General features: G+C 71.5%; 48 protein-coding genes (2 of these 48 cut by a window edge). 24 read left to right on the forward strand and 24 right to left on the reverse strand.

Annotation, left to right across the window (positions count from 1 at the left end):
- Positions 1 to 122, forward strand: the 3' portion of a protein-coding gene (locus AMK10_RS17645; protein ID WP_073748741.1) for a type II toxin-antitoxin system VapB family antitoxin. The gene continues 79 nt to the left of window position 1, outside the view; 122 of the gene's 201 nt are visible here — the last part of the coding sequence; its start codon lies off the left edge, out of view; it ends in the stop codon at positions 120 to 122.
- A 4-nt stretch (positions 123 to 126) separates the two neighbouring features.
- Here AMK10_RS17645 and AMK10_RS17650 read toward each other — a convergent pair whose 3' ends face one another.
- Entirely contained in the window at positions 127 to 621 is a 495-nt protein-coding gene (locus AMK10_RS17650) for an NUDIX domain-containing protein (protein WP_073748742.1), read from the reverse strand.
- 131 nt (positions 622 to 752) lie between these two features.
- Between AMK10_RS17650 and AMK10_RS17655 the strand changes: the two genes are divergently transcribed.
- Positions 753 to 1,868: a glycerate kinase gene (locus tag AMK10_RS17655; RefSeq protein ID WP_073748743.1), complete on the forward strand. Its 1,116-nt coding sequence runs from the start codon at positions 753 to 755 to the stop codon at positions 1,866 to 1,868.
- A 146-nt stretch (positions 1,869 to 2,014) separates the two neighbouring features.
- On the opposite strand, the gene AMK10_RS17660 is transcribed toward AMK10_RS17655, so the two are convergent.
- Entirely contained in the window at positions 2,015 to 2,737 is a 723-nt protein-coding gene (locus AMK10_RS17660; RefSeq protein ID WP_073748744.1) for a PucR family transcriptional regulator, read from the reverse strand.
- 216 nt (positions 2,738 to 2,953) lie between these two features.
- Between AMK10_RS17660 and AMK10_RS17665 the strand changes: the two genes are divergently transcribed.
- Genes AMK10_RS17665 through AMK10_RS17685 form a run of 5 tightly spaced genes read left to right on the forward strand, consistent with a single transcriptional unit; the run spans position 2,954 to position 7,781 of the window.
- Complete coding sequence (locus AMK10_RS17665; RefSeq protein WP_073748745.1) at positions 2,954 to 3,751, forward strand: ABC transporter ATP-binding protein; 798 nt, start codon at positions 2,954 to 2,956, stop codon at positions 3,749 to 3,751.
- A complete protein-coding gene (locus AMK10_RS17670) occupies positions 3,739 to 4,524 on the forward strand; it encodes an ABC transporter ATP-binding protein (RefSeq protein ID WP_073748746.1) in 786 nt (261 codons plus the stop codon). The genes AMK10_RS17665 and AMK10_RS17670 overlap by 13 nt, the downstream gene beginning before the upstream one ends.
- Positions 4,521 to 5,411 (forward strand): branched-chain amino acid ABC transporter permease, encoded by an 891-nt coding sequence (locus tag AMK10_RS17675; RefSeq protein ID WP_073748747.1) that lies wholly within the window; start codon positions 4,521 to 4,523, stop codon positions 5,409 to 5,411. Before AMK10_RS17670 ends, AMK10_RS17675 begins: the two co-directional genes overlap by 4 nt.
- Positions 5,404 to 6,531 (forward strand): branched-chain amino acid ABC transporter permease, encoded by a 1,128-nt coding sequence (locus AMK10_RS17680; protein WP_073748748.1) that lies wholly within the window; start codon positions 5,404 to 5,406, stop codon positions 6,529 to 6,531. Before AMK10_RS17675 ends, AMK10_RS17680 begins: the two co-directional genes overlap by 8 nt.
- Positions 6,528 to 7,781, forward strand: coding sequence for an ABC transporter substrate-binding protein (locus tag AMK10_RS17685; protein ID WP_073748749.1), 1,254 nt, complete (start codon positions 6,528 to 6,530; stop codon positions 7,779 to 7,781). Before AMK10_RS17680 ends, AMK10_RS17685 begins: the two co-directional genes overlap by 4 nt.
- A gap of 63 nt (positions 7,782 to 7,844) precedes the next feature.
- Here AMK10_RS17685 and AMK10_RS17690 read toward each other — a convergent pair whose 3' ends face one another.
- Positions 7,845 to 10,211: a discoidin domain-containing protein gene (locus tag AMK10_RS17690; RefSeq protein WP_073748750.1), complete on the reverse strand. Its 2,367-nt coding sequence runs from the start codon at positions 10,209 to 10,211 to the stop codon at positions 7,845 to 7,847.
- A 293-nt stretch (positions 10,212 to 10,504) separates the two neighbouring features.
- Here AMK10_RS17690 and AMK10_RS17695 point away from each other — a divergent pair, with 293 nt between their 5' ends.
- The gene (locus AMK10_RS17695; protein ID WP_241839568.1) at positions 10,505 to 11,863 is read left to right on the forward strand and encodes a glycoside hydrolase family 5 protein; all 1,359 of its coding nucleotides are present in this window, start codon (positions 10,505 to 10,507) and stop codon (positions 11,861 to 11,863) included.
- Between the two features lie 183 nt (positions 11,864 to 12,046).
- Here AMK10_RS17695 and AMK10_RS17700 read toward each other — a convergent pair whose 3' ends face one another.
- The 9 genes from AMK10_RS17700 to AMK10_RS17740 all read right to left on the reverse strand — a co-directional run bounded on the left by AMK10_RS17700 (position 12,047) and on the right by AMK10_RS17740 (position 23,200).
- Entirely contained in the window at positions 12,047 to 14,173 is a 2,127-nt protein-coding gene (locus AMK10_RS17700; RefSeq protein WP_073749329.1) for a PP2C family protein-serine/threonine phosphatase, read from the reverse strand.
- A 134-nt stretch (positions 14,174 to 14,307) separates the two neighbouring features.
- A complete protein-coding gene (gene pssA, locus AMK10_RS17705; RefSeq protein WP_073748752.1) occupies positions 14,308 to 15,135 on the reverse strand; it encodes a CDP-diacylglycerol--serine O-phosphatidyltransferase in 828 nt (275 codons plus the stop codon).
- A 22-nt stretch (positions 15,136 to 15,157) separates the two neighbouring features.
- A complete protein-coding gene (locus AMK10_RS17710; RefSeq protein WP_073748753.1) occupies positions 15,158 to 15,805 on the reverse strand; it encodes a phosphatidylserine decarboxylase in 648 nt (215 codons plus the stop codon).
- Positions 15,806 to 15,986: 181 nt separating this feature from the next.
- A complete protein-coding gene (locus AMK10_RS17715; protein WP_073748754.1) occupies positions 15,987 to 17,192 on the reverse strand; it encodes an acyl-CoA dehydrogenase family protein in 1,206 nt (401 codons plus the stop codon).
- Positions 17,193 to 17,194: 2 nt separating this feature from the next.
- On the reverse strand, positions 17,195 to 17,722 hold the full coding sequence (locus tag AMK10_RS17720) for a MaoC family dehydratase (protein ID WP_073748755.1): 528 nt from the start codon (positions 17,720 to 17,722) through the stop codon (positions 17,195 to 17,197).
- Position 17,723: 1 nt separating this feature from the next.
- Positions 17,724 to 18,689: an HpcH/HpaI aldolase/citrate lyase family protein gene (locus tag AMK10_RS17725; RefSeq protein WP_073748756.1), complete on the reverse strand. Its 966-nt coding sequence runs from the start codon at positions 18,687 to 18,689 to the stop codon at positions 17,724 to 17,726.
- Positions 18,686 to 20,698 carry a protein meaA gene (locus tag AMK10_RS17730; RefSeq protein WP_073748757.1) on the reverse strand — a complete coding sequence of 671 codons (2,013 nt, stop codon included), beginning with the start codon at positions 20,696 to 20,698 and terminating at the stop codon, positions 18,686 to 18,688. Before AMK10_RS17730 ends, AMK10_RS17725 begins: the two co-directional genes overlap by 4 nt.
- Positions 20,699 to 20,706: 8 nt before the next feature.
- Positions 20,707 to 22,044, reverse strand: a complete 1,338-nt coding sequence (gene ccrA / locus AMK10_RS17735; RefSeq protein WP_073748758.1) for a crotonyl-CoA carboxylase/reductase — start codon at positions 22,042 to 22,044, stop codon at positions 20,707 to 20,709.
- 364 nt (positions 22,045 to 22,408) lie between these two features.
- Positions 22,409 to 23,200, reverse strand: coding sequence for a GNAT family N-acetyltransferase (locus AMK10_RS17740; protein WP_073748759.1), 792 nt, complete (start codon positions 23,198 to 23,200; stop codon positions 22,409 to 22,411).
- A gap of 129 nt (positions 23,201 to 23,329) precedes the next feature.
- Here AMK10_RS17740 and AMK10_RS17745 point away from each other — a divergent pair, with 129 nt between their 5' ends.
- A complete protein-coding gene (locus AMK10_RS17745; protein WP_073749330.1) occupies positions 23,330 to 24,130 on the forward strand; it encodes a restriction endonuclease in 801 nt (266 codons plus the stop codon).
- Positions 24,131 to 24,146: 16 nt separating this feature from the next.
- Here the strand turns inward: AMK10_RS17745 and AMK10_RS17750 are convergent, their stop codons facing one another.
- Complete coding sequence (locus tag AMK10_RS17750) at positions 24,147 to 24,962, reverse strand: TetR family transcriptional regulator (RefSeq protein WP_073748760.1); 816 nt, start codon at positions 24,960 to 24,962, stop codon at positions 24,147 to 24,149.
- A 91-nt stretch (positions 24,963 to 25,053) separates the two neighbouring features.
- Positions 25,054 to 26,835, reverse strand: coding sequence for a 3-hydroxyacyl-CoA dehydrogenase family protein (locus AMK10_RS17755; RefSeq protein WP_073748761.1), 1,782 nt, complete (start codon positions 26,833 to 26,835; stop codon positions 25,054 to 25,056).
- Positions 26,836 to 27,184: 349 nt separating this feature from the next.
- Here AMK10_RS17755 and AMK10_RS17760 point away from each other — a divergent pair, with 349 nt between their 5' ends.
- Entirely contained in the window at positions 27,185 to 27,757 is a 573-nt protein-coding gene (locus tag AMK10_RS17760) for an adenylosuccinate lyase (RefSeq protein ID WP_073748762.1), read from the forward strand.
- 17 nt (positions 27,758 to 27,774) lie between these two features.
- On the opposite strand, the gene AMK10_RS38505 is transcribed toward AMK10_RS17760, so the two are convergent.
- The 3 genes from AMK10_RS38505 to AMK10_RS17780 all read right to left on the reverse strand — a co-directional run bounded on the left by AMK10_RS38505 (position 27,775) and on the right by AMK10_RS17780 (position 32,951).
- Complete coding sequence (locus AMK10_RS38505; protein ID WP_073748763.1) at positions 27,775 to 29,766, reverse strand: hypothetical protein; 1,992 nt, start codon at positions 29,764 to 29,766, stop codon at positions 27,775 to 27,777.
- 434 nt (positions 29,767 to 30,200) lie between these two features.
- A complete protein-coding gene (locus tag AMK10_RS17775; RefSeq protein ID WP_073748764.1) occupies positions 30,201 to 31,793 on the reverse strand; it encodes an alpha/beta hydrolase in 1,593 nt (530 codons plus the stop codon).
- 126 nt (positions 31,794 to 31,919) lie between these two features.
- Positions 31,920 to 32,951, reverse strand: a complete 1,032-nt coding sequence (locus AMK10_RS17780; RefSeq protein ID WP_073748765.1) for an Rv2578c family radical SAM protein — start codon at positions 32,949 to 32,951, stop codon at positions 31,920 to 31,922.
- A 148-nt stretch (positions 32,952 to 33,099) separates the two neighbouring features.
- Here AMK10_RS17780 and AMK10_RS17785 point away from each other — a divergent pair, with 148 nt between their 5' ends.
- A complete protein-coding gene (locus tag AMK10_RS17785) occupies positions 33,100 to 33,543 on the forward strand; it encodes an SRPBCC family protein (RefSeq protein ID WP_073748766.1) in 444 nt (147 codons plus the stop codon).
- Between the two features lie 200 nt (positions 33,544 to 33,743).
- Complete coding sequence (locus AMK10_RS17790; protein WP_073748767.1) at positions 33,744 to 36,191, forward strand: MFS transporter; 2,448 nt, start codon at positions 33,744 to 33,746, stop codon at positions 36,189 to 36,191.
- Positions 36,192 to 36,241: 50 nt separating this feature from the next.
- Here AMK10_RS17790 and AMK10_RS17795 read toward each other — a convergent pair whose 3' ends face one another.
- The 3 genes from AMK10_RS17795 to AMK10_RS17805 are packed head-to-tail and all read right to left on the reverse strand — an operon-like array spanning position 36,242 to position 40,010.
- Complete coding sequence (locus tag AMK10_RS17795) at positions 36,242 to 37,318, reverse strand: acyltransferase family protein (protein WP_073748768.1); 1,077 nt, start codon at positions 37,316 to 37,318, stop codon at positions 36,242 to 36,244.
- The gene (locus tag AMK10_RS17800; protein WP_073748769.1) at positions 37,318 to 39,570 is read right to left on the reverse strand and encodes a bifunctional polysaccharide deacetylase/glycosyltransferase family 2 protein; all 2,253 of its coding nucleotides are present in this window, start codon (positions 39,568 to 39,570) and stop codon (positions 37,318 to 37,320) included. Before AMK10_RS17800 ends, AMK10_RS17795 begins: the two co-directional genes overlap by 1 nt.
- Positions 39,570 to 40,010: a hypothetical protein gene (locus tag AMK10_RS17805; RefSeq protein ID WP_073748770.1), complete on the reverse strand. Its 441-nt coding sequence runs from the start codon at positions 40,008 to 40,010 to the stop codon at positions 39,570 to 39,572. The genes AMK10_RS17800 and AMK10_RS17805 overlap by 1 nt, the downstream gene beginning before the upstream one ends.
- A gap of 293 nt (positions 40,011 to 40,303) precedes the next feature.
- Between AMK10_RS17805 and AMK10_RS17810 the strand changes: the two genes are divergently transcribed.
- Positions 40,304 to 41,323 carry a chitinase gene (locus AMK10_RS17810; protein ID WP_073748771.1) on the forward strand — a complete coding sequence of 340 codons (1,020 nt, stop codon included), beginning with the start codon at positions 40,304 to 40,306 and terminating at the stop codon, positions 41,321 to 41,323.
- Between the two features lie 130 nt (positions 41,324 to 41,453).
- On the opposite strand, the gene AMK10_RS17815 is transcribed toward AMK10_RS17810, so the two are convergent.
- A complete protein-coding gene (locus tag AMK10_RS17815; protein ID WP_073748772.1) occupies positions 41,454 to 42,356 on the reverse strand; it encodes a LysR family transcriptional regulator in 903 nt (300 codons plus the stop codon).
- Between the two features lie 124 nt (positions 42,357 to 42,480).
- On the opposite strand from AMK10_RS17815, the gene AMK10_RS17820 reads away from it, so the two are divergent.
- The 7 genes from AMK10_RS17820 to AMK10_RS17850 all read left to right on the forward strand — a co-directional run bounded on the left by AMK10_RS17820 (position 42,481) and on the right by AMK10_RS17850 (position 51,108).
- Complete coding sequence (locus AMK10_RS17820) at positions 42,481 to 43,482, forward strand: aldo/keto reductase (RefSeq protein WP_073748773.1); 1,002 nt, start codon at positions 42,481 to 42,483, stop codon at positions 43,480 to 43,482.
- 181 nt (positions 43,483 to 43,663) lie between these two features.
- The gene (locus AMK10_RS17825) at positions 43,664 to 44,497 is read left to right on the forward strand and encodes a M55 family metallopeptidase (protein WP_073748774.1); all 834 of its coding nucleotides are present in this window, start codon (positions 43,664 to 43,666) and stop codon (positions 44,495 to 44,497) included.
- Entirely contained in the window at positions 44,490 to 45,833 is a 1,344-nt protein-coding gene (locus AMK10_RS17830; protein WP_073748775.1) for a M20/M25/M40 family metallo-hydrolase, read from the forward strand. The genes AMK10_RS17825 and AMK10_RS17830 overlap by 8 nt, the downstream gene beginning before the upstream one ends.
- A gap of 70 nt (positions 45,834 to 45,903) precedes the next feature.
- Positions 45,904 to 47,904: a S9 family peptidase gene (locus AMK10_RS17835; RefSeq protein WP_073748776.1), complete on the forward strand. Its 2,001-nt coding sequence runs from the start codon at positions 45,904 to 45,906 to the stop codon at positions 47,902 to 47,904.
- A complete protein-coding gene (locus AMK10_RS17840; RefSeq protein WP_073748777.1) occupies positions 47,901 to 48,845 on the forward strand; it encodes a S66 peptidase family protein in 945 nt (314 codons plus the stop codon). Before AMK10_RS17835 ends, AMK10_RS17840 begins: the two co-directional genes overlap by 4 nt.
- 138 nt (positions 48,846 to 48,983) lie before the next feature.
- Entirely contained in the window at positions 48,984 to 50,759 is a 1,776-nt protein-coding gene (locus tag AMK10_RS17845) for a CocE/NonD family hydrolase (protein WP_241839569.1), read from the forward strand.
- A 115-nt stretch (positions 50,760 to 50,874) separates the two neighbouring features.
- The gene (locus tag AMK10_RS17850; RefSeq protein ID WP_073748779.1) at positions 50,875 to 51,108 is read left to right on the forward strand and encodes a LapA family protein; all 234 of its coding nucleotides are present in this window, start codon (positions 50,875 to 50,877) and stop codon (positions 51,106 to 51,108) included.
- Positions 51,109 to 51,161: 53 nt separating this feature from the next.
- On the opposite strand, the gene AMK10_RS17855 is transcribed toward AMK10_RS17850, so the two are convergent.
- Positions 51,162 to 51,785: a TetR/AcrR family transcriptional regulator gene (locus tag AMK10_RS17855; RefSeq protein ID WP_073748780.1), complete on the reverse strand. Its 624-nt coding sequence runs from the start codon at positions 51,783 to 51,785 to the stop codon at positions 51,162 to 51,164.
- 366 nt (positions 51,786 to 52,151) lie between these two features.
- On the opposite strand from AMK10_RS17855, the gene AMK10_RS17860 reads away from it, so the two are divergent.
- The 4 genes from AMK10_RS17860 (at position 52,152) to AMK10_RS17875 (ending at position 55,871) form a co-directional block, all read left to right on the forward strand.
- Complete coding sequence (locus AMK10_RS17860) at positions 52,152 to 52,922, forward strand: CPBP family intramembrane glutamic endopeptidase (protein WP_241839570.1); 771 nt, start codon at positions 52,152 to 52,154, stop codon at positions 52,920 to 52,922.
- Between the two features lie 57 nt (positions 52,923 to 52,979).
- Positions 52,980 to 54,203 carry a sensor histidine kinase gene (locus AMK10_RS17865; RefSeq protein ID WP_079180752.1) on the forward strand — a complete coding sequence of 408 codons (1,224 nt, stop codon included), beginning with the start codon at positions 52,980 to 52,982 and terminating at the stop codon, positions 54,201 to 54,203.
- Between the two features lie 3 nt (positions 54,204 to 54,206).
- Positions 54,207 to 54,896 carry a response regulator gene (locus AMK10_RS17870; RefSeq protein ID WP_073748781.1) on the forward strand — a complete coding sequence of 230 codons (690 nt, stop codon included), beginning with the start codon at positions 54,207 to 54,209 and terminating at the stop codon, positions 54,894 to 54,896.
- 222 nt (positions 54,897 to 55,118) lie between these two features.
- Positions 55,119 to 55,871, forward strand: a complete 753-nt coding sequence (locus AMK10_RS17875) for an SDR family oxidoreductase (RefSeq protein ID WP_073748782.1) — start codon at positions 55,119 to 55,121, stop codon at positions 55,869 to 55,871.
- 37 nt (positions 55,872 to 55,908) lie between these two features.
- On the opposite strand, the gene AMK10_RS17880 is transcribed toward AMK10_RS17875, so the two are convergent.
- Positions 55,909 to 57,105, reverse strand: a complete 1,197-nt coding sequence (locus tag AMK10_RS17880; protein WP_073748783.1) for a macrolide family glycosyltransferase — start codon at positions 57,103 to 57,105, stop codon at positions 55,909 to 55,911.
- Between the two features lie 58 nt (positions 57,106 to 57,163).
- Positions 57,164 to 57,191, reverse strand: the 3' portion of a protein-coding gene (locus tag AMK10_RS17885; RefSeq protein ID WP_073748784.1) for a CatB-related O-acetyltransferase. It continues 626 nt past the right edge of the window; only the last 28 of its 654 coding nucleotides appear in the window; the start codon falls outside the window, past its right edge; its stop codon occupies positions 57,164 to 57,166.

Raw genomic sequence — 57,191 nt, forward strand, 5'->3', positions numbered from 1 at the left:
ACGCCGTCGAACTCGTCGTACGCGACTACATCGCCCGCGGCCACCGCACCGAGGCGCGCGCCGCCGGACAGGACGACGCGCGCCGGGAGGCCGACGCCAGGCCGCAGGACCCCCAGGGCTGATCCCTCACCCCGCGACCGGGGCGCCGTCCACCAGCTCCGCCGGTCCGTCCCCGGAGTCCAGCACCTCCAGCGCCGCCCGGACGCGCAGCCCGAGCCGGCCGGGCAGGTGAGCGTCGAGGCCGGCGCGGTCCACCAGCTTCCAGGAGAGGAGCTCGTCCTCCTGGAGACGGATCGCGTCGAACCGCTCCTGGGGGAGCACGCCACCGTCGTAGACGTACGCGACGATCGGCGGACGCGCCTCGCCGCGCGTCCAGTCGACGGCGAGCAGCCGGCCCGGCGCCAGGTCGAGGCCGATCTCCTCCGCGGTCTCCCTCCGTGCCGCCTGCCGGGGGCTCTCGCCGTCGTCGGACTCGATGGTGCCGCCGGGCAGCGTCCATCCCTCGCGGTAGTTGGGCTCGACGAGCAGGATCCGCCCCCGCTCGTCCCGGAAGAGGGTGGCGGCTCCGGCGAGTACCCGGGGGAGCCCTGCGATGTACGTGGCGTAGTCAGAGGTGGTCACGGAGGCAGCGTAGGGGCCGTTCCCCCGGTTTCGGACAGCCATGGGCAGATCAGGGGTGGTCCGGATAAGGTCGGGGCGGCGCGACTGCCTGTTCGAAAGCAAAGGGATGCAAGGTGACGGACGGAGCAGCGATGGAGACCGCCCACGTGCTGGTGGCGGCGGACAAGTTCAAGGGCTCGCTCACGGCCGTGCAGGTCGCGGAGCGGGTGACGGCCGGGCTCCGGCGCGTCGTCCCCGGCGTACGGGTCGAGACCCTGCCCGTCGCGGACGGCGGCGACGGCACGGTCGCGGCGGCTGTGGCCGCCGGATTCGAGCGCCGCGAGGCGCGGGTGACCGGCCCCCTGGGGACCCCCGTCACCGCGGCCTACGCGGTGCGGGACACGACCGCCGTGGTGGAGATGGCCGAGGCCTCGGGCCTCCAGCATCTGCCCACGGGGGAGTTCGCTCCGCTCACCGCGACCACGTACGGCTCGGGCGAACTGCTGACCGCGGCGCTCGACGCGGGTGCCCGCACCATCGTGTTCGGTGTCGGCGGCAGCGCCACCACGGACGGCGGCGCGGGCATGCTCGCCGCACTCGGGGCGCGCTTCCTGGACCGGGACGGCAAGCCCGTCGGCCCCGGCGGCGGAGCGCTCGCGGAGCTGGCCGAGGCCGACCTGTCGGGGCTCGACCCCCGGCTCTCGGACGTCGACCTGATCCTGGCCAGCGACGTGGACAACCCGCTGACCGGCCCGAAGGGCGCGCCCGAGGTCTACGGGCGGCAGAAGGGCGCCACCGAGGACGACATCGCGGTCCTCGACGCGGCGCTCACCCACTACGCGTCCCTGCTGGGACCCGAGACGGCCGAACTGCCCGGCGCGGGCGCTGCCGGAGGCATCGGTTACGGGGCGCTCGTCGCCCTGGGCGCACGCTTCCGGCCCGGCATCGAGGTGATGCTCGACGTCCTGGGCTTCGCCCCCGCGCTGGCCAGGGCCACGCTCGTCATCACCGGTGAGGGATCGCTCGACGAGCAGACGCTGCACGGCAAGGCCCCCGCGGGCGTCGCCGCCGCCGCACGCGCGGCGGGCGTCGAAGCGGTCGCCGTCTGCGGACGCCTCGCGCTGCCCCCGGAGGCTCTGGGGAAGGCGGGCATCCGGCGGGCCTACGCCCTGACCGCGCTGGAACCCGACCCGGCCGTCTGCATGGCCCAGGCCGGCCCCCTCCTGGAACGCGCTGCCGAGGAGATCGCCCGGGACTTCCTGTCCTGATCCTCCCTTGACGCACCGTCATGGGGAGTCCCCCGCGTTCCCCCGGGGAGTTGCCCCGCGTGAGGGGAAGGCACCAGGTGCTGCCTTCCCCTCACGACGGCCGGAGCGCCGCTCGCCGCCCTCCCCTCGTGACGGTGCGGCACCCCTCACGCCTGCGGCGCCGTCAGCCTGAACGCGTCCAGAGCCAGCGTCATCTCGATCAGCTCCCGCGGTCGGGTCAGCGACCGCGAGGTCAGCCGCTCCAGCCGCCGCAGACGGTTGAGCACGGTGTTCCGGTGGCAGTAGAGCCGGCCCGCGGCCCGCCCGGCGGACCCTTCGCACTCCAGCCACGCCTCCAGGGTCCGCACCAGCAGCGCCCGGTCCGCCGGGTCCAGCGCCAGCAGGGGCCCGAAGACGTCCGACACCAGCCGGGCCGACAGCTCGGGCTGGCTCACCACCAGTGCCGCGGGCAGCCGCTCCTCCAGCCGTACGATCCCCGTCGTGCCCGGCGGGCAGGTCAGCAGGGCCACCTCGGCCAGCCGGCGGGCCGTCCCCAGCTCCGCGAGGCCCTCCGCCACGGGACCGATCCCGCCGGGGCCGGGACACCACCGCACCAGCAGCGCGGCGAGCCCCGCCGGATCGCGGTCACCCAGCGCGACGACCACGATCTCGCGGTCGCCCCGTCTGCGCCGGATGAACCGCAGCCCGTCCGCGTCCATCGCCGCGCCCGCCGTCCCTCCGCCTCCGTCCCGCAGCACCGCCACGGCGTAACGGCCCCGCTCGGGGAGGCCGAGACCGCTCGCCGCGCGTGCCGCGAGGTCCGGCTCGGACCGGCCCTCCAGCAGGGCGTCGAGCAGCGCCCGGCCCTGCTCGTCACTGCGCCCCCGCATCGCTTCGCTCCGTTCCGCGGCCTGGCCGCCCATGGCTGGTGAGGATGCCACCGGCCGCGCCGGAGGCGACAGCCCATGCCCTCCCTCTGTGCGCGCGCACAACGGGGCCCTTCGAAGACTGGTCACCCGCAGCGATTGCGCCCGGGACCGTGGACGCGCGCCGCGCCCGCTGCTGGTCTGTGGCACCACAACGACCAGTCGGAAGGAGGAGGACGCATGGCAACGCTCGAGATCCGCGAACTGTCCGTGGGCTACGGCCCGGTACGGGCACTGCGCGACGTCTCCGTCGACGTGCCGGCCGGCGCGATCACCGCTGTACTCGGTGGCAACGGCGCCGGCAAGACCACGCTGCTGCGGGCCGTGTCGCGGACCCTCGGCTTCCACCGCGGGACGGGCACGGGCACCATCCGCTTCGACGGCCGCCCCCTGGACGGGCTCCGGCCCGCCCAGGTGGTGGCCGCGGGAGTGATCCAGGTGCCGGAAGGGCGGCAGGTGTTCGCCCGGATGACGGTGGCGGACAATCTGCGGGCGGGCGCCCTCGGGGCACGCGGCGGACGCAAGGAGACCGCCGCCGCCCTCCGGCGCGTACACGAGCTGTTCCCCGTGCTCGCCCAGCGCGCGCACCAGCGGGCCGGCCTGCTGTCCGGCGGTGAGCAGCAGATGCTGGCGATGGGCAGGGCCCTGATGGCCGCGCCCCGCCTGCTGCTGCTGGACGAGCCGTCCCTCGGGCTCGCACCGCTGATGGCGGCGAAGATCGCCGAGACGATCCAGGAGATCAACGCGGGCGGCACCTCCGTCATGCTCGTGGAGCAGAACGCGGCCATCGCGCTGCGCCTCGCCTCGACCGCGTACGTCCTGGACGTCGGCGAGGTCGCGCTCGACGGTCCCGCCGACGAGCTCGCCGCCTCCGACGAGGTGCGCCGCCGCTATCTCGGTGTCGTCGACGAGACGGCCGCCGAGGACGCGGCCCAGGCGGAAGGCGTCACCCGCAGCCTGAGCAGGTGGTCCGCGTGACGACCTCCCCGGCCCCTCTCTCCGTGCGCGACGTGACCGTGCGCTTCGCCGGGCTCACCGCGCTCGACGCGGTGTCCTTCACCGTCGAACCGGGCAGTGTCCACGCGGTCATCGGCCCCAACGGCGCGGGCAAGTCCACCACCTTCAACGTGCTCTCCGGCGTCTACCGCGCCACCTCGGGCAGCGTTCACCTGGGTTCGACCGAACTCACCGGTCTCGCCCCGCACGAGATCGCCGGCCTCGGCGTGGCCCGCACCTTCCAGAACCTGGCCCTGCCACCGCACGCCACCGTCGCCGAGAGCCTCATGCTCGGCCGGCACCGGCTCACCCGCGCCGGATTCGTGGCCTCGGGACTGCGGCTGCCCTCCGCGACCCGCGAGGCGCAACGGCATCTCGAACGGGTGCGGGAGATAGCCGAGTTCATCGGTCTGGACAAGGAACTCGACTTCCCCGCAGGCGCGCTGCCGTACGGCAAGCAGAAGCTCGTCGAGCTCGGCCGCGCCCTGTGCATGGAGCCCGAGGTCCTGCTCCTCGACGAGCCCATCGCGGGCATGACCGCCGACGAGCGCCGCCGCACCGCGGCCGTCGTCGCCGGTGTGCGCGACAGCCTCGGCATCTCGATCGTCATGGTCGAACACGACATGGGGGTGGTGATGCGGCTCGCGGACGCCGTGACCGTACTCGACTTCGGACGCAGGATCGCGGGCGGGACGCCCGCCGAGGTCCAGAACGACCCGGCCGTGGTGCAGGCCTACCTGGGAGCACAGGAATGACCACCTTCATCGAACTCCTCCTCGGCGGCCTGTCCATCGGCTCGGTCTACGCACTGATCGCGCTGGGCTTCGTCGTGATCTTCAAGGCGACCGAGGTCGTCAACTTCGCCCACGCCTCCCTGCTCCTGGCGGGCGGCTACGTCACCGCCGTGCTCCACGACGACATCGGCTTCTGGCCGGCGCTCGGCGTCGGGATCGCGGGCGCGGCCGTCGTCGGTTCGGCGGTCGAGTTCTTCGTGATGCGCCGCTACCGGGGGAGCGACCAGAGCGTCCTGGCCATCGTCACCATCGGCGTCGACATCCTTCTGACCACCGAACTCGTCCGGCGCATGGGCACGGACGTCATGTCGCTGGGCGACCCGTGGGGCGACGACGTCGTCACCATCGGGGGTGTCACCCTCGCCGAGACACGCATCGCGGCGTTCCTCGTCGCCGGGCTGCTCATCACGGTGTTCCTGCTCGCCTTCCGCTTCACCTCGTGGGGCGTCTCCATGCGGGCGGCGGCCGAGAATCCGCAGACCGCCGCGCTGATGGGCATCCGGCTCGGCCGGGTCTCCCTCTCCGCCTGGGCGGTCGCCGGAGCACTCGCCGCGGTCGCCGCGCTCTTCCTCACGGTGTTCCCGACCCCGGGCCTCGAACGGGCCACCTCCCTCGCCGCGCTCAAGGCCTTCCCCGCCGCGATCCTCGGCGGCCTCGACTCGACGACCGGGGCGCTCGTCGGAGGACTCGTCGTCGGTGTCACCGAGTCACTCGCCACCGGCTATCAGAGCGACCTCTCCTTCCTCGGACGCGGCATCGGAGACCTCGCGCCGTACCTGGTGATGGTGGTCGTGCTGCTCGTCCGGCCGGCGGGACTCTTCGGTACGAAGGAGCTGTCCCGTGTCTGAAGCCACCAAGGACACCGCCGCCCCCGCACCCGCAGGGGCGGTACCCGCCACCGGGAGCCCGTACGCCGCACGGCTGCGACGCCCCGCCCCCTACCTCTGGCTCGCGGGCTCCGTCCTGCTCCTGCTCCTCCCGTTCTACCTGGACCGGTTCTGGCTCCAGGCAGGGCTGTTCGCGATGGCCGCCGCGATCGGGGCGATCGGGCTCAACCTGCTCACCGGCTCCACCGGCCAGCTCTCCATGGGCCACGCGTTCTTCCTCGCGGTCGGCGCCTACGGCTACTGCATCCTGGCGGGGGAGAGCAGCACGGAGAACGGGCACGCGATCACCGGACTCGGCCTGCCCACCTGGCTCGCGGCCATCCTGGCCGTGCTCCTGGCGGGCGCCGCGGGCGGACTCTTCAGTCCCATCGCTGGGCGGCTGAGCGGCGCGTACCTCGGCATCGCCACACTCGCGCTGATCTTCATCGGCCAGCACGTGCTGTTCAACGCGGGCTCGCTCACCGGCGGCTTCAACGGCCGCCCCGTGCCGCCCCTCTCACTGTTCGGGTTCACCTTCGACGACGCCGAAGTGGTCGTGGCAGCGGTGCCCTTCCAGTCGTCCGAGAAGCTCTGGTACCTGGCACTCGCCGCGCTCCTGGCCAGCGGGCTCTTCGCCCGCGGGGTGCTGCGCGGCAGGCCCGGCCGGGCGCTGAACGCCATCCGGGACCACCGGATCGCGGCAGGCGTGATGGGCGTGCCCGTCGCCCGCTACCGGGCCGGTGTCTTCGTCCTGTCCTCGATGTACGCGGGCCTCGCGGGCGTCCTGCTCGCGCTGGTCTTCCAGCGGACCGTGCCCGAGTACTTCGGCATGATCCTGTCCCTCGAATACCTCGCCATGATCGTCATCGGCGGGCTGGGCAGCGTGGCGGGAGCCGTCATCGGCGCCGCGTTCGTCTCGCTGCTCCCGCAGGTGCTCACCCACTACAGCGACTCCCTCCCCCTGGTGTCCGCCCCTGGTACGGGCGGCATCGCACCGGGCGAGGCGTCCCGCTATCTGTACGGCGCCGCGGTCGTCGCGGTCGTCCTGTTCCTGCCCGGCGGCATTGCGCGTCTGAAGACTCCAGGGGAGAAGAAGAAATGAAGCTACGTGTTGTCGGAGCCGTTGCCGCGGCTCTCACCCTCACACTCGTGGGATGCAGCGAGAAGGCGAAGTCGTCGGACGACGGCGCCGCGGACAAGAACGGCGTGAAGGCCGGGGAGGGAGTCACCGACGCGAAGATCACGCTCGGTGCCCTCACCGACATGACCGGGGTCTACGCCTCGCTGGGCAAGAGCGTCACCCAGGCCCAGCAGCTCTGGGTGGAGGAGACGAACAAGGCCGGCGGCATCTGCGACCGGCAGATCGAACTGACGGTCCGTGACCACGGTTACGACCCGCAGAAGGCGATCGGCGCCTACACCGAGCTGGAACCGAACGTGCTGGGCTTCACCCAGTTCATCGGCTCCCCCTTCGTCTCAGCCGTCGAGTCCCGCATCGACGGCCAGGACAAGGGCATCGTCCTGCCGCAGGCATGGTCGGCGAACCTGGTCGGCTCCAAGTACGTCCGCGTCATCGGCGCCACGTACGACGTCGAGACCATCAACCTCGTCGACTTCCTGCTGGACGAGAAGCGCATCGCCAAGGGCGACAAGATCGGTCACGTCTACTTCGAGGGCGACTACGGCGAGAACGCCCTGGCCGGCTCCAAGCACGCGGCGGCCGAAGCGGGCCTCACCGTCGTCGAGCAGAAGATCAAGCCGACCGACAACGACATGACCGCCCAGGTCTCCGCGCTCAAGCAGGCCGGGGTGAAGGCCGTCATCGTCAGCGCCGGACCGCGCCAGGCGGCCTCACTGGTCGGCGTCGCCGCGGCCACCGGCTTCGCCGTCCCCGTCGTCGGCAACAACTCGGCGTACGCACCGCAGCTGCTCGCCACCCAGGCGGGTGCGGCCCTGCAGAAGGACTACTACATCGGCGCCTCCACCCTGCCCATCGGAGACTCCGCAGAGGGCCCGGCGAAGCTCGCCAAGGCGTACGCGGCCAAGTACCCGAAGGACGGTCTCGACAACGGCGTCATCGCCGGATACAACGCGGCGTCCGTCTTCGGCGAGGCCCTGAAGAAGGCCTGCGAGTCGAAGGACCTGACCCGCGAGGGCGTCGACAAGGCGCTGCTCACCATCAAGGACTTCGGCGGTGACTTCGGGATCGCGCACGACTTCACCGACCCGTCGGCGCCCTCGACCCGGCAGACCGTCGTCATGAAGCCCGACGCCAAGTCCCCCGGTGGCCTCAAGGTCGTCAGGCCGGCGGAGGTGGCCCCGGCCGCGGAGTCGTTCAAGCCGAAGGCCTGATCCCTCGCCGCACGGAGACGGGCCCGGCCGTGGAGGCCGGGCCCGTCGTCGTCGTGCGGGCGATCAGCTGGTGTACGCCTCCAGCTCGGACAACTGGCCCGCCGGCCAGCCGGTGTTGGCGGTGAACGTCAGCCGCAGATAGCGGACCGGCGTCCCCGTCAGCGTCACCGTCGCCGTGTTGCCGCTCGACGGGTCGAACGTGTAGCCCGCCGGCGCCCTGAGGGAGCCGTACGTGGAGTTGTCGGTGCTCCCCGTGACCCCGATCGTCTGCGTGCGCGTCGCCCAGGCGGCGGCCGGGGGCAGCTTCAGCACCAGACGCTTGACCGCCTTGGCGGCACCGAGGTCCACGGTGACGGACTGCGGGAAGGCGTTGTTGCGGCTCTCCCAGTAGCTGTTGGCGTTGCCGTCGACCGCGTTGCCGGCGCCGTACACGTCGGCGTGGCTCGTCTCGGTGACGGGGCGCCCCTGAGCGAGGTTGCCCGTCTCCTCCGGCGGGTCGGTGGGGTCCGGCGGGTCGGTCGGGTCCGGCGGGTCGGTGGGCCCGCCGCCCCCGGGTACCCCGCCGTTGGTCCACACCGGGGCCGGCCAGACACCGGTGCAGGCGGGCGGATTCGCGTACCAGCCCGAGTTCCCGGTGCCCTGGGTGATCTGGAAGCCGCTGCCGACACAGTTGTGGATCGGGTTGGACTGGGCGATGTGCGTGGCCACGACCTTGTTGAAGGAGGCCGTGCCCGGGGACTGGATCTGGAGCGCGTACGTACCCGCTCCGTCGATCTTGATGTTGTCGAAGTGCAGCCCGTTGCTCGCGCCCTCGATCAGGTGGATCGCGGCGTAGGAGCTGTCCAGGATCTCGCTGTCCGTGATGTTGATGGTGGCGTTGCTGATCGGCTCGTTGAGCCCGCTGAACCAGATCGCGCCGACACCGAAGTGCCAGTTGAAGTCGTTGTTCCCGGTCCGGATCAGGGTGTTGCGTGCGGCGGTGTGGGTCCCCGAGACGGCGGTCCCCCTGCCCGAGTTCACGCCCGGATAGCGGTTGGCGATGTGCAGTCCGCCGCCGTTGGTGATCGTGTCCGACATGACGTTGTCGGAGATGGTGATGTCCTTGCCGCCGTAGGTCACGATGTTGTTGGCGAGGATCGGCAGGACCACCGTGTTGAAGGTGAACTTGTTCTTGACGTTCGGGACGTTCTCCGCCCACATGGCCAGTCCGTCGTCACCGGTGTTGCGGACGAAGGTGTTGGTCACCGTGGAGTTCGTGACGCCGTAGTGGAAGTTCACGCCGTCGGCGGTCTGGTCCAGGATGCGGCTGTTCTTGATGGTGAAGTTGTCCATCGGGCCGTCCATCCAGGCGCCGCACTTGGTGTGCTGCATCCAGACGTTGTCGACGACCGAGTTCGACATGGCCCCGCCGATGGCGTTGACCTGGTCGTCGTCCACCCGCTCACGGATGTCGCCGATGATGGCGAAGTCCTTGAGGGTGACGTTGCTGCTGCCGCCCTGTGCCGCGTACTTGCCGTAGACCCCGACCGCCTTGGCCCGGTCCGTGGGGTGGCGCCCCGTCAGCACGCTGTACCAGGGGCCCGCGCCGCGCAGGGTGACCTTGTCGACGACGATGTGGTCCTGGACCTTGAAGGTGCCCTCCGGGATGTACACCTCCTTGCCCTGGGTGCGCCCCGCGTCCACCGCGGCCTGGATCTTCGCCGTGGCGTCGGCCGCTCCGGTCGGGTCCGCGCCGAAGTCGCTCACCACGTCCAGGGCCCCGGACGGCTTGCCGACCGGCGCGCCGACCTGCTCGAAGTCCGCCAGGTCGACGGTGAACGAGGGTGAGGCGGAGGTGGAGGTCACCTGGAGCCGGACCTTCGTCCCGGCGGCCAGCGTGGACCCGAACATGGTCCGGGTCTCGTCGTAGAAGTGGTGCGGGTTGGTGTCGCCCGGGTTGTTGTTGAAGGGGTAACCCCCGTAGTACCAGCCGTACTTCGACGTCACCGGCACGCTCTTGAGCGAGTTGCCGTTGACCCGCAGGTCGAGCGAGGCGTCCCGGCCCGTCCCGGCCGCGTTGTCCGGCAGCGAGTAGCGGAAGGTCATCGCGTTCGCGGGGGCCGTGAGCGTGAACTCGACGTACTCGCCCGCGGCGTCGAGCGTGACGGCCTGCCGGCCCGAAGCCTCGGAGGGCAGCGAGCCGTAGAGGCGGTCGGGGCCGATCAGTGAGCCGTTGGTGGCGGCGTACTCGGCCTCGTGTTCCTTGAACGGCACGGTGGCGCCCCGGCCGGATATCCCGACGGGGGACGGCGCGGGGACGGCGGCGGCCTGTGCGGCGGGAGCACCGGCCAGCACGAACGCCGTGGCGGTACCGGCGGCGGCGAGCGCGAGGGAGAGGGAGGCGGACAAGGAGCGTCCGAGCAGGCGTGGTACGGGCGATGGTGGGGTCACGTGTGGGTGGTCCTTGCGGCTCGAAGGGCTTCGGACGCCCCACAGGCTAGGAGCACCGTCATAAAGAAGTCCACGGTGCTGCGCAAAATTTCACCTCGGTCGCTCAAATTAGTGACTACGATGCGGGAATACGGAGCGGACATGTCGACCAGGCGTCTTCAAGAAATGAACGTTGTCATGTCCATTGACAGCCGTTCCGCCGTGCTGGCTTCATGTGACCAACGGAATGGGAGCGCTCCCATCCTTGCTGCCCGCCTCACCCCCATGAAAGGCGACAACGGATGAAGTCACGGATGAGAAAACGGCTGGGTACGGCGCTCGCCGCCGCCGTCACCGCGACCGCCCTGCTGGTGACGCTGTCGGGCCCGGTCGCCGCGCAGCAGCCGTCGGCCGTCCCCGCGACCGCGCCCGAGGCCGCCGCCCCGGCGGCCTCCGGCACGGACTGGCTGCACACCGAGGGCAACCGCATCGTCGACGCACAGGGCAACCGGGTCTGGCTCACCGGCGTCAACTGGTTCGGCTTCAACGCGTCCGAGCGGGTCTTCCACGGGCTCTGGTCCGCCAACCTGGACACGGTCACCCGGCAGATGGCGGAGCGCGGCATCAACATCGTCCGTGTGCCGATCTCCACCCAGCTCCTGCTGGAGTGGAAGAACGGCCAGGCCGCGACCTCCAGCGCGGTCAACACCTGGGCCAACCCCGAGCTCCAGGGCAAGACGACCCTGGGGGTCTTCGACGCCTTCCTCGGGGTGGCCGAGAAGTACGGCATCAAGGTCATGCTGGACGTGCACAGCGCGGAGGCCGACAACTCCGGCCATGTGTACCCGGTCTGGTGGAAGGGTTCGATCACCCCCGAGCAGTTCTACACCGCCTGGGAGTGGGTGACCGAGCGCTACAGGACCAACGACACGCTCGTGGCGATGGACGTCAAGAACGAGCCGCACGGCAAGCAGTCCGACAGCCCTCGCGCCAAGTGGGACGGCTCCACGGACCAGGACAACTTCAAGCACACCTGTCAGACCGCGGGCAAGCGCATCCTCGCGATCAACCCGCACGTCCTCGTCCTCTGCGAAGGCATCGAGATCTACCCCAAGGACGGCACGAACTGGTCCTCCACCACGGCGACCGACTACCACGGCATGTGGTGGGGCGGGAACCTGCGCGGGGCGAAGGACCACCCGGTCGACCTCGGCGCGCAGCAGGACCAGCTGGTCTACTCCCCGCACGACTACGGCCCGCTGGTCTACCAGCAGCCCTGGTTCCAGGGCGAGTGGAACCGTACGACGCTGGAACGCGACGTCTGGGACCCCAACTGGCTCTACCTGCACAAGGACGGCACGGCCCCGCTGTTCATCGGTGAATGGGGAGGCCACCTCGACAACGGCCCCAACCAGAAGTGGATGACCGCCCTGCGCGACCTGATCGTGGAGAACGGCATCCACCAGACCTTCTGGTGCCTCAACCCCAACTCCGGTGACACCGGCGGCCTGCTGGGCTACGACTGGGCGACCTGGGACGAGGCCAAGTACGCGATGCTCAAGCCCGCCCTCTGGCAGTCGGGCGGGAAGTTCGTGAGCCTCGACCACGAGGTCAGGCTCGGTGGCGCCGCCAGCACCACCGGCATCTCCCTGGGCGACCTCTACGGCGGCTGATCCGGCCCCGGGCCCGCAGCACCACCCCCGAACGTCCTGAGGTGCCGATGAAACCCCACCGCCTCGGCACCTCAGGGCTCTCCAATCCGCCGTGACAGCGCGGCGCCACCGGCGCAGGGGACCGCCGGCCGGGCGCACGGCCGGCGGTCCCGTCGATTCCCCGGGCAGAACACGTCCGGCCGGTCAGCCGTCCGGCAGCAGGGCGTTGATCAGGAGCAGCGCGATGTCGTCGTTGCCGGGCGTGTACTTCCTCGCGTACCGCACGAGCGTGTCGGCCACCGAGTCCATGTCCTGGTCCAGGGCTATGGCGAAGTGCTCGGCCAGATCGGCGATGGCGTCCTCGACGTCCACGCCCGGCGCCTCCACGAGACCGTCGGTGTAGAGGGCGAGCGCGGCGCCGGGCGGCAGGGGGATCTCCGCCGTCGGGTAGTCGGCCGCCGCGTCGATGCCGAGCAGGAGGCCGGGCGGCAGGTCGAGGAACTCGGTCTGTCCGTCCGGCTGCCGCAGCAGCGGCGCGGGATGGCCGGCGGTGGCCATACAGGCGGTGTTCCCCGCGAGGTCGAGATGGACGTACAGACAGCTGGTGAACAGTCCGGGGTCGAGGTCGGTGAGCAGACGGTTGGTGCGTGCCAGCACCTCGGCGGGCGAGGACCCGGCCGAGGCGTGCACGGCGGTGCGGACCTGCCCCATCAGCGCGGCGGCGTTCTCGTTGTGCCCCTGTACGTCGCCGATGGCGGCGGCGGCGGTCGTCTCGTCCAGCCTGATCAGGTCGTAGAAGTCCCCGCCGATGCCCATGCCCCGGGTCGACGGCAGATAGCGGGCCGCGACGTCGAGGCCGGGGATCCCGGGCAGGGTCTGGGGCAGGAGGTGGGCCTGCAGACTGTGCGCGAGCCGGTCCTTCGTGTCGTACAGACGGGCGCGGTCCAGCGCCTGAGCGAGCAGCCCCGCGATCGAGGTGAGGAGGGCGCGTTCCTCCGGATCGAAGGCGTGGGGCTGGTCGTAGGCCAGGACCAGCGAGCCGACCGGATGCCCGGAGACGACCAGGGGGAGGAAGGCGCAGGCGCCTACAACGTTGCGCAGGCCCGCGGAGGGGTGGGCCCGCTCCAGTTCGGCGAAGGTGGGGAAGAAGTCGGGGATCCCCGTCGTCAGCACATGGGCGGCCGGTGTCGCCGAGGTCAGCGGGGCACCGTCGAAGCGGTCCATGAGCCCGGGCCGGCTGCCCCGGCCGCCCTCGACCCGCAGGCGTCCCTCGGCCGAGGCCATCACGACGAGGGTCTGGATGCGGAACGCCGGCAGCAGCTGGTCGCCGGCCAGCTCGATCACGTCCTGCGTGCCGACGGCCTCGGTGAGCGTCGCCGCCAGATGCATCAGGTGGTACAGGGCGGTCGCCCGGCTGGGCACTCCGGAGGTCGGCGGCAGCGCAGGGGTCTGCACGTCGGCGGGGCCGGGCGCCGTGGTGGGGAGGATGCGGACGCTGATGCCGGTGGCGTTGGGGAAGAGATGGAAGGACAGCCACTGGTCCGGTGGCCGCAGCACGGTGAAGGACGTCTTCTGGCGGCTGATGACGGCGGCCCTGTAGTGGTCCTCGACCGCCGGGTTCCGCAGCCAGGGGAGCGACACCCAGGGGAGGGTGCCGCAGACGTCGTCCGCCGCCGCTCCCAGCAGGGCCGCCGCACCGCTGTTCATGTAGGTGACGGTTCCGTCGAGATCCAGCGCGCAGCTCCCTCCGGGCAGCCGCTGGATGAACTCCGTCGCGGCGGCGGCCTCCGCGGGATCCGGCACGGCCGGCTCCGGGGTGGGCAGCACCCGGGGCCGGCTCCCGGGCAGAACCGGACAGCCGCTGTTCTCGGCCTGCCGCAGGATCGTGTCGATGCTCCGGCAGCCCCTGAGCAGGGCCTCGCGCTCCCCGGGCGCGAGCTGCGAAGGGTGCGACCCCGGCCACAGCAGCACCAGCCCGCCCTGCTCTGCGGCGCCGGTACGCAGGGGCGCGGCAGCCATCGCGAACTGGTACGGCAGGACGAGCGCGGGGCGCGGATAGCGGCGTGCCAGCTCCTCCTGGCTGCCGAGCCAGATCAGGCACCCCAGGCGCACGGCGTCGGCCACCGGTATCGGGGCGGACAGCTGGACCCGGGTCCAAGGGAAGGCCAGCTGCCCCGGCACCCCGGCGAGGACGGTCAGGTGCAGCGTGGTGTCGTCCTCCGGCAGGAGGTACAGCATCGCCACGGAGGCACCCGTCTCGCGCAGGATGTGGGACACGGCGCTGTCCAGCAGCTCCGTGCCCGAACCGGTGGCGGTGGATCGGTCCTGCACCCTTCCCAGGCTCCCCCGGGACAAGCGGCCCCGCACCCGCTGGGCCTTCCCGTGCGGGCCGGTGCCCGGCGCATGCACGAGGGCCCGGATGCCGGGGAGCATCCGGGCCCTCGTGACTGTCGCGTTCCGCGTGGTTACGGGAGCTGCGCCGCCCGTGCCTCGCGCCGGTTGTCGCGGAAGGTGTTCACCCGCCGTGCCGTGGCGAAGAGCGGGATCACCGCCCCCAGGACGACCTGGAGGGCGCAGCCGGTCTGCAGGAGCAGCTGGCCGCCGGGGGCGTCGAACGCCCAGGCGGCGAGGAGCCCCATCGCGCCGACGATCCAGCTGAGCATCGCCACCGCGAGGACACCCCGCGGCTTCGGGTACTCGACCCGGCTGACCATCAGCCACGCCACTCCGATGATCGCGAGCAGCGTCGGCACGAAGGGCAGCTCCAGGAGCACGATCGAGACGACCGTGAGCGCTCCGAAGGGGCTCGGCATGCCCTGGAACATGCCGTCCTTCAAGGTCACGCAGGAGAACCGCGCAAGCCTGAGCACCACCGCCAACAGCACCACGATCGCCGCGAGCGCGGAGACCCGCTGGTGGGCGTCGTCCGCGACCATCCCGTACACCAGGACGAAGTACGCCGGGGCGAGGCCGAAGCTGATGAGGTCGGAGAGGTTGTCCAGCTCCGCCCCCATGGGCGAGGAGCGCAGCTTGCGCGCCACCAGGCCGTCGAAGAGGTCGAACACGGCGGCCATGAGCATGAGGATCACCGCGGTGGCAGCGGAGTGTCGGGCCATGCCCGACTCGTCGCTGCCGGTGAGATGCGGGATGAGGATGCCCGTGGTGGTGAAGTACACCGCCATGAAGCCGCACGTGGCGTTACCCAGGGTGAGGGTGTCCGCTATCGACAGCCTCATGGAGAGGGGCATGTCCTCCGTGCCGTCGGCGTCCTCGTCCTCGGCGGCCTCGGGCACCCAGCCCGCCTGGGTATCAGGATCAACTACGGTCAATTCGAGTCACCCCCGCGGTGGTGGCCTGGCCGACCTCGACCGCGACATCGATACCTTCCGGAAGGTAGATGTCGACGCGCGAGCCGAAGCGGATCAGGCCGATGCGCTCGCCCTGCTCCACCTTCGTGCCCTGCGGGACGTACGGCACGATGCGACGGGCGACCGCTCCCGCGATCTGCACCATCTCGATGTCACCGAGCTCGGTGTCGAAGTGCCAGACAACGCGCTCGTTGTTCTCGCTCTCCTTGTTGAACGCCGGAACGAATCCACCGGGGATGTGCTCGACCGAGGTCACGGTGCCGGAGAGCGGAGCCCGGTTGACGTGAACATTCAGCGGGCTCATGAAGATCGCGACGCGGGTGCGCCCGTCCTTCCACGGCATGATGCTCTGCACCACACCGTCGGCCGGTGAGATGACGCGGCCCTGGGTGATCTCGCGCTCGGGGTCGCGGAAGAACCACAGCATGCCCGCCGCGAGCGCGGTGGTGGGCACGGCCACGGCGGCCCAGCGTCCGGACTTGCGGGCCCGGGCGAGGCTGAGCGCCGCGGTGGCGACGGTCGGGAGGAGCCACGGCGATGCTCCGCGGGCGAGGCGGACCCCGCCGCGCGTTGCAGGGATTTGGCTGTCGGGCATGGATGACCTTCGTAGCGGATGATGCCGCGCTGGCAACGGGGGGACGGCGGCTTTCCGGCGATGCTATCGGGTGCGAGCGGCAACTGGGCAAGCCAGCAGCCGAGTCGGACAGCTGAAAGGCTCCGTACGAGGGTGATCCGGTGTGATGTTCTTCGCCACCAAATCACCCCGAAAGGGACTTTCAGCCCTGGAGCCGGTACTCCTCCAGGAGCCGGCGACCGATGATCATTTTCTGGATCTCGGCGGTACCTTCACCGATCAGCAGCATCGGGGCCTCGCGGTAGAGGCGCTCGATCTCGTACTCCTTGGAGAAGCCGTAGCCGCCGTGGATACGGAAGGCGTCCTCGACGACTTCCTTGCAGTACTCGGAGGCGAGGTACTTCGCCATCCCTGCCTCCAGGTCGTTGCGCTCCCCGGAGTCCTTCTTGCGTGCTGCATTCACCATCATCGCATGGGCGGCTTCGACCTTGGTGGCCATTTCAGCCAGTTTGAACTGGATCGCCTGGTGCTGGGCGATCGGCTTTCCGAAGGTCTGGCGCTGCTGGGCGTACGAAACGCCCAGCTCGAAGGCACGCTGTGCGACGCCGCAGCCACGCGCGGCGACATTCACCCGCCCTACCTCGACACCGTCCATCATTTGGTAAAAACCTCGGCCGGTCGTGCCGCCCAGGACACGATTGGCCGGAATGCGTAGTCCGTCCATGATGAGCTCGGTCGTGTCGACGCCCTTGTAGCCCATCTTGTCGATCTTCCCCGGAATGGTGAGACCGGGACGGACCTCGCCGAATCCCGCCTCCTTCTCCACGAGGAAGGTCGTCATCGACTTGTGGGGTGCCGTTCCCTCGGGGTGTCCTTCGTCACTCCGGCACAGAACAGCCACCAGCGTGGACGAGCCGCCGTTCGTCAGCCACATCTTCTGGCCGTTCAGAACGTACTCGTCACCGTCCTTCACGCCCTTGGAGCTGATCGCGGAGACGTCGGAGCCCAGGGCCGGCTCGGACATCGAGAACGCGCCCCGCACCTCGCCCAGGGCCATCCTCGGCAGGAACGTGTCCTTCTGCTCCTGGGTGCCGTGCTGCTTGAGCATGTACGCCACGATGAAGTGCGTGTTGATGATGCCCGACACGCTCATCCAGCCCCGGGCGATCTCCTCGACGCAGAGCGCGTACGTCAGGAGCGACTCGCCCAGACCGCCGTACTCCTCGGGAATCATCAGCCCGAACAGGCCGAGTTCCTTCAGCCCTTCGACGATCTCCGTCGGGTATTCGTCGCGGTGCTCCAGCTGCGTGGCGACAGGAATGATCTCCTTGTCGACGAAATCCCGGACCGTGGAGAGGATTTCCTGCTGGACATCCGTCAGGCCGGCGGTCTGTGCGAGTCGGCTCATGGCTACTTCTCCCCGTTCTTGCTCGACGGCTGGTTCAGCTCCGGGCGGCCGGGCTGTTCTCCGCCGCGCTCCTTGATGTACGTCTCGGTGGGGACCATCACCTTGCGGCGGAACACGCAGACCAGCGTGCCGTCCTGCTTGTAACCCTTTGTCTCCACATGGACGATGCCGCGGTCGCTCTTCGACCTCGAAGGCGTCTTGTCGAGCACGGTCGTCTCGCCGTAGATCGTGTCGCCGTGGAAGGTCGGTGCCACGTGCTTCAGCGACTCCACCTCCAGATTGGCGATGGCCTTTCCGGAGACGTCCGGGACCGACATGCCGAGCAGCAGCGAATAGATGTAGTTGCCGACGACGACGTTCTTGCCGAAATCGGTCGTCTTCTCGGCGTAGTTGCTGTCCATGTGCAGCGGGTGGTGATTCATGGTCAGCAGGCAGAAGAGGTGGTCGTCGTATTCGGTGACCGTTTTTCCGGGCCAGTGCTTGTAGATGGCACCGACCTCGAACTCCTCGTAGGTGCGTCCGAACTGCATGTCAGGCCTCCGGCGCTTCGAACTTGGAGGTGCGCTGCATGCCGGCCGCGCGGCCCTTGCCCGCGATGACCAGGGCCATCTTGCGGCTGGCCTCGTCGATCATCTCGTCGCCGAGCATCGCCGAGCCCTTCTTGCCGCCCTCCTCCGAGGTGCACCAGTCGTAGGCGTCGAGGATGAGCTCGGCGTGGTCGTAGTCCTCCTGCGAGGGCGAGAAGACCTCGTTCGCCGCGTCGACCTGGCCGGGGTGCAGCACCCACTTGCCGTCGAAGCCCAGCGCGGCCGCACGGCCCGCGACCTCGCGGTAGGCGTCCACGTCGCGGATCTGGAGGAACGGGCCGTCGATCGCCTGGAGGTCGTGCGTGCGGGCCGCCATGAGGATGCGCATCAGGATGTAGTGGTACGCGTCCGCCGGGTAGCCGGGCGGCTGCTGGCCGACGACCAGGGTCTTCATGTTGATCGAGGCCATGAAGTCGGCCGGGCCGAAGATCAGGGTCTCCAGGCGGGGCGAGGCGGCGGCGATGTCGTCGATGTTCACCAGGCCCTTGGCGTTCTCGATCTGCGCCTCGATACCGATCCGGCCGACCTCGAAGCCCATCGTCTTCTCGATCTGGGTCAGCAGCAGGTCCAGCGCGACGACCTGCTGGGCGTCCTGCACCTTCGGCAGCATGATGCAGTCGAGGTTCGGGCCCGCGCCCTCGACAACCGTGATGACGTCGCGGTACGTCCAGTGCGTCGTCCAGTCGTTCACGCGCACGACCCGGGTCTTGCCCGTCCAGTCGCCGTTGTTGAGCGCGTCGACGATGTGGTGCCTGGCGCCCTCCTTGGCGAGCGGCGCGCAGGCGTCCTCCAGGTCGAGGAAGACCTGGTCGGCCGGAAGGCCCTGGGCCTTCTCCAGGAACCGCGGGTTCGAGCCCGGCACTGCCAGACAGGAGCGGCGCGGGCGCAGACGGTTCACGGGCGTGGTCATGCGGGGACCTCCAGAGGGTCGAGCTTGTTCGCTTTCCGGATCTCGTCGACGATACGGCCGATGATCTCGGTGATGCCGAAGTCCTTCGGGGTGAAGACGGCGGCGACGCCGGCCTCGATGAGGGCGTTCGCGTCGGCCGGGGGAATGATGCCGCCCGCGATCACCGGGATGTCCGTCGCCCCGGCGTCACGCAGCCGGTTCAGGACGTCCGGTACCAGTTCGGCGTGCGAGCCGGACAGGATGGACAGACCGACGCAGTGCACGTCCTCGGCCAGCGCGGCGTCCGTGATCTGCTCGGGAGTCAGCCTGATGCCCTGGTAGACCACTTCGAAGCCGGCGTCCCGCGCGCGTACGGCGATCTGCTCGGCGCCGTTGGAATGCCCGTCCAGGCCGGGCTTGCCGACCAGCAGGCGCAGCCGTCCGACACCCAGGTCCCCGGCGGTGCGGGCCACCTTCTCGCGGACCCCGGCGAGCGGGGTGCCGGGCTCGGCGTTGACCGCCACCGGTGCGGACGAGACGCCTGTCGGCGCACGGAACTCGCCGAAGACGTCGCGCAGGGCCCACGCCCACTCACCGGTGGTGACGCCCGCCCGTGCGCACTCGACGGTCGCCTCCATCATGTTCTCGGTGCCCGCCGCGGCCTTCTTCAGCGCGGCGAGCGCCTCGGTGGCGCGGGGCTCGTCACGGTTGTCGCGCCACTCGTGCAGCGCGGCGACGACCCGTGCCTCGTTCTCGGGGTCCACCGTCATGATCGCCGCGTCCAGGTCGGAGGTCAGCGGGTTGGGCTCGGTCGTCTCGTAGATGTTGACGCCGACGATCTTCTCCTCGCCGGCCTCGATCCGGGCCCGCCGCGCGGCGTGCGAGGAGACGAGCTCCGACTTGAGGTAGCCCGACTCGACGGCCGCCATCGCGCCGCCCATCTGCTGGATCCGGTCGATCTCCGCCAGCGACTCCTCGACCAGGGAGTCCACCTTGGCCTCGACGACGTGCGAACCGGCGAAGATGTCCTCGTACTCCAGCAGGTCGCTCTCGTGCGCGAGCACCTGCTGGATGCGCAGCGACCACTGCTGGTCCCACGGGCGCGGCAGCCCCAGCGCCTCGTTCCAGGCGGGCAGCTGCACCGCGCGGGCGCGGGCGTCCTTGGAGAGGGTGACGGCCAGCATCTCCAGCACGATGCGCTGGACGTTGTTCTCCGGCTGCGCCTCGGTCAGCCCCAGGGAGTTGACCTGGACGCCGTAGCGGAAGCGGCGCTGCTTCGGGTTCGCGATGCCGTACCGCTCGCGGGTGACCTGGTCCCAGATGCGGCCGAAGGCGCGCATCTTGCACATCTCCTCGATGAAGCGGACGCCCGCGTTCACGAAGAAGGAGATGCGGGCGACGACGTCACCGAACCGCTCCTCGGGCACCTGGCCCGAGTCACGCACGGCGTCGAGCACCGCGATGGCCGTCGACATGGCGTACGCGATCTCCTGGACCGGAGTGGCCCCCGCCTCCTGCAGGTGGTAGCTGCAGATGTTGATCGGGTTCCACTTCGGGATGCGGTTGACCGTGTACGTGATCATGTCGGTCGTCAGCCGCAACGAGGGCCCCGGCGGGAAGACGTGCGTCCCCCGCGAGAGGTACTCCTTCACGATGTCGTTCTGCGTCGTGCCCTGGAGCCTGTCGGGGTCGGCCCCCTGCTCCTCGGCGACCACCTGGTAGAGCGCCAGCAGCCACATCGCGGTGGCGTTGATCGTCATCGAGGTGTTCATCTGCTCCAGGGGGATGTCCTGGAACAGCCGCCGCATGTCACCGAGGTGCGAGACGGGCACGCCGACCCGGCCCACCTCGCCGCGGGCGAGCACGTGGTCGGGGTCGTAGCCGGTCTGCGTGGGCAGATCGAAGGCGACCGAGAGACCCGTCTGGCCCTTGGCGAGGTTGCGGCGGTAGAGCTCGTTGGACGCCTCTGCGGTCGAGTGACCGGCGTACGTCCGCATGAGCCACGGCCGGTCCTTCTGACGTTCGGTCATGGCAGACCTCAGACGTTGCGGAAGCGGTTGATGGCGTCGATGTGCTGCTCACGCAGCTCGGTGTCGCGCACGCCCAGGCCCTCACGGGGCGCCAGGGCGAGCACGCCGACCTTGCCCTGGTGCAGGTTGCGGTGCACGTCGTACGCCGCCTGGCCGGTGTCCTCCAGGGAGTAGACCTTGGAGAGCGTCGGGTGGATCTTGCCCTTGGCGATCAGGCGGTTGGCCTCCCACGCCTCGCGGTAGTTGGCGAAGTGCGAGCCGATGATCCGCTTCAGCGACATCCAGAGGTAGCGGTTGTCGTACTCGTGCATGTAGCCCGAGGTGGAGGCGCAGGTGGTGATCGTGCCGCCCTTGCGGGTGACGTAGACCGAGGCGCCGAAGGTCTCGCGGCCCGGGTGCTCGAAGACGATGTCGATGTCCTCGCCGCCGGTGAACTCGCGGATCCGCTTGCCGAAGCGCTTCCACTCCTTGGGGTCCTGGGTGCGCTCGTCCTTCCAGAACTTGTAGCCTTCCGCGTTGCGGTCGATGACCGCCTCCGCGCCCATCGCCCGGCAGATGTCGGCCTTCTCCGGGCTGGAGACGACACAGATCGGGTTGGCGCCGCCGGCCAGCGCGAACTGGGTCGCGTAGGAGCCGAGTCCGCCGCTCGCACCCCAGATCAGCACGTTGTCGCCCTGCTTCATGCCGGCGCCGTTGCGCGAGACGAGCTGGCGGTACGCCGTGGAGTTGACCAGGCCCGGGGACGCGGCCTCCTCCCAGCTGAGGTGCTTCGGCTTCGGCATCAGCTGGTTGGACTTGACGAGTGCGATCTCCGCCAGGCCGCCGAAGTTCGTCTCGAATCCCCAGATGCGCTGCTCCGGGTCGAGCATCGTGTCGTTGTGTCCGTCGGAGGACTCCAGCTCCACCGAGAGGCAGTGCGCGACGACCTCGTCACCCGGGTTCCAGGCGTTGACGCCGGGGCCGGTGCGCAGGACGACGCCCGCCAGGTCGGATCCGATGACGTGGTACGGCAGGTCGTGGCGCTTGGTGAGCTCGCTGAGCCTGCCGTAGCGCTCCAGGAAGCCGAAGGTCGAGACCGGCTCGAAGATCGAGGTCCAGACGGAGTTGTAGTTCACCGAGCTGGCCATGACGGCGACGATCGCCTCGCCGGGACCGAGTTCGGGCACCGGCACCTCGTCCAGGTGCAGCGACTTGCGGGGGTCCTTGTCGCGACTGGCGAGACCGGTGAACATCTCGGCCTCGTCCTTGTGCACGGTCACCGCGCGGTACGACTCGGGGATGGACAGGGCGGCGAAGTCCGCAGCCGTGCTGTCCTGCGATTGGATCGCGTCCAGGATTTCCTTCACGGTGATGCCTCCGGCAGATCGGGTCTCCGGCGTCGAGGGAAACGCTCGGAGGCCCCTGTGGTCAGGGGAGCGGTGCGGTGTGGAGGTGTGCCGTCGGTTCGGCGTGTGGTGCTGTGGCCTGCTCGGTGGAGCAGAAGGGTTGCCTGTGACGCAGGCGTCCGGGCGCGCGGACACGTGGTCTGCGGGGACAGCCGGCGTACGAGAGATCTCTGCACGCCGGCCGCCCGGACACCTTCAACGTATGGCACTGCGTGACAGGTGGCAAGGCACCCAGTGCCAACAATTTCTCTCAGTTGTCATCTCGTAGGCACGCATGAGCAACATCATGGGCGGTATGTCGGGGTGCGCCCTCTTTTTACGGGGGCTACGGCGCGGTGCGGTACACGTACGGCGTCGTCGTGCTCAGTGCCGTGAAGCCGATCCTGCGCAGGATCGGTGCCGAGAGGTCCGTCGCGTCCACCTGGAGGAAGCGGTAGCCGAGGTCCGCGGCGATGCGGGCCCGGTGGGCGATCAGCGCCCGGTAGATCCCTCTGCCCCGCCAGGGCGCCGCCGTCCCGCCGCCCCACAGCGAGGCGAAGCCCGTGCCGGGGTGCATCTCCATCCGGGCCGAGCTCACCGGTTCGCCGTCCGCCGTCGCCACCACGGCGGTGAAGGTGCCGGGTGCGCCCGCGAGGCGCTCCAGCGTCTGGTGGCGCAGCCGCGAACCGTCCGTACCGAACGCCGCCTCGTGCGCCCGGACCATCAGGTCCACCCCGGCCGTATCGGTCACGGCACGCAGTGTCACGCCCTCGGGGAGTTCCGCGGACCGGGGCAGGTCCTGGACCGCCGCGACCATCAGGGCCTCCGGCGGCTCCGGCTCGAAACCGGCCGCGGCGAGCAGACCGCCCAGACCGGCCGGGCCGTCATGGGCGTACAGCTTCCACTCGAACTCGGCGATGCCGAGCGTGGTGTAGTGCTCGATCTGCGCCGCGATCTCCGCCGTCGCGCGCTCGGTGGTGAGGCCGGGGGCCGACCACACGACACCGTTCCAGCCGTCGGGGCCGCCCGTCTGCCGTACGACGTCCCCCACCCGCTCGACGCGGGTGGCGGGGCCGTCGGCGCGGGCGTGTTCCCTCATCTCGTGGTCGAAGGCGACCAGCATCTCTTCAGGATCCATGAGCGCATCCGAGCACTCCCTTTCCGGCTCGGCCAGTGGGTTTTCCTCCGGCGGCGCGTCAAGCGGCGGCTGCGGGGCACACGAAAGTGATCTTGAAGGTGCGGCGACGGACAAGGGGTGGGCAACACGATGGACATACGGACGCGCAGAACGGGCCGGCAGGGCCGCCGGCCCGAATTCGACGTCAGACGGACGGCGTTCGGCTTCGCCTTCCTCGCCCTCCTGCTCTGCGGCACCGGACTCGCGGTGCGCGCCGCCCTCAGGAGCGCCGAACGGCATCCGCTGGTCGCCGGGGCCTCCGTGGCCGCGCTGGTGGCGGCGGTCGTGGTGCTCCTGCGTCTGCGCCGCGGCCGCAGGGCGGCCGCCAGGGCCGCCGCGGCAGCCGTCGAGAGCGCCTACGAGGTCGTGGACGCCGCCCTGGAGGAGCTACCGGAGGCCGACGCCCTGCCGCGCCGCCCCGAGCCGCCGCGGACGGCGGGTCACGGGGGCGAGGACCCCTGCGGCCACGCGGCCGTCGATCCGTACGACTTCGAGGGCATGAACCCCTACGACTTCGAGGAGGCCGTGGCCGCGCTGTGCAGGCGCGACGGCTGCCTGGACGCCGAGGTCGTCGGAGGCGCCGGCGACCTCGGCGCGGACGTGGTGGGGACCACGCCGGACGGCCGCCGCCTGGTCGTGCAGTGCAAGAGGTACACGCGTGACAACAAGGTCGGCTCGCAGGACCTCCAGCGCTTCGGCGGCACCTGTTACGCGGTGCACGGCGCTGAGGCGGCCGTGGTCGTCACCACCGGTGAATTCACCGAACCGGCCCTCGAGTACGCCGAGCGGTGCGGCATCGTCTGCATCGGTCGCGACGGACTCACCGCGTGGAGCGAGGGCGCCGCGCCGCCCTGGTACGCGAGCGCGTCCGTGCAGGCCGCCGAGGGGTGAACCCGCCGGGCCGGGCTCAGTGCTCCTTCAGCGCCTGCTGGATCGTGCGCATGATCTCGTCCAGCGGCGCGTCGGTACGGGCCACGGTGACCAGCACCTCGCCCTCGGTGGACACCGAGGCGGCCGGGGCCTTCGAGGGCTCGGCGCCCACGGTCCGCCCGGCCCCGATGCCCGTGCCGAAGGTCTCCCGGACGATCGCGAAGGCGTGGTCGAGCTGCGTCTCCACATCGCCCTGGCCGTCGGCCCGCAGCCAGCGCCGCAGCACATGGTTGTGCGCGGTCACCACCGCGGACGCGGCCACCTCGGCGAGCAGGGGGTCGTCGTTGCCGACATGGTGGTCGCGCTCGTCGAAATGGCCCAGCAGATAGCGCGTGAACAGGCGCTCGTAGCGGGCCACCGACGCGATCTCGGCCTCCCGGAGCGTGGGTACCTCGCGGGTCAGCTTGTAGCGCGCCACGGAGACCGCGGGCTTCGCCGCGTACATCTTCATGACCTCCTTGATGCCGCGGCACACGGTGTCGAGCGGGTGCTCGTGCGCGGGTGCGGCATTGAGGACGGCCTCGGCCCTGACGAGGGTGTCGTCGTGGTCCGGGAAGATGGCCTCTTCCTTGGAGCGGAAGTGGCGGAAGAAGGTGCGCCGGGCGACCCCGGCCGCCCCGGCGATCTCGTCGACCGTGGTCGCCTCGTACCCCTTCGTGGCGAAGAGTTCCATCGCCGCCGCAGCCAGTTCACGGCGCATTTTGAGCCGTTGGGCGGCGGCCCGGGTGACGGCGGCACTCTCCGGGGCATCCGTCGCGGCGGAGGAACGAGGGGACTTGGCGGGTTGGGACATGAGGTGAACGTAACCCATCGGTGCAGGGGAGTGCGCCCGTGGGGGCGGGTCGCCCGAGGGCCCCAGCAACCCGCCCCATCCCGCGCCGGTATCAGCGGCGGGCATATTCGCGGAAGCCGCGCCCCGTCTTGCGGCCGAGGCAGCCGGCGGCCACCAGGTGTTCGAGCAGCGGCGCCGGTGCCAGGCCCGGGTCGCGGAACTCGCTGTGCAGAACCTTCTCGATGGCGAGCGAGACGTCCAGGCCGACCACGTCCAGGAGTTCGAACGGCCCCATCGGGTAGCCGCCGCCCAGCTTCATCGCCGCGTCGATGTCGTCGAGCGTCGCGTAGTGCTCCTCGACCATCTTGATCGCGTTGTTGAGGTAGGGGAAGAGCAGCGCGTTCACGATGAACCCGGCCCGGTCACCGCAGTCGACGGGGTGCTTGCGCACCTTCAGGCAGACCTCGCGGACGGTGGCGTGCACGTCGTCGGCGGTCAGCACCGTGCGGACCACCTCGACCAGCTTCATCGCGGGAGCCGGGTTGAAGAAGTGCATCCCGATGACGTCCTCGGGGCGCGACGTCACCCGCGCGACCGCCACGACCGGCAGCGACGAGGTGGTGGTGGCGAGCACCGCACCCGGCTTGCAGACCTTGTCCAGCGTCTGGAAGAGCTGCCGCTTGATCTCCAGGTCCTCGGCGACCGCCTCGACCGCGAGATCGACGTCGGCGAAGGAGTCCAGCGAGCCCGCCGCGGTGATGCGGGCGAGCGTCTCGTCCCGCGCCTCCTCCGTCAGCCGCCCCTTGGCGACGGAGCGCTCCAGGGACTTCGCGATCCGTCCCTTGGCCGTGTCCGCCTTCTCCTGGCTGCGGGCGGCGAGCACCACGGAGTATCCGGCCTTCGCGAAGACCTCGGCGATACCGGAGGCCATCGTGCCCGACCCGGCCACACCCACCGAGGAGACCTCGCGCCCGGGGACCGCGCCCGCGCTCCGTGACGGGGTCAGTGCGTCCGGCACCACGTCCTGGCTGCCGGCGGCGGCGTACGTGTAGAAGCCGCGGCCCGCCTTGCGGCCGGTCAGCCCCGCCTCGCTGAGCTGGCCCAGCACCGGGGCCGGGGCGTGCAGCCGGTCGTGGGACTCGGCGTACATGGCCTCCAGGACCGTGCGGGCCGTGTCGATGCCGATCAGGTCGAGCAGCGCCAGCGGGCCCATCGGCAGACCGCAGCCCAGCTTCATCGCCGCGTCGATGTCCTCACGGGAGGCGTAGTTCGCCTCGTACATCGCGGCGGCCTGGTTGAGGTAGCCGAACAGCAGGCCGTCCGCGACGAAGCCCGGGCGGTCACCGACCGCGACCGGCTCCTTGCCGAGCTCACGTGCGAGCCGGGTGACGCTCTCCACGGCGGGCGGGGCGGTCAGCACGGAGGAGACCACCTCGACCAGCTTCATCGCGGGCGCCGGGTTGAAGAAGTGCAGGCCGAGGACCCGCTCGGGGCGCTGCGACTCGGCGGCCAGCCGGGTCACGGACAGGGCGTTCGTGCCCGTCGCCAGGATCGTGGTGGGGGGGACCACCGCGTCGAGCTCCCGGAAGACCTGCTGCTTGATCTCGTACGTCTCCGGCACGACCTCGATGACCAGCTCCGCGTCCGCGGCGGCCTGAAGGTCGGAGAACGTACGGAACCGGGCGAGGATGTCGCGCCGCTCCTGCTCCGTGATCCGCTCACGGCTCACGGCGCGGGCGGTGGAGGCTTCGAGGGAGGCGACGGCCTGGCGGGCGGCGGCTTCGCTGATGTCGATGCCGATGACCTCGCGGCCCGCACGGGTCAGGACCTCGGCGATGCCGGTTCCCATCGTGCCGAGGCCGACGACGGCAATGGTGGTGAGCGGGGTGTCCATCACGGGACTCCAGGGTGAGTGACGACTGTGAGGAGCACGGCGGCGCGCGGGGCCGGGGAACGGCCGGCGCTCGGTGTGCGGAAAAGGCGTGTCGTGGTGCACGGTTCCGGCCGCCCAGGGCGCACCGGGGGGAAAGGGTGACGGGCTCTGTCCCGGAGCCACGTCTCACAAACTGCCGAACCGACAAGCACTCCGGGTGGCTGCGTCACCAGGCCACCGGAGTCGACGGGGTGTGTGTCCCGCTCACCTGAGCTTAACCGGCGAGTAACGAGCGCGCCAGCCCTGGGGGCTTGTGCGCCGGCACACAGTTCGGCGAACACCGTGAGTGCGCGTCTATAAACTCACCGTCATGGATGAGGAGTTGCGCTCACTGATGGACCGGCTCGGGCACGAGGCCGGTGAGCCGGAGGCCTTCCACCGGCTGCTCACCACCGAGGACGACGAGGAGCTGGCCCGGGTCCTCGTGGAACGCGAACGCCCCCTGTGGGCCCGGGAGATCGCGGCCTTCCGGCTCGGCTGCCGGGGCGACCGCCGCGCCTTCGAGGCGCTGGTGCTCCTCCTCAACCACCGCGACCCCGAGCGCTGCGTATCGGCGGCGCACGCCCTGCGGCTCCTCGGCGACCCCCGGACACCCCGCGCGGCGGCGACCCTCGCCACGAACACCCTGCGGACGGCCTACGCCCTGCACCCGGTACGCCTGCTGACCGCCCTGCGCGCCCCCGAGTCCGTGCCGGCCCTGGTGAGCACCCTGCACCGGCTGCTCACCCCGGACGAACCGCACTGGCGCGTCGCGCTCGCCTGCGTGGAGGGCCTGGGCACCCTGGCGGACGACAGGGCCCGCCCGGTCCTGGAGGCGGCGCTGCCGCACCCGCGCCTGGGGGAGGCGGCGGCCGAAGCCCTGAGGCGGCTGCCGGCGGGGTGAGGGGGGCCTGAGGGCCCTCAGGGTGCGACCGCCTCCACGTCGCACGCGGCCAGCAGCTCCTCGACCGCGGCGCGGATGGATTCGTCCCCCAGGAAGCCCCGCCAGCCGCCGCTGCTGCCGAGCCGCTGGTCACGCGCCGGCACCTCGCGCAGGAGCTGGGCGGCGGGCCGGGCGGCTGGGCCGATCCGGGCCAGGTGGCGCACGGCGGGGAGCATGACCGGCCGGGAGGTACCCTCGGCCAGCCCTCGCACGGCGGTCGTCAGCGCCGGGACGGTGTTCTCGGTGTCACCGGTCACCGCCCACAGGGCGTGCGCCGCTTCGACACGGGGCCAGATCCCGGTGTCCGCCGCCATCGTCCGCAGCGGGTCCGCGTAGCGTGCGGCGTGCGCGCCCAGGTCGGCGAGTATGCGCAGGGCGGGCCGGGGGAAACCGTCCGCGGTGAGGGTCCGGTCCAGCGCCTCGAGGACCGGGCCGGGTTCCCCACCGACCTTCCAGCAGGCCCAGGCCGCGAGTTCCGCGTGTGCGTCGCCGGGCCGCGAACGGGCCGACAGGAGTTCCCGTGCCCCCCGGCCCGGGGTTCCGATCCCGGCCAGTGCCGTCGCCGCCGCCGTCCAGGCCCGGTCGTCCTCCAGCAGGGCGAGCAGTTGCGGAACCGCCGGCTCCGCCGCGGGGCCCCAGTCCGCGAGCACGTTGCAGTACGAACTGAGTACGTGGGCCTCCGCGGCGGCGTCGAGCCGGCCGAGGACCATCGGGAGGAGCGGCTCGGCGTGGTCGGGGAGGTGGCCGACGACCTCATGGAGCGCGGGGAGAACCGGGTAATGCCAGTCGGCGGACGGGTAGTGGGCGGAGTTCGACGCGAAACCGGACCGTGGCCGGGCTCCCGCTTCGATCAGCCCGGGCAGGCAGCGGGGGTCGTTCATCCGGGCGAGTGCCCACACGGCGGCCTCGGCGACGGTCTCCCGTCGTCGTGTGTCCCGGACACCGGTGTCGCCGAGCAGCGCGGCGACGTCATCGGCGTACGGCGATGCCACCGGCCCGAGGCAGGCCAGCAGTTCGGCCGCCCGGAAGCGGACCTCGGCGGCGGGGTCGTCCAGCCGGGCGGCCAGGCGCGGAAGGAGCGCGGTGGCCGGTGAGCACCACCGGGCCAGCAGGCCGCCCGCACGGGCCAGCCCGCCGACGCGCTGTTCGACGTCGGGGTGGTCGTCCAGGAGGCCGAGGGTGAACGTCGGGGAGGGACCGGTGAGCAGGGCGGCCGTCCAGTGGTGCACACCCTGGACACCGGACTCCACCGTGCTGGTGTGCTGCCACAGCTCGACGCCCGGGCCGCGTACCGCTTCCAGCAGGAGGCCGATCCGCTGTGCCGGAAGGCCGGGCTCGGCAGGGGCGATGGCGTGCACCGCCGCCAGACGCGTCTGCGCCTCGGGGGCGTCGAGCAGCCCGCGGAGCAGTGCACGGGCCTCGGCACCGTGTCCGCCCGACGGCTCCCGCAGCGCCGCGCGTCCGAGTGCGAGGACCAGGTCGAGACGCGCGGCCGCATCGTCCTCCACCTCCCAGCGGCGGAGCAGTGCGGGCAGCGTCAGCTCACCGGGACTCCGGCAGGAACCGATCACGTCGGCCGCGTCCCGCCGCACCGCCGGGTCCGCCGCGTCGAGCAGGGCGAGTACCTCCGGCAGCGCGCGCTCCCATGCCGCGGGCCAGCCGGGATCCAGCCGTTGCTCGGCGACCAGCCCGGCCTCCGACACCAGCCTCGACACGATGCCGAGCAACGTGCGACGGCTCGGCACGTCCGGCGTTGCGGCCAGGCGCAGCAGATACGGTAGCGCGGCCGTGGCAGCGGAGCAGATCCAGCCACCCTGATGGAAGAGGTTGTTGAGCAGGTCGTCGGCAGCCTGCTCCGCGTCCTGCGGATCCGGGCCCGCGCACCGGCGCAGCAGGCCGGGCACGTCCTCCGCGGATCCGTAGTTGTGTCTCAGCGCGGCCCAGTCGACCGTGTCCCGTTCCCCCCACATGCGGTTGACCCTACGTGGGGCGGGCGGCTGCCGTCGTGGCCGGACCCGTGCACGCACCGTGTGCCGAGGGCGAACCGCTCGGTCGACGCGTCGGACCGCGTACGTACCTGACCTCCGGGACCGTCGCACCGCCGGCCTCGAAGGTTTCCTCCGCACCGTCCGGCCAAAAGCCGGCGCGCTCGTAGAAGCGGCGGGCCCGGGCGTTGTCCTTGAGCACCCACAGCGTGATGCTCGCGAAACCGTCCGCCAGGGCTCGCACCGTCACACCCGGATCTCCGCCACGGCCGCGCAGTCGTCGAGCGTCATGGCGCGTACACGCACGCGGGGGGCGTACGCGGGATCGGGATGCGTGGTCACGCGGTCCATCCTCGTGTACGCCCCCGGCGTGGGGCCCGGCATTTCTCAGCCGCTCATCAGCCGCTCATCAGCCCCCGTCAGCCCCGGAAGCCGAGCAGCCCGTGCAGCGTGTTTCCCTTCGTGTTCGCGCCCGCCTTCGTGGCGGGGGCGGGCTTCGGCTCCGGCAGGGCGTCGCAGACCGCGTCCGCGCCGCTGCCCTCGCCGCGCGGGAGGGTGCCGTCGGTGAGGTAGTCCGCCAGATACGCGTCCAGGCAAGCGTTGCCGCTCAGCGTGATGCCGTGGTTGCCGCCGCCCTGCTCGACGACCAGGGAGGAGCCCTCGAGCTTGCGGTTCATCGTGACGCCGCCCTCGTACGGGGTGGCCGCGTCGTCGGTCGCCTGGAAGAGCAGCGCGGGCGGGATCGCGTCGTTGCCGACCCGCACCGGCTCCAGCGGCTCCACCGGCCAGGTGGCGCACGGGGCGTTGTACCAGGTGTTGTTCCAGGACATGAAGGGCGCCTTGCGGTGCGCCTGCCAGGTGTCGTTGCGCCAGCTGGTCCACGTCCGGGGCCAGCCGGCGTCGCGGCACTGCACGGCCGTGTAGACGGAGTACCCGTTGTCACCGCTCTTGTCGACCGCGGCGAAGTCCTCGTACGCCGTGACGAGCGCGTCCTCGTCCTCGTCCTTCACGTACGCGGCGAACGTCTCCGCCAGGCGCGGCCAGTAGCCGTTGTAGTAGCCGCCCGGCATGAAGATGTCCTCCAGCTCGGACGGGCCGACCTTGCCGCCTGCGGGGTGCTGCTTCACGGAGTCCCGCATCCGGTACCACGCCGCTTCGACCTCCGCCGGGTCGCTGCCGAGCCCGTACGTGGCGTCGTTCTTCGCCACCCAGGCGGCGAACGCCTTGTGGCGGGCGTCGAACGCGAGGTCCTGGCCGAGGTTGTCCTCGTACCAGACGCCGTCCGGGTCGACGATCGAGTCCAGCACCAGGCGGCGCACGCGCTCGGGGAACAGCTTGGCGTAGACCGCGCCCAGATAGGTGCCGTAGGAGTAGCCGAAGTAGTTGAGCTGCCGCGCGCCGAGCGCCTCGCGGATGACGTCGAGGTCCTTCGCGGCGCTGGCGGTGTCCATGTACGGCAGCAGTTCGCCGTGCTTCTCACCGCACGCGGCGGCGAAGGAGGCGGCCCTGTTCCGCGCGGTCTTCTCCGCGCCGTAGCTGTCCGGGACGGAGTCGGGGCGCACCGGCGTGAAGTACTTCGGTACGCAGTCCAGGGCGGGCCTGCTCTTCCCGACCCCGCGCGGGTCGAACCCGATCACGTCGTACTGGGCGGCGACCTTCGCGGGGAGCGAGGCGGCCACGAAGCCCGCCATCGAGAGCCCGCTGCCGCCGGGGCCGCCGGGGTTGACCAGCAGCGGGCCCTGCGAGGTCCTGCCCTTGTGCGGGATGCGGGAGAGGGCGAGGGTGATCTGTTGGCCCGACGGGTTGTCATGGTCCAGCGGGGCGCGGACCTTCGAGCACTGCAGGGCCGGATAGGACTTCGTGCCGCAGCCCGTCCACTTGAGCGGTGCGGCGGCGCGCGGGGCGCCGGCCCCCGGTCCGGTGGACGCGGTGGACGCGGTGGACGGCGCGGCGGTCACCAGGCCCGCGACCGTGGCGCCGACGGCGACCAGGATTCCTGCACGTTTCGTCATATGGTCTCCCGTGGTGGGGAACACGGCTGTGGATGGCACAGCCCCCGCGGGATGCTCCCCGGAATCGGACACGGAAGGACACGTTCCGCCGAGAGTTGACCCGTTCGAATGGCAGGACGGGTGCGGTCAGAGCAGGCTCAGCTGGGTGGGGCCCTCCACGAGCGGCTCCGGAGCCCTGGGCGGGACGCGGCGGACGCCGCCCCGGTCGGCCGGGCCGATTCCGAACTCGGCCGCCAGCTCGTGCACCCGGCGGGTGATGCCGCGCTGGTACCAGGTGGGCGCGTAGGCCCCGTCCGCGTACATCTCCTCGTACCGGTGCACCAGGTGCGGGTGGTGGTGTGCGAGCCACCGCATGAACCACTCACGGGCGCCCGGCCGCAGATGCAGGACGAGCGGCGTCACCGAGGTCGCTCCGGCGGCGGCGATGGCGCGGACCGTGGCGCGCAGCTGGTCGGGGTGGTCGCCGAGGAAGGGGATGACCGGCGCCATCAGGACCCCGCAGCCGATCCCGCTGTCCGCCATGGCGCGTACGACGTCCAGGCGGCGCTCGGGGGACGGGGTGCCCGGCTCGACCGTCCGCCAGAGCTCGCGGTCGGTGAATCCGACCGAGACGGACACGCCGACCTCGGTGACCTCCGCGGCCTGCCGCAGCAGATCCAGGTCCCGCAGGATCAGGGTTCCCTTCGTGAGGATGGAGAAGGGGTTGGCGTGGTCGCGCAGGGCCGAGATGATGCCGGGCATCAGCCGGTAGCGGCCTTCGGCGCGCTGGTAGCAGTCCACGTTCGTGCCCATCGCGATGTGCTGGCCGTGCCACTGCCGGGAGGCCAGGTGGCGGCCCAGCAGCTCGGCGGCGTTGACCTTGACGACGATCTGGGAGTCGAAGCCGAGGCCGGTGTCCAGGTCCAGATAGCTGTGGGTCTTGCGCGCGAAGCAGTAGACGCAGGCGTGCGAACAGCCGCGGTACGGATTCACGGTCCATTCGAACGGCATGCGGGAGGCTCCCGGCACCCGGTTCACGATCGAGCGTGCCCGGATCTCGTGGAAGGTGATCCCCCTGAATTCCGGGGTGTCGAACGTGCGCGTGGTGACCGCGTCCGCGGCGAAGAGCGCTCCGTTACCCGCCTTTGCGGTGTTCTCTGCCAGATTGTCCCAGCGCATGGACGCCTCCTTGGTAGCACTCCGCAGAGAATAGAACATGTGTTCCCTTGATCGTGTCCGGCGGAACGCCGGCCCCGATTTTGAGGGGCCGTACCCGAGGTGGTTGGCTCAGCAGCACCCCGAACAACCGAGTGCTGGAGGAACAGGCATGGCGCAGGTCGAGGCCACGACAGAGCGGATCATCGCGGCGGACGCAGAGACGGTGTTCGATGCGCTGGCCGACTACAAGGAGGTCCGGGGCAAGGTGCTGACCGGGCACTTCAGCGAGTACGAGGTGCGCGAGGGCGGAGACGGTGAGGGCACCCTCGTCCACTGGAAGCTCCAGGCCACCAGCAAGCGGGTCCGCGACTGCCTGCTCGACGTCACCGAGCCGACCGACGGTCAGCTGATCGAGAAGGACCGCAACTCCACGATGGTCACCACCTGGACCGTCACCCCGGCCGGTGAGGGCAGGTCCAAGGCCGTCGTCTCGACCGTCTGGAACGGCGCCGGCGGCATCGGGGGCTTCTTCGAGAAGACCTTCGCGCCCAAGGGACTCGGCCGGATCTACGACGAACTCCTCCAGAACCTCGCCGCCGAGGTCGAGAAGTAGGCCTGCTCCTCCCGCTGTTGGCGTCACGGCCGGCCTCACCGGAACGGGTGGTTTTCCGGGGTGGCCGGTTGTGCGCCGTAGTGCCTCCCACCGGCGCATAAGCCCTCGACGTGCGCCGTGCGCGCGCCCGGTCGCGTTTGCCCCGCCTTGCCGCCTGATGCGAGAAATGGGCGGCGCAGCTGCGACGAGGGGAGCGTCACATGGGTGGGATCACTCTGGTGAAGGACGAGCCGGGAGGCACCGAGTACGGGCCTCCCGCGACCGGGCCGGAACCCGCTCCGCCCCCACCGCCCTCCGGTGCCGGCGACGCCGTGCCGCCCGAAGCGATCAGCCCGCGCCGGATCCGGCTGGTCTTCCTCGGGCTCATGCTCACCCTGCTGCTCGCGGCGCTCGACCAGATGATCGTCGCCACCGCCCTGCCGAAGATCGTCGGCGAGCTGCACGGCCTGGACAAGATGTCCTGGGCGGTCACCGCCTATCTGCTCGCCTCAACGATCGGGCTGCCGCTCTACGGCAAGCTCGGCGACCTCTTCGGCCGCAAGGGCGTCTTCCAGTTCGCGATCATCGTCTTCGTCATCGGCTCGGCCCTCGCCGGCTGGTCGCGCACCATGGACGAACTCATCGCCTTCCGCGCCGTCCAGGGCATCGGCGGCGGCGGACTCATGATCGGCGTCCAGGCGATCATCGCCGACATCGTCCCGTCCAGGGAGCGCGGGCGCTACATGGGCCTCATCGGCGCGGTCTTCGGCCTCGCGTCCGTCGCGGGTCCCCTCCTCGGCGGCTTCTTCACCGACCACGCCTCCTGGCGCTGGTGCTTCTACATCAACGTGCCGTTCGGCATCGTCACCCTCGCCGTCATCGCGCTCGTACTGAAGCTGCCCAAGCCCGCGGTCCGCCCCCGCCTCGACGTGCTGGGCGCCCTGCTGCTCGCCGTCGCCTCCACCTGTCTGGTGCTGCTCACCAGCTGGGGCGGTACGGAGTACGCCTGGGGCTCGCGGACCATCCTGGGACTCGCCGCCGGTGCCGCCGGAACGACCCTGCTCTTCCTCGTCGTCGAGCACCGGGCCGCCGAACCCCTCATCCCGCTGCGGCTGTTCCGCGACTCGGTCTTCAACGTCACCTCGCTGGTCGGCGCGGTCGTCGGGGTCGCGCTCTTCGGGGCCGCCAGCTATCTGCCGACCTATCTCCAGATGGTCGAGGGCGTGTCCGCCACCGAGTCGGGGCTGCTGATGCTGCCCATGATGGGCGGCATCGTCATCGCCTCCGTCGTCTCCGGACAGCTGGTCTCGCGCACCGGCCGCTACCGCGTCTATCCGATCGTCGGCGGGGCCGTCTCCGTCGTCGGCATGTGGCTGCTCTCCCTCCTGGACACCGGTACCTCGGCGCTGGAGTACGGCGTCTGGCAGGCCGTCCTGGGCATCGGGATCGGTCTCGTCATGTCGATCCTGGTGCTGGCCGTCCAGAACTCCGTACGCGCCTGTGACCTCGGCACCGCCACCAGCGCCCACAACTACTTCCGGCAGATCGGCGGGAGCGTCGGCGCCGCGATCTTCGGCACCCTCTTCGCCGGGCGGCTGAGCGACGCGCTCGGGGTGCGGCTCCCGGCGGGCGCCGACCTGCCCGACGCGGAATCGATCACCCCGCAGCTGGTCCACGCCATGGAGCCCGCGCTGCGGGACGCGTACATCCAGGCGTACGCCGACGCGATGCCGCGGATCTTCCTCTACCTGGTGCCGGTGCTCCTGCTCGGCCTGTTCCTCGCCTTCTTCCTCAAGGAGAAACCGCTGGTGTCCCACCACACCCCGCAGACGGCCGCCGACCCGGCCGTGACGCCCTCCACGATCCCCGCGGCCCGCACCGACCCCGGCCCGCCCCGGCCCGGCACGCTCTCCGGGGTACCGGTGCGCGGAGGCGTCCAGCACCCCGACGGCACGACGGTGGGCCGCGCGGCCCTCACGCTCATCGACGTCCAGGGGCAGCAGGTCGGACGGAGCGCCAGCGGGGACGACGGGCGGTACGCGCTGAGCGCGCCGGGTGCGGGTTCCTACGTGCTGATCGCGGCGGCGGGCGGGCACCAGCCGCAGGCCGTCAGCGTCACGGTGGGCGACCGGCCGGTCGAGCTCGACGTGGTGCTGGGCGGGGCCGGGCGGCTCGCGGGCGCGGTCCTGACGCCCGACGGCGCCCCCGTCCGCGACGCGGCCGTCACGCTCACCGACGTACGGGGCGAGGTCGTCGCGAGCACCCGCACCGGGCGCGAGGGCGCCTATGTCATCAGCGAACTGGTGGCGGGCGAGTACACCCTGGCGGCCAGCGCCCCCGCTTTCCGGCCCGCCGCCCTCCCGGTGAGCGTGCAGGCGGCCCGGGAGACCCGGCAGGACATCGAGCTGGCGGGCGGCGCGGTGCTGCGGGGGATCGTGCGCGCCCCCGGCGGGCGGGCCGTCGAGGACGCCAGGGTCACCCTGCTGGACGCGGCGGGCAACGTGGTCGACACCCTGCGGACCGGACCCGACGGGGCGTTCCGGTTCGTGGACCTGTCGACCGGTGAGTACACGGTGATCGCCGCCGGCTATCCGCCGGTCGCCACCGTGCTCCAGCTCCCGGGCGGCGGGCGGACCGAGCGGGACCTCCAGCTGGGGCACGAGGACTGAGCGTCCCGGCCCGTGCGGCGGGTGTGCGGCAGGCCGCACACCCGCCGTCCTCACGGCAGCAACCGGGGCCGCCGCCTCGCCGCGACGTCTTCGACCCAGCCGAAGCACACCACGGCGGCGGCGATCAGCACCCACGCGACGCCGAACTGCCACCACGGGCTGTCCAGCGGCAGATGGCGCTCCATCGCCGGAACCTCCCACATCAGGTCGATCAGCGGCACGGCGGCCATCAGCGCCACCTCGTGCCACAGATAGACCGTCACCGCGCGGGCGTTGAACACCGTGACGACCCGGTCGGCCACCCGGTGGCGGGCGAGCCCGTCGAAGCGTGGCCTGAAGCGCAGCAGGAGCAGCACGAAGCCCGCCGACCACAGCGCCTGGGCGAGCGGGATGTCGTCCAGGTCGACCGTGCCGTCCACCGGATGGCCCGCCGCCCACCAGGCACCCACCGCCATCAGCGGCGCGGCGGCGGCGAGGGTTCCCGCACCGCGCAGCCGGTCGAGGACCCCGTCGCGGTGCGCGAAGCCCAGCAGCCAGCAGAACAGGAACACCGAACCGTCGCCGATCGTGCTGCCCAGCCGCCCGTCCGGCACGCCGGTCACCGTCTCCAGCACCACGACGGGCACCAGCGAGAGCGCGAGCACCGGCAGCGGCGCGAGCCGGAACAGACGCAGCAGCAGCGGCGAGAGCAGCACGAACCACAGGTACGCGCGCAGGTACCAGAGCACCGCCCAGGCCTGCTCGCCCCACGCGTTGCCCGGCGGATCACCGATCGGCAGCACCCAGTACAGGACGTCGGGCCCCGGCACCCAGCCGTGCAGCAGCATCGCGACACCGAGCAGCAGACCGAAGAGCCACACCGGGACCAGCAGCCTGCGGAGCCGGCTGCGCAGCACCCCCATCGCCGGCCGCTCCAGCGAGCGCGCCATGAGCGAACCGGCGAGCGCGAACATCACGCCCATGGAGGGGAAGACGAACCCCAGCCAGGGCCACTCGAAGGTGTGGTAGGTCACCACCCGGACGAGCGCTACGGCCCGCAGCACATCGAAGGACCGGTCGCGGCCGGTGCCCGCGGGGGCGGCCGTGGGGGACGGCGCGAGCGCCGTCCTGCGGTGCGCGCCCCCCACTACGAGGCCCCCACGCCGGGCGTGCCCACTTCGCCGGTGCGTTTCAGCTTCTGCCAGCGCAGCCGGCCCCCGGTCGCGGCGGTGACGCAGGAGTGGATCAGCACGAGGTACATCAACTGCCGGTAGGCGAGCTGCTGGAGGGGCAGCATCAGCAGATACCTGTACTTCTCCCGGTCGAGCCGGAAGGCGTACGCCGCGCAGAACAGCTGCACGGCCAGGACCGCCAGCCAGGCGAGCAGCGAGGCGCGGAAGTCCACGAAGATCATCGCGTAGACCGTGAAGACGTCGATGAGCGGCGCGAAGACCGGGGTGACGATCTGGAAGAGGACGACCAGCGGCATCCCGACCCGGCCGAAGCGCCCGGAGGGTCCCCGGTCGGTGACGGACCGGCGGTGCTTCCACAGCGCCTGCATGGTGCCGTAGCTCCACCGGTAGCGCTGACGCCACAACTGCCCCAGGGAGGCCGGTGCCTCGGTCCAGGCGCGGGCGTGCTCGGCGTACACGACCCGCCAGCCCGCGCGGTGCAGGGCGATGGTGATGTCGGTGTCCTCCGCCAGTGTGTCCTCGCTCATCCCGCCGACCTCCAGGACCGCCTGGCGGCGGAAGGCGCCGATGGCCCCGGGGATGGTGGGCATGCAGCCGAGCAGGTCGTACATCCTGCGGTCCAGGTTGAAGCCCATCACGTACTCGATGTGCTGCCAGGCGCCGATCATCGTGGACCGGTTGCCCACCTTGGCGTTGCCCGCGACGGCACCGATCCCCGGGTCGGCGAACGGCTGCACGAGCTGCCGCACCGTGTCGGGTTCGAAGACGGTGTCCCCGTCCATCATCACGACGATGTCGTAACGGGCCTGCCGCACACCGTTGTTGAGGGCGGCCGACTTGCCCGCGTTCTCCTGCCGGATCACCCGGACGTTGGGCAGCCCCAGCGCCTCGGCTATCTCCGCCGTGCCGTCGGTCGAGCCGTCGTCGACGACCACGATCTCGATCGGATGGGTGCTGGCGGCAAGGGAGTTGAGCGTACTGGCGATGCACTCCTTCTCGTTGTACGCGGGCACGATCACACTCACGGGACCGGTCACCTCCGGTCCCCAGGTGAACCTGCGTCTGTTGCGTTGCCGGTGGTGACGCCGGGCGAGCAGCAGCATCATGCCGAAGCGGCCGAGCACGGCCACCCCGACGACGGCCAGCACGGCCGCCAGGCCGGGCACCGTCCACTCCGCGACGGCGACCGCGGCGAGCAGGGCGCGGCCCTCCCACCTGGAAGCGGTGTCCGCCCGGTGGTGGGCGGCCTGTTCCGCGTTGCCCTGCGAGGCGGCCGCCCCGGCGGGGCCGCCGGCCGGCGCGCTGCCCGCCTGGGCCCCGCCCTCCTGCCCGGCGGAGGCGCTGTCCTGCTGCTGTGCGCCGCTGACGGTGGTGAAGGTGTAGCCCTTCGCCTTCATCTTCTTGATGTACTTCGGCAGCGCGGCGAGCGTCTCCGAGCGGTCGCCGCCCGCGTCGTGGAAGAGCACCGACGCGCCCTCGCCGTCCTCGGGCGTGGCCCACTTGACGATCTTGTCGACGCCCGGCCGCTGCCAGTCCTCGCTGTCGGTGTCGATGAACACGCTGGTGTAGCCCATCGCGCCGAGGCGCTCGTAGACGGGCCAGCTGTAGTCGTCGATCGCGTCGGTCTTCGAGGAGTAGGGCGCGCGGAACAGCGTCGTCGTGATGCCCGCGGCGCCCGCCAGGGCCAGCTGCGTCTGGGCGATCTCCCGCTTGACGCGGGCCTCGCTCTGATAGGAGAGGTCGACATGGGTGAAGGTGTGGACCCCCACCTCGTTGCCCTCGTCAACCATCCTGCGTACGACGTCCGGATAGCGCGAGATCATCGAGCCGACCAGGAAGAAGGTGCCCGGGACGTCGTTCTCGTCGAGGATGTCCAGGACCTGGTCGCTCCACTCGGGGTCCGGACCGTCGTCGAAGGTCAGCACGATCGTCTTGTCCGGGACCGACTGGGTGCGCGCGGTGCCTCCGGGGAAGCTCAGCAGCGGCCCGCCCTCCAGGACGTCGTCGGGCACCGAGTCCGCGGAGGCGTTCGAGCGCACCCGCTGGTCGTTGCCGACCTCGGCGCGCAGATAGCCGTCCAGCAGCATCACGCTGACGAGCGCCAGCAACAGCAGCAGGGCCATGATCACGCGGGGCTTCGGGACGGCCTGGCGTCCGAAGCGGCCGATCACGCCGGGCGTGGCGTGCCGGCGGCGGGCAGCGGCCATCAGTTCGCCCCGCCGGATGCCGTCGCCCCCGCGGACGGCGTCGCCCCGCCGGACGCGGGCGGCGACGGTATTCCGCTCGGCGCGCCACTCGGGGGAGCGGTGCCACCCGGCGGCATGCCGTACCCGGGCTGCGTCCGGCCGCCGGGGCCGGCCTCGGCGGCCGGGCCGCCGTCGAAGGGGAGCAGCTGGGAGGGGGTCAGGGAGATGCCGCCCATGAAGGCGAGCCCCAGCACGGCGGCGTAACCGACGCAGACGAGGCCCAGCAGCATGCCCGCGCGGCGCAGCAGCTTGGCCCGGCGCCCGGAACTGTCCACGAACACGGGCCCCTCCTGGGGCTGTACGGTCGCGCGGCGCCGCTCCGCCGAGCGGGCCGGGCCGGCGTGTGCCCGGCGTCGGCCGCGCGGCGCCGGGTCTTTCTCGATGACGGGGTCGGATTGCATGTGCGCATGGTCGCGAAGCTTGATGTGCGAAGTCTGGAGCTTTCCTGGCCGCAGGCTGTGAAACGGCCGCGAACCTGTAGGACCGCTGAGAGTGCGCCCGGTTCGGTGTGCCTCGGCAGCGCTCCTCGAGCCTTTTGAAGCAAGGGAGTTGACGGAAAGTGGCGTCCGCTGACCGGTCCTTTCCATGAGTTGACTGTGTCTTCGGAAGGGCTCCCGATGTGAGAGGTTCGAGGGGTCCCGGCAGCACCGGCTGCCGCCCCGGACGCCTCACCGAGAGCAGGTGCACATACGTCATGCAAAGGCGCACACGGGTCTCCTCGGCCCTCGCCGGGCTGATCGCCCTCGGCCTCGCCTGCTCGGCCTGCTCCACGGGCGGCGTCGCCGATCAGACGAACCAGGCGTACGGCTCCGCACCGCCCCCGCCGACCGGCGCGGCGGCGAAGACCGCCTACACCCCGTACGTCAGCGCCACCACCGCGGCCGACACCGACGACGCGGGGTCGCCCGACACGTACAACCTGGCCTTCGTCACCTCCGACGCCTCGGCCTGCACCCCGCTCTGGGGCGGCACCGTCGCGTCCGGCAGCGACGCGGTCGCCGCCCGGGCCGAGGCGCTCACCGGCACCGGGGCCGACCTCCGCGTCTCCTTCGGCGGGGCCGCCGGCACCGAGGCGGCGCTCGCCTGCGACAGCGCGGAGGAACTGGCCGACGCCTACGGCGAGGTGCTCGACGCGGTCGGCGCCACCAAGGCCGACTTCGACATCGAGGGCGACGCGCTCACCGACACCGCGTCCGTCACCCGCCGCAACGAGGCGCTGGCCCTCCTCCAGAAGGAGCGCGACCTCGACGTCACCTACACCCTGCCGGTCATGCCCGACGGGCTGGAGGACAGCGGGACCGCCGTCCTGGAGGACGCCGTGGACCAGGGTGTCGACATCTCGGCGGTCAACATCATGGCGATGAACTACAGCACGTCCGACACCGGCGACATGGGCGACTACGCGGAGACGGCCGCGGAGGCCGCCCACGACCAGCTCGTGGACGTGCTCGGACTTGGCGAGGACGAGGCCTGGCAGGCACTGCACATCACCGTGATGATCGGGGTGAACGACGTCGCGGGGGAGACGTTCACCCTCGACGACGCGGCGTCCCTGCGGACGTTCGCCACCCGGCAGGGCGTCGGCGCGCTCTCCCTGTGGGCCTCCTTCCGCGACCAGGAGTGCGGCGCGGACGAGGACACCACGACGGCCTCGGACACGTGCAGTGGAGTCGACCAGGAGGCGGGGGCGTTCGCCGAGGCCCTGAGCGGCTGAGCGGACCGGGCGCCGCCGGGGCGAGCGGTACCGGCGACCCCGGGTGCCGGTCGTCGCCGGCCTCCCTCACGGCGGCGCCCCCCTGCCTCTGTTCTTCCGTGCCCCCGTGCCTTCAGTGCTTCCCGCGCCTTCAGCGTTCCCAGCGCAGAGGGTTCTCCCGGACCAGTGTCATCAGCGCCTTCGCTCCCGGGCTCATGGCCCTGGCCGGAGGGAGCACCACGACGCTCTCGTACACCGGCAGATGCGCGCCTTCGAGCTCCACCGTCACCAGTCCCCGCGCCTCCGGCTTACGGGCGAAGTGGTGCGGCACCACCGCGATCCCGAGCCCCTCGTGGACCAGTTCCAGCAGGCTGTGCACGTCGCTGACCTCCAGCGCCACCGTGCGGCGGGCCCCCGCCGCGGCGCACGCCTCGTCCGCCGCCCGCCTCGGCCCCCAGTCCGGGTGGAAGTCGATGAACGACTCGCCCTGGAGCCCGCCCCACGCCACCGGCTTCCCCTCCACGGCCAGGCGGTGGCCGGGCTCGCACAGGACGACCATCGGCTCCCGCGCCAGCGGCACGAGTTCGCCCCGCCACTCCGGCGGGCTGACCGTGGCGGCGAACGCGAGGTCGAGCCGACCGCCCGCCACCCCCTCCAGCAGGCTGGACGTGCCCTCCTGCCGGAGCCGGATCTCCATGTGCGGATGCTCCCGGTGGAAGGCCGCGAGCAGCCGCGCCGGGCTGACCCCGGCCACGCACTGCTCCACCCCCAGCGTCAGCGTCCCGCGCAGCAGCCCCCGTACGGCGTCGACGGCATCGCGCGCCGCCCTGGCTCCCGCCAGCGTGCGCTCCGCCTCGACCAGCAGGGCCTGGCCCGCCTCGGTGAGCCGGACCGTGCGCGTCGTACGGCTGAACAGCGGTGTCCTGAGCTCCTGCTCCAGGGCCCGGACGGACGCGGACAGCCCGGACTGCGAGACGGCGAGGCGCTCGGCCGCACGGGTGAAGTGCTGCTCCTCGGCGACGGCGACGAAGTGCTCCAGCTGACGCAATTCCATGATTGAGCAATCTAAGCGATGAATCCGAGCGGAATCTCCTGTTGGACCGCTGGATCGTTCTCCGCCAGTCTGGGAGCGCGCACCGGATCCGGCGCGCAGGCCCGTGTCCTCGTGGAGTGCTCGTATGTATCTGCCGTCCGCCGACCGCTACACCGCCATGCCCTACCGGCGCACCGGGCGCAGCGGTCTGCTGCTCCCCGCGCTGTCCCTCGGCCTCTGGCACAACTTCGGAGGCGACCGGACCCCCGAGAGCCAGGGCGAGATCCTGCGCAGGGCCTTCGACCTGGGCATCACCCACTTCGACCTCGCCAACAACTACGGCCCGCCCCCCGGCTCCGCCGAGATCGCCATGGGCCGCGCCCTGAAGACGGACTTCGCCGGTCTCAGGGACGAGATCGTCATCTCCACCAAGGCGGGCTACCACATGTGGGAGGGCCCGTACGGCGAGTGGGGTTCCCGCAAGAGCCTGCGCTCCTCGCTCGACCAGAGCCTCACCCGGCTCGGCCTCGACTACGTCGACATCTTCTACTCGCACCGCTTCGACCCCGACACCCCGCTCGAAGAGACGATGGGCGCCCTCGACACCGCGGTGCGCCAGGGCAAGGCCCTCTACGCCGGGGTCTCCAACTACTCCGCCGAGCAGACCCGCGAGGCCGCCCGCATCCTCGACGAGCTGGGCACCCCGCTCCTCATCCACCAGCCGCGCTACTCCATGCTGGACCGCTGGGTCGAGGACGGGCTGCTGGACGCCCTGGACGAGCTCGGCACCGGCTCCATCGCCTACTCCCCGCTGGAACAGGGCATCCTCTCCGACCGCTATCTGAACGGGATCCCCGAGGGTTCGCGCGCGGCCGGCGCCAGCCCGTTCCTGTCGGCCGAGGCGGTCACCCCGGACCTGGTGACCCGGCTGGGCGAGCTGAACGAACTGGCGCGGGAGCGCGGACAGTCCCTGGCGCAGATGGCACTCGCCTGGGTGCTGCGCGGCGGCCGGGTCACCTCCGCCGTCGTCGGCGCGAGCAGCGTCGCCCAGCTGGAGAACAGCGTCGCGGCCATCGGGAACCTGGAGTTCGGCGCGGACGAGCTCGCCCGGATCGACGAGCTGGTCAAGGGAACCGCCCGCGCCTGACCGAGGCCCCGCTCCGGGAGCCGTCCGCCGTGCGGCGGACGGCTTCACCGGACTGGACCAGTGACAGATCACGAAGGCTCTGGCCCGGCACTGTCCCGGCGCGTACCGTGAGGCGGCACGAAGATCCTCTTCCCGCGCGGCGGGCGGGGGACCGTACCGACCAGTGACAGGACCGCGCACCGTGAAGATCCTCGTCAGCGCCGACATGGAGGGCGCCACCGGAGTGACCTGGCCGGGTGATGTGCTGCCCGGGACCCCGCAGTGGGAGCGGTGCCGTGCGCTGTTCACCTCCGACGTGAACGCCGCCGCGCTCGGTTTCTACGACGGCGGCGCCGACGAGGTGCTCGTCAACGAGGCCCACTGGAGCATGCGCAACCTGCTCCTGGAGCGGCTCGACGAGCGCGTGCAGATGCTCACCGGCAAGCACAAGTCCCTCTCCATGGTCGAGGGCATCCAGCACGGCGACGTCGACGCCGTCGCCTTCGTCGGCTATCACACCGGCGCGGGCACGGAGGGCGTGCTCGCGCACACCTACCTGGCCAACTCCATCACCGGCGTCTGGCTGAACGGCGTCCGCGCCAGCGAGGGCCTGCTCAACGCCCACGTCGCCGCGGAGTACGGGGTTCCCGTCGTCCTCGTCACCGGCGACGACCTGACCTGCGTGGACGCCGCCGGCTACGCCCCCCGCGCCCGTACGGTGGCGGTGAAGGACTACGTCTCGCGCTACGCGGCCGTGTGCCGCACCCCGGCCCGTACCGCCGCCGACATCAGGAAGGCCGCCGCCGAGGCGATCTCGCTCGCCGGCCGCCACGCACCGGTGACGGGCGGCTCCTACACCGTGGAGCTGGAGTTCGACGCCGAGCATCTGGCGGCGTCCGCGACCGTGGTCCCCGGCGTGGCGCCGAGCGGCGAACGGCGTGTCGCCTACACCAGCGGGACGATGTACGAAGGTATCCGCACGTTCAAGGCGGTGACGACGATCGTGTCGGCCGCCGTGGAGGAGCAGTATGGCTGAGGCGGGCAACCCGACCGGTCCGGTCGACGCGACGGCGCTCGGGGAGTCGGTGACGTTCACCTCCGAGCTGATCCGCATCGACACCACCAACCGGGGCGACGGCAGCTGCCGGGAGCGCCCCGCCGCCGAGTACGTCGCCGAGCGGCTGGCCGACGCCGGGCTGGAGCCCGCCCTCCTGGAACGCACACCGGGGCGGACGAACGTCGTCGCCCGGATCCGGGGCACCGACCCGTCCGCCGACGCCCTCCTCGTCCACGGCCATCTCGACGTGGTGCCCGCCGAGGCCGCCGACTGGACCGTGCACCCCTTCTCCGGAGAGGTGCGCGACGGCGTCGTGTGGGGCCGCGGCGCCATCGACATGAAGAACATGGACGCGATGGTGCTCGCCGTCGTCCGGGCCTGGGCCCGCGCCGGCGTACGCCCGCGCCGTGACATCGTCATCGCCTATACGGCCGACGAGGAGGCGAGCGCGCACGACGGCGCGGGCTTCCTCGCGGACCAGCACCCCGAGCTCTTCGAGGGCTGCACCGAGGGCATCAGCGAGTCCGGCGCCTTCACCTTCCACGCGGGCCTCGGCATGCCGCTCTACCCCATCGCCGCAGGCGAGCGGGGCACCGGCTGGCTGAAGCTGACCGCCGAGGGCAAGGCGGGTCACGGCTCCAAGGTCAACAAGGCCAACGCCGTCAGCGCCCTGGCCGCCGCCGTCGCCAGGATCGGCGCGTACGAATGGCCGGTGCGGCTGACCCCGACCGTGCGCGCCGCCCTCATCGAGATCGCCGCCCTCCACCACATCCGGATCGATCCCGACGCCCCCGGCTTCGACGTGGACGAACTCCTCGGCAAGCTCGGACCGGCCGCCGCGCTGGTCGAGCCGACCGTCCGCAACAGCAGCAACCCGACGATGCTGGACGCCGGTTACAAGGTCAACGTGATCCCGGGCCGCGCCACCGCCCAGATCGACGGACGCATGGTGCCCGGCGGCGAGGACGAGTTCCGCACGACGATGGACCGGCTGACCGGCCCCGGGGTCGACTGGGAGTTCCAGCACCGCGAGGTCCCCCTCCAGGCCCCGGTCGACTCCCCGACGTACGCGAAGATGCGGGCGGCCATCGAGCTGTTCGACCCGGACGCCCGCGTCGTCCCCTACTGCATGTCGGGCGGCACGGACGCCAAGCAGTTCTCCCGGCTCGGCATCACCGGCTACGGCTACTCCCCGCTGAAGCTGCCCTTCGGCTTCGACTACCAGGCGCTGTTCCACGGTGTCGACGAACGCGTCCCGGTCGACGCCCTGCACTTCGGCGTCCGGGTCCTGGACCACTTCCTGCGCACCGCCTGAGAAGAACCACCCGCCACGGCCCACGCACCGAACCGGGCCGACCGCAGAGAGCGAAGAGGGGGAACCGACCATGGCGTCCACAGCGGCGTACGGCACATGGCCTTCACCGATCGACGCGGCGCTCGCCGCCTCGCACGACGGCCGGCCGGAGTTCGTCGGCACCGTCGGCGACGAGGTGTGGTGGACGGAACCCCGCCCGGCCGAGGGAGGCCGCCGCGCCCTCGTACGCCGAAGGGCCGACGGCACCACCCGGTCCGTGCTCCCCGAACCGTGGAACCCCCGCAGCCGGGTCATGGAGTACGGCGGGGTGCCGTGGGCGGGCGTGGCGCGCGAGGAGGGCGGCCCGCTCGTCGTGTTCGTCCACTTCCCCGACCAGCGGCTGTACGCCTACGTGCCGGACGGGCCCGACGAGCCGTGGCCGCTGACCCCTGTGTCGGACGTCGGAGGCGGACTGCGCTGGGTGGAACCGCAGTTGCACCCGGAACGCGGCGAAGTGTGGTGCGTCCTGGAGGAGTTCACCGGGGAGTCACCCACCGATGTGCGACGTGTGATCGCCGCCGTCCCGCTGGACGGATCGGCTGCCGGCGACCGGAGCGCCGTGCGCGAACTCAGCGACGACCGCCACCGGTTCGTCACCGGACCCAAGCTGTCGTACGACGGCTCCAGGGTCGCCTGGATCGCCTGGGACCATCCGCGGATGCCGTGGGACGGCACCGTCGCGATGATGGCCGATGTCACCGAGGAGGGCACCTTCACCGGAACCAGGCCCCTGGTCGGCGACATCGACGAATCGGTCGTCCAGGTGGAGTGGGACCGGGACGGCACGCTGCTCTTCGTGTCGGACGTCGGCGGCTGGTGGGAGCTCCAGCGGCTGCGCCCCGACGCCGTCGCGGGAGCGGTCGTGCCCAGCAGCCGTCTCTGCGCCGGCCGGAGCGAGGAGTTCGGCGGGCCGCTGTGGAAGATCGGACTGCGCTGGTTCCACCTCCTGGACAACGGACTGATCGCCGTCATCCACGGCCGGGGCACCAATCGGCTCGGCGTGCTCGACCCGGAGACCGGCGAACTCGTCGACGCCGTGGGCCCCTGGACCGCCTGGGCCGAGACCCTCGCCGTGCAGGACACCAGGGTCGTCGGCATCGCCGCGAGTCCCAGCACGTCGTACGAGGTGGTGGAACTGGACACCGCCACGGGGCACGCCCGGACCATCGGCGCACCCCACGAGGACGTGGTCGATCCCGCGTACTGCTCGGAGCCGCGCGTCCGCGTCTTCACCGGCCCCGAGGGGCGCGAGATCCACGCCCACGTGCATCCCCCGCGCCACCCCGACCGCACCGGACCCGACGGCGAACTCCCCCCGTACGTGATCTGGGCGCACGGTGGCCCCACCGGGCGCGCCCCGCTCGTACTCGACCTGGAGATCGCCTACTTCACCTCCCGGGGCATCGGGGTCGCCGAGGTCAACTACGGCGGCTCCACCGGCTACGGCCGCGCCTACCGCGAACGGCTCCGCGAGCAGTGGGGCGTCGTCGACGTCGAGGACTGCGCGGCCGTCGCCCGTGCACTCGCCGACGAGGGCACGGCGGACCGCGCCCGGCTGGCGATCCGGGGCGGCAGCGCCGGGGGCTGGACCACCGCGGCCTCGCTCACCCGGACCGACGTCTACGCCTGCGGGGCGATCAGCTATCCGATCCTCGACCTGGAGGGCTGGGCGACCGGCGAGACGCACGACTTCGAATCGCAGTACCTGGAATCGCTCGTGGGCCCGTACGCCGAGGTGCCCGAGCGCTACCGGGAGCGCTCGCCCGTCCACCACACGGCCTCGCTCACCGCGCCCTTCCTGTTGCTCCAGGGGCTCGACGACCCGATCTGCCCGCCGGTCCAGTGCGAGCGCTTCCTGGCCGCCGTCGAGGGCCGCGGGGTGCCGCACGCCTACCTCGCCTTCGAGGGGGAGGGCCACGGCTTCCGCAGAGCCGGGACCGTGCGGCGCGCACTGGAGGCGGAACTCTCCCTGTACGCGCAGACGTTCGGTTTCGACCGCCCCGATGTCCCCGGACTGGAGCTGAAGCGGTGACCCTGGAACCCCTCGCCCGTGCCACCCGGCTGCGTCCGGGCTCCAGGGTCGTGGTGGTCTCACCCAGCGGTCCCGTGCCTCCCGAACGCATGGAACGCGGCCTCGAACTGCTGCGCGGCTGGGGCCTCGACGCGGTGGCGGCGCCCCACGCCCTGGACACCCACCCCGAGCTGGACCACCTCGCCGGTACGGACGAGCACCGCGCCCAGGACCTCCAGGAGGCGTGGTGCGACCCGTCCGTGAACGCCGTCCTGTGCGCCAGGGGAGGATACGGCGCCCACCGCATGGTCGACCTCCTGGACTGGTCCGCGCTCAGGGCGGCCGGGCCCAAGGTGTTCGTCGGATACAGCGACATCACCGTGCTGCACGAGGCGTTCGCCCTGCGGGCCGGGTTCTCGACCCTCCACGGCCCGATGATTGCCACCGAGGTCTTCCTGGAGGACGAGGCGACCCGGCAGGCCATGCGCTCCACCCTGTTCGAACCCGAGTCCGTGCCGAGCCTCGGCCTCGGCACGGCGGCCGCGCTGGTTCCCGGCACCGCCCGGGGGATCACGTACGGCGGCTGCGTGAGCCTGCTCGCCGCCGACGCGGGCACCCCCGGGGCCAGGAGTTCGGCCCCGGGCGGGCTGCTGGTGATCGAGGACGTGGGGGAGGACCCGTACCGCCTCGACGGGTACCTGACCAGGCTGCTGCGCATCGGCGCCCTGGACGGCATATCCGGGGTGGTGTGCGGCTCCTGGGAGGGCTGCGGGCCGTACGGGAAGGTGCGGGCCGTGCTCGCCGACCGGCTCGGCGGACTCGGGGTCCCGGTGGTCGAGGAGCTGGGCTTCGGTCACGGCCCCACGGCGCTGACCGTCCCGCTCGGTGTGCCGGCGGTGCTGAACGCCCCGGCGGACGGCGGCCGTTGCACCCTCGCCGTCCAAGTCCCCGCGCTCGTCTGAACCGACGGACCCGGGCACAGGTCCGAATCCCCGGGGAAACCCGCCTCCCGTGCGTTGACACTGCTGTGGCCTGTGTCACACCATGGGTCGGGCCCGGTACTTACCGGTCGGTAATGTGTCCTCGGTGTGGAGGTCCATGTGTCGCGTGCTGTGCCCGGATTCCGGCGTCCTCTCACCTTGCTCGCGGGGGCGGCGCTTCTCGCCCCGCTCGCCCTGACGGGCGCGCCACCGGCGTCGGCCGCCGGCCGGTACACCGTCACCGCACTGGAGTTCACCGTGCGGGCGGGCGACCGGTCCTGCACCGTCGACGCCGACCTCTACCGCCCGGACGGCGTGGACGCCCAGCACCCCGCCCCCGCCGTCCTCGCCACCAACGGCTTCGGCGGCAGCAAGTCCGACGGCTCGACGGACGTCATCGGCAAGGCGTTCGCGGAACGCGGCTACGTCTCTCTCGTCTACTCCGGCCTGGGCTTCGGCAAGTCCGGCTGTCGCATCACCCTCAACGACCCGGCGATCGACGGCAGGGCGGCATCCGGGCTCGTCGACTTCCTCGGCGGCACCCGCGCCGCCGACGACGGCACCAAGGCGGACTTCGTCACCGCCGACGCCCCGGGCGACCCGGTGGTCGGCATGATCGGGGGCTCGTACGGCGGGGCCGTCCAGCTGGCCACCGCCTCCGCCGACCACCGGGTCGACGCGCTCGTCCCGCTGGTCACCTGGAACGACCTGGCGTACTCCCTCGCCCCCAACGCCACCGGAGCGGCCCGGGGCGTGTCCTCCGGCACGGCCGGGGTCTTCAAGTGGCAGTGGACCAACGGCTTCTACCTGATGGGCGAGGGGCAGCCCCTGCTGGTCCCCAGCCTGGACCCGTCCCGCTTCGGCAGCCTCACCTGCCTGCACTTCGCCGCCGAGGCGTGCGACACCGTCCGCTTCCTGAACTCCGGGAGGTACCCGGCCGCCGGGACGGAGGAGATGCTGGCCTACGCGCGGAGCGTCTCGCCGGTCTCCTATCTGTCCGGTGTCACCGCGCCCACACTCCTCGTCCAGGGTCAGGCCGACAGCCTGTTCAACCTCAACGAGGCCACCGCCACCTACCGGGCGCTCCAGGCGCAGGGCACCACGGCCAAGATGATCTGGCAGGCCTGGGGCCACAGCGGCGGCCAGGTGGCGGGCGAACTCGACCTGGGGACGGGCAATCTGGAGACGAGCTACGTCGGACAGCGCATCCTCGCCTGGTTCGACCGCTACCTCCACCACGAGGAGGACACCGCCACGGGGCCCGATTTCGCCTACTACCGTGACTACGCGAGCGGATACGGCACCGCGGCGACCGTGCCCGCCCTCTCACGCACGATGTACCTCTCCGGCGACGGCGCCCTGGTGGACAGCCGCTCGAAGGTCACCCGGGGGAGCCGTCAGTACACCAACTGGCTCCTGCCCAGCAGCCACTCCGAGACCTCCCTCGCCGGGCTGATCGGGCTGCCCGACCCGGCACCGTACGACATCAAGGGCACCTACCTCGGCTGGACCAGCGCCCCGCTGACCGCGCCGCTGGACGTCGTCGGCGCGCCGAGGGCCACCCTGAAGGTCGTCTCGCCGAAGGCGGAGCGGGTCCAGAACAGCGGCGACGCGGCCGACAAGCTCGTCCTGTTCGCCAAGGTCTACGACGTGGCACCCGACGGCACCCGGACGCTGGTCAACCGCCTGGTGGCGCCCGTACGCGTCCCCGACGTCACGCGCCCCTTCACCGTGGAGCTGCCGGGCATCGTGCACCGGTACGAGAAGGGGCACAAGCTGCGCTTCGTGATCGCGGCGAGCGACAGCGCGTACTTCGGCAACCGGGGCATCAAGCCGGTCACCGTGGTCAGCGCCCCGCAGGACACCGGGGTCCTGGAACTGCCCGTGGTCGGCTGACGTCACCCGGACGGCCCTGCTCCACAGCACCCCGGACCCGGGACGGAGGCATCCTGAGGTCCGGGGACCGCCGGTTCCCGGTCCCGCGGACCAGGACCCAGCGAAAGGGCCGCTCATGAGCCCCAAGGACGTATCCAGCGGCAGCACGAGCGCGTTCACCCCTGCTCGGATCGCCGTGACGGTCCTGGCGATCCTGACGATCGTCTTCATCTGCGTGAACACCCAGGACGTGACCATCCGGGTCATCATCCCCAAGGTCACGATGCCCCTCTGGGCCGCGCTGCTGGGGGTCTTCGTGGCCGGCGCGCTCTGCGGCGCCTACCTGTTCCGCCGGCGGGCGAACCGGTAGAGGGCACCCGCTCGCGGGGGATCGCGCCGCACCGGCCGTGACCGTCCCGGCCGCTACCGGGCAGGCTCCCGGGTCAGCGGCCAGCTGAGCAGGGCGGCGTCCGCCATCTCCTGGAGATCGTCGCGGCCGATGCCGCTCGCGGCCTGCACGGCGATGCCGAAGGCCAGGGTGGTGACGTAGCGGGCGAGCAGTCCCGGATCGGCCCGAGGAGGCAGTTCGCCGTCGTCGACGGCCTGCTGGAACCGGTCGCGGAGCTGGCGGCAGCCCTGGGTGCGCCAGGCGGCGAGCAGGTCGCGGACCGCCTGCCCGGAGTCACCGGTCGCCAGGGCGCCCTGGACGCCCAGGCATCCCTGGGGGTGGGCCGGCCGGGTGGTGGTCCGTACGGTGCCGGCCAGGACCGCGGAGGCCACGCCGAGGGCGGTCGGCTCCTCCAGGGCCCGGGCGAGGTAGGCGCTGGGACCCTCGGTGTAGCGGTCCAGGGCCTTGCGGAACAGCTCCTCCTTGTTCCCGAAGGCCGCGTACATGCTGGTGGTCGAGATGCCCATCGCCTGGGTCAGACCTGCCAGGCCGGCGCCCTCGTAGCCGTGTTCCCAGAAGAACAGCATGGCGCGTTCGAGAGCCTCCTCGGCGTCGAATCCCCGGGGCCGGCCGATGGGGCCGCGCTGTCTGGTAGCCATCCATGGAGCCTACCCCTTCCGCATCGATCGCTGCGGAAGGGGTAGGGGTCGGCGGCGAGGACGCCGCCGAGCGCATCCCCCGTGAGAGCTACCGGCGCCGTCCGCCCGCGGGTGAATCGCGGAGGCCGCGGAGTTCCTAGCGTGGTCGTCGGGTCGCCATCGGGGCGGCCGACCACCAAGGGGGCCACGATGAACACCTCATCCACCACGAGCCACGGAGCGGGCCACGGCCGGCTCGCGGACGGTCCGAGTGACACCCGCGGTCCGAGCGACGTTCCCGGTCCCAGTGACGTCCCCGGTCCGAGTGATGCCTCAGGTCCGGGCCGCGGCCGCCTCGGCCGGATCCTCGGCTCTCCGCTCGTCTGGATGCTGATCGGAATGCTCGGCATCGGCGCGGTCTCGGCTGCGACCGCGACCGGCCCCGGACCGGTCCCGGTCCTGGGAGCGGCCGTTGCGGTGGCCGTCTACTGGGCGGTCATGCGCTTCGTCGCGCGACGGTCCGCGCCGGAGATCGCCCGGCGCGGGGCCGTGCGCGAGGCGCTGCTCGGCGGCGGGGTCGGTCTGGCATTCATTCTCGTGTCCGCCCTGGTGATCGCGGCGTTCGGAGGCTACTCGTTCTCCTGGGCCGGCAACGGCTTCCTCCCCGTCCTGACGTCCGCGGTCGCCGTACAGGCGGGCGCGGCGGTCACGGAGGAGCTGATGTTCCGCGGCCTCGCCCTGCAGGCCCTGGAGCGGTTGTTCGGCAGTGGTGCCGCTGTCGCGATCACCGCGCTGCTCTTCGGCGCCGCGCACCTGGCCAACCCCGGGGCCACCGTGTGGAGCGGACTGGCGATCGCCGTCGAGGCGGGCGCCCTGCTCGGAGCGGCGTTCCTGTGGCGGCGCAGCATGTGGTTCGTCGTGGGCCTGCACTTCGCCTGGAACGCCACCGAGCACCTGCTCGGCATTCCGGTCTCGGGCAACACCGTCGAGGGACTGCTCTCCGTGCACGCCGGCGGTCCGGCCCTGCTGACCGGCGGTGTTTTCAGTCTGGAGGCGTCGATCGTTACCGTCCTCATCGGTGTGGCGCTGGTGATCCCGATGTTCGTCCTCGCCCACCGGCGGGGCGGTCTGCTGCCCCGCCGGCGCGTCGCCCGCTGAACCCTGCGCGCGGCACCCCTCCCGGCTGACCGGAACGGAACGGAGACGGACGTGTTGATGCCCAGGTGGTCCTGGAGGCCATCGCTGCCGCAGAGGCCACTCGGCCGGCTGACGAGGAGCCGACAGGACGTCAAGGACGGTGGCCTCGCGCTGGTGCTCACCGTGCTGGCCTTCGTACCGACCCTGTCGCAGATCGGGGCACAGATCGGAGAACTGCCCGATCGCCCGCCGAGTCCGCTGAGCATCGGGCTGACCCTGGCGCAGACCCTGCCGCTCGCGGTACGGACCCGGCGGCCCGCGGCCTGCCTCGCCGTCGTCGGCTGTGCCTTCGCGGTGCATCAGGCGCTGGGCTGTCCCGCGACGTTCGGAAGTGTCGGTCTCTACGCGGCCCTGTACTCCGCCGGAGCCCACCAGGACTCCTTCCGCCGCGCGCTCGCCGCAGCCGCGGGTGCGGGCTACGCCGTGCTGGCGGTCGTCCTGCACCGCCTGGGCTCACCGGAGCGGCTTCCGGACTACCTCGCGTTCTCCCTGTTCCTGGCCGGCGTCTGGCTCGTGGGCAACGGCGTACGCAAGCGTCGGGCGGAGGAGGCCGAACGGCGGAGGCTGGCCGCCGAGGTGGCCGCGGACGCCGAGCGCGCCCGCATCGCGCGCGAACTGCACGACGTGGTGACGCACCATGTGACGGCCATGGTGGTCCAGGCCGACGCGGCGCAGTTCCTGCTCACGTCCGCGCCGGAACGGGCCGGTGAGGGCCTGGCGGCCGTCAGCGACACCGGTCGCCGGGCGCTCACCGAACTGCGGCACCTGCTCGGCGTACTGGAGGCCACCGGTCAGTCCGCGTCCGCCTCCGAATCCGCGGACCGGGCGCCCACCCTGGGAAAGGTGGCGGACCTGGTCGCACGGGCCCGCATGTCGGGCCAGCCCGTCGAGTTCACCGAGCGGGGCGGGCGGCGGACGCGGAGCGTCGACGTGGAACTGGCCGCGTACCGCGTGGTGCAGGAGGCGCTCACCAACGCGATGAAGCACGCGGCCGGGCAGCGGACACAGGTCCTGGTCCGGCACGGCGACGAACGCATCGAGATCGAGGTGGCCACCGAAGGGCCCGCCTCCTCCCCGGCGACCGCGCCGACGGCCCGGCACGAGGCCCGTGGCGGCGGACGAGGACTGACCGGGCTGCGTGAACGGGTGCGGATGCTCGATGGTGAACTGGTGGCCGGACCCCGTCCCGACGGCGGGTTCCACGTCCGTGCCGTGATACCCGCCCAGTCCGCGCAGGAGTGACCCATGAGTGATGCGCCGCCGATCCGCGTACTCGTCTGCGACGACCAGGCGTTGGTACGCACCGGCTATGCCACCATCTTCTCCGCCCAGCCCGACCTGGAGGTCGTCGGGGAGGCCGAGAACGGGCTCGCCGCGGTGCATGCCGCGCGTCAACTGCGCCCCGATGTCGTCGTGATGGACATCCGGATGCCCCTGCTCGACGGCATCGAGGCGACCCGACGGCTGGCCGGTCCCGACGCCGTGGCGCCACCGAAGGTGCTGGTCGTCACCACCTTCAACGTCGACGCCTACGTCTACGACGCGTTCCGGGCCGGAGCGAGCGGCTTCCTTCTGAAGGACTCGCCCCCCGCCGAACTCGTGGGCGGGATACGGACGGTCGCCCGGGGCGAGGCGCTGCTGGCTCCGGCCGTCACCCGGCACCTCATCGGCCACTTCGCCGAACGGCTGCGCCCTGCGGACACCTCCCGGCCGGCCAGGGAGGAGGTCATGAGCGCGCTGACCGTCCGCGAACTGGAGGCACTCCGGCTGATCGCCGAGGGGCTGTCGAACGCGGAGATCGCCGCGGCGATGTTCATCACGCCCGAGACGGTGAAGACCTATGTCTCGCGGATCCTGACCAAGCTCCATCTCCGCGACCGCGTCCAGGCCGTCGTCCTCGCCCACCGGATCGGCCTGGTGTCCGCCACGTCCTGAGCCGTCGTGGCCTCAGGAAGCCGCCACCGCGGTCCTGTTCGCGGTGCGCGGCTCCTCTCCATGCGCCGGCGCGCCCTCGGCGGCGTCGCCGGTCTCCCGGCCTCCACTGCCGCCCCGTCCGGTCGTCACGGCCTGCGGCACTCATTCCGCATCGATCGGTACGGAAGTGCTACGGTGCTACTTCCGCATCGATCGATGCGGAAGTAGCGAGAGGTTGTTGTCATGGGACTGCTCGAGGGGAAGACCGCTCTCGTCACCGGAGGCGGCTCCGGAATCGGCCTGGCCGGCGCCGTACGGCTGGCGGCCGAGGGCGCGCACGTGTTCGTCACCGGCCGGCGCAAGGCCGAACTCGACGCGGCCGTCGAGGTGATCGGCCCGGGGTCGGCCACCGCGGTGACCGGTGACATCTCCGACCTGGCCGACCTGGACCGGCTCTACGAGACGATCCGCAGCAGGGGGTCGGGCCTGGACGTGTTGTTCGCCAATGCCTCCGTCGCCGCGTTCGCGACGCTGGAGCAGATGACCGAGGAGCACTTCGACGCGCTTTTCGACATCAACGTGCGCGGCACACTCTTCACCGTGCAGAAGGCGCTGCCCCTGCTCAACGACGGCGCCTCGGTCATCCTGAACGGTTCCACCAACGTGGACGTCGGCGCGGAGGCGTTCGGTGTGTACGCGGCGAGCAAGGCGGCCACCCGGTCCTTCGCCCGGACCTGGGCCAATGAACTAAAGGGGCGCGGCATCCGGGTCAACACGATCACTCCCGGCCCGACCGACACCCCTGGTCTCTCGGGGCTCGCGCCCGACCCGGAGCAGGCCGCCGGCCTCCGGCAGGGCCTGGCCGCACAGGTGCCACTGGGCCGGCTCGGGCGCCCGGAGGAGATCGCCGCTGCCGTGGCCTTCCTCGCCTCCGGGCAGAGCAGCTTCATCACCGGTTCGAGCCTGTACGTCGACGGAGGCCTGAACCAGATCTGAGTACCGCGGTTGTGCGGCTCCGTCGCCGAGACGGCGCTCAGTGCCCGGTGCCCCCGGCGGCGGTCAGTACGTCCTCGATCAGGCCGGCGGCGCGCCGGGTGCCGCCCTCGGCCCGCGCGGCGGCCTGCAACTGCCGTGACCTGGCTGCGCGTTCCGGGTCCGTGACCAGGTCGGTCAGCGCCGTGCGCAAGGACTCGGCGGTGGCATCGGCGGTGTCCACACGGCGCGCGACGCCTAGTTCCACGAGCCGGTCGGCGTTCATGAACTGCTCGGCCCCCTGCGGCACGGCGATCATGGGAACGCCCGCGAGGAGCCCTTCGCCGCAGCCACCCATGCCGGCATGGGTGACGAAGGCGTCGGCCTGTTCCAGGATCGCGCGTTGCGGGACCCAGGAGTGCACCTCGATGTTGGACGGTACGGTGCCGAGGTCCCCGGGGTCCGTGTACGCGCCGATCTGGAGTACGACGTGCCAGCCGGGCAGGTCGCCGAAGGCGGCGACGCACCGGCGGTAGAACTCGGTCCGGCGGGTGTACGCCGAGCCGAGCGAGATCAGGAGCACCTTCTCCGCGCCCGCCGGGCGGGTCCAGCCGTCCGTGTCCGCCCGGGTGTCGAAGCAGGGGCCCACGAAGGTCACCGTGCCGGTGTCGACCCGGTCGGCGTGCGGCTGCATCGCTCGCGGGATCAGGGCGAGGGCGCGGGCGGGTGGGCCGGAGAAGGTGTCCACGTCCGTGGTGGTCGCACCGCAGCCGGCGAGCCACCGCGCGAACCTGTCCTGATACGCGTCGGCGCCCGGCGACTTCCGTAGATGCGCCGCGACCTCCTCCTGGTAGCCGTCCCAGCCGACGAAGGTCGGGGACAGCTGCACGAGGGGGCGGCCCTGTGACTCGGCGAGGGCGCGCGCGGCATAGGCGCCGATGTCGTAGAGGTACAGGTCGGCCGGATCGTCGTCGTAGGCGGCGTGCAGTTGCGGGAGTGCCTGGACGGCGTCGTCGAGGAAGAGGCCCGCCGCGGCGATGGGATCGGCGGGCCAGTTGTTGTCGGCGACCGGCAACGTGGAGGTGCAGGGCACCAGTTCCGCTCCGGTGGACTCGATCCGGTCGGCCACGAACGGGTCGTTGGCGTACGTGACCCGGTGCCCACGGGCCATCAGTTCACGGATGAGGGCGAGGCTCGGCAGGACATGACTGACGATCGGGACGCCGACCATGGCGACATGGGCGCGGCGACGGGACATGGGCGATCACTCGTTTCGGACGCGGGACGGGTGCGGGCGGCGTGGCGGGGAAGCGGTGTCAGGACCGGCCGAGCCGCGCGGCGGCC

The sequence above is a fragment of the Streptomyces sp. CB02058 genome (genome assembly GCF_001905505.1).
GTDB lineage: Bacteria > Actinomycetota > Actinomycetes > Streptomycetales > Streptomycetaceae > Streptomyces.

Excerpts from the sequence above, each read along its gene's own strand:
- AMK10_RS17655 (WP_073748743.1), top strand. The coding sequence starts at position 753 with ATGGAGACCGCCCACGTGCTGGTGGCGGCGGACAAGTTCAAGGGCTCG.
- AMK10_RS17660 (WP_073748744.1), bottom strand. The coding sequence starts at position 2,737 with ATGCGGGGGCGCAGTGACGAGCAGGGCCGGGCGCTGCTCGACGCCCTG.
- AMK10_RS17665 (WP_073748745.1), top strand. The coding sequence starts at position 2,954 with ATGGCAACGCTCGAGATCCGCGAACTGTCCGTGGGCTACGGCCCGGTA.
- AMK10_RS17675 (WP_073748747.1), top strand. The coding sequence starts at position 4,521 with ATGACCACCTTCATCGAACTCCTCCTCGGCGGCCTGTCCATCGGCTCG.
- AMK10_RS17685 (WP_073748749.1), top strand. The coding sequence starts at position 6,528 with ATGAAGCTACGTGTTGTCGGAGCCGTTGCCGCGGCTCTCACCCTCACA.
- AMK10_RS17695 (WP_241839568.1), top strand. The coding sequence starts at position 10,505 with ATGAGAAAACGGCTGGGTACGGCGCTCGCCGCCGCCGTCACCGCGACC.
- AMK10_RS17710 (WP_073748753.1), bottom strand. The coding sequence starts at position 15,805 with ATGCCCGACAGCCAAATCCCTGCAACGCGCGGCGGGGTCCGCCTCGCC.
- AMK10_RS17715 (WP_073748754.1), bottom strand. The coding sequence starts at position 17,192 with ATGAGCCGACTCGCACAGACCGCCGGCCTGACGGATGTCCAGCAGGAA.
- AMK10_RS17720 (WP_073748755.1), bottom strand. The coding sequence starts at position 17,722 with ATGCAGTTCGGACGCACCTACGAGGAGTTCGAGGTCGGTGCCATCTAC.
- AMK10_RS17725 (WP_073748756.1), bottom strand. The coding sequence starts at position 18,689 with ATGACCACGCCCGTGAACCGTCTGCGCCCGCGCCGCTCCTGTCTGGCA.
- AMK10_RS17730 (WP_073748757.1), bottom strand. The coding sequence starts at position 20,698 with ATGACCGAACGTCAGAAGGACCGGCCGTGGCTCATGCGGACGTACGCC.
- AMK10_RS17740 (WP_073748759.1), bottom strand. The coding sequence starts at position 23,200 with ATGGATCCTGAAGAGATGCTGGTCGCCTTCGACCACGAGATGAGGGAA.
- AMK10_RS17745 (WP_073749330.1), top strand. The coding sequence starts at position 23,330 with ATGGACATACGGACGCGCAGAACGGGCCGGCAGGGCCGCCGGCCCGAA.
- AMK10_RS17750 (WP_073748760.1), bottom strand. The coding sequence starts at position 24,962 with ATGTCCCAACCCGCCAAGTCCCCTCGTTCCTCCGCCGCGACGGATGCC.
- AMK10_RS17755 (WP_073748761.1), bottom strand. The coding sequence starts at position 26,835 with ATGGACACCCCGCTCACCACCATTGCCGTCGTCGGCCTCGGCACGATG.
- AMK10_RS17760 (WP_073748762.1), top strand. The coding sequence starts at position 27,185 with ATGGATGAGGAGTTGCGCTCACTGATGGACCGGCTCGGGCACGAGGCC.
- AMK10_RS38505 (WP_073748763.1), bottom strand. The coding sequence starts at position 29,766 with ATGTGGGGGGAACGGGACACGGTCGACTGGGCCGCGCTGAGACACAAC.
- AMK10_RS17775 (WP_073748764.1), bottom strand. The coding sequence starts at position 31,793 with ATGACGAAACGTGCAGGAATCCTGGTCGCCGTCGGCGCCACGGTCGCG.
- AMK10_RS17780 (WP_073748765.1), bottom strand. The coding sequence starts at position 32,951 with ATGCGCTGGGACAATCTGGCAGAGAACACCGCAAAGGCGGGTAACGGA.
- AMK10_RS17785 (WP_073748766.1), top strand. The coding sequence starts at position 33,100 with ATGGCGCAGGTCGAGGCCACGACAGAGCGGATCATCGCGGCGGACGCA.
- AMK10_RS17790 (WP_073748767.1), top strand. The coding sequence starts at position 33,744 with ATGGGTGGGATCACTCTGGTGAAGGACGAGCCGGGAGGCACCGAGTAC.
- AMK10_RS17800 (WP_073748769.1), bottom strand. The coding sequence starts at position 39,570 with ATGGCCGCTGCCCGCCGCCGGCACGCCACGCCCGGCGTGATCGGCCGC.
- AMK10_RS17805 (WP_073748770.1), bottom strand. The coding sequence starts at position 40,010 with ATGCAATCCGACCCCGTCATCGAGAAAGACCCGGCGCCGCGCGGCCGA.
- AMK10_RS17810 (WP_073748771.1), top strand. The coding sequence starts at position 40,304 with ATGCAAAGGCGCACACGGGTCTCCTCGGCCCTCGCCGGGCTGATCGCC.
- AMK10_RS17815 (WP_073748772.1), bottom strand. The coding sequence starts at position 42,356 with ATGGAATTGCGTCAGCTGGAGCACTTCGTCGCCGTCGCCGAGGAGCAG.
- AMK10_RS17820 (WP_073748773.1), top strand. The coding sequence starts at position 42,481 with ATGTATCTGCCGTCCGCCGACCGCTACACCGCCATGCCCTACCGGCGC.
- AMK10_RS17830 (WP_073748775.1), top strand. The coding sequence starts at position 44,490 with ATGGCTGAGGCGGGCAACCCGACCGGTCCGGTCGACGCGACGGCGCTC.
- AMK10_RS17835 (WP_073748776.1), top strand. The coding sequence starts at position 45,904 with ATGGCGTCCACAGCGGCGTACGGCACATGGCCTTCACCGATCGACGCG.
- AMK10_RS17850 (WP_073748779.1), top strand. The coding sequence starts at position 50,875 with ATGAGCCCCAAGGACGTATCCAGCGGCAGCACGAGCGCGTTCACCCCT.
- AMK10_RS17855 (WP_073748780.1), bottom strand. The coding sequence starts at position 51,785 with ATGGCTACCAGACAGCGCGGCCCCATCGGCCGGCCCCGGGGATTCGAC.
- AMK10_RS17860 (WP_241839570.1), top strand. The coding sequence starts at position 52,152 with ATGCTGATCGGAATGCTCGGCATCGGCGCGGTCTCGGCTGCGACCGCG.
- AMK10_RS17865 (WP_079180752.1), top strand. The coding sequence starts at position 52,980 with ATGCCCAGGTGGTCCTGGAGGCCATCGCTGCCGCAGAGGCCACTCGGC.
- AMK10_RS17870 (WP_073748781.1), top strand. The coding sequence starts at position 54,207 with ATGAGTGATGCGCCGCCGATCCGCGTACTCGTCTGCGACGACCAGGCG.
- AMK10_RS17875 (WP_073748782.1), top strand. The coding sequence starts at position 55,119 with ATGGGACTGCTCGAGGGGAAGACCGCTCTCGTCACCGGAGGCGGCTCC.
- AMK10_RS17880 (WP_073748783.1), bottom strand. The coding sequence starts at position 57,105 with ATGTCCCGTCGCCGCGCCCATGTCGCCATGGTCGGCGTCCCGATCGTC.